52 protein-coding genes and 1 pseudogene (2 of these 53 cut by a window edge) are annotated in these 57,671 nt (G+C 69.2%); 15 read left to right on the top strand and 38 right to left on the bottom strand.

Translation table 11 applies throughout. The features are described 5' to 3' along the window. From BM199_RS17230 to BM199_RS17200, 7 genes are all read right to left on the bottom strand, one after another. Positions 1–567 carry the 5' portion of a YggS family pyridoxal phosphate-dependent enzyme gene (locus tag BM199_RS17230; protein ID WP_091674232.1) on the bottom strand. 168 nt of this gene lie to the left of the window's left edge, so only the first 567 of its 735 coding nucleotides appear in the window; it begins with the start codon at positions 565–567; the stop codon falls past the left edge of the window. A gap of 9 nt (positions 568–576) precedes the next feature. Further along, positions 577–1,287, bottom strand: a complete 711-nt coding sequence (gene pgeF / locus BM199_RS17225; RefSeq protein ID WP_091674231.1) for a peptidoglycan editing factor PgeF — start codon at positions 1,285–1,287, stop codon at positions 577–579. 174 nt (positions 1,288–1,461) lie between these two features. Continuing rightward, a complete protein-coding gene (gene ftsZ / locus BM199_RS17220) occupies positions 1,462–2,814 on the bottom strand; it encodes a cell division protein FtsZ (RefSeq protein ID WP_091674230.1) in 1,353 nt (450 codons plus the stop codon). Between the two features lie 259 nt (positions 2,815–3,073). Continuing rightward, positions 3,074–3,844: an anti-sigma factor gene (locus BM199_RS17215; RefSeq protein ID WP_091674229.1), complete on the bottom strand. Its 771-nt coding sequence runs from the start codon at positions 3,842–3,844 to the stop codon at positions 3,074–3,076. Then, complete coding sequence (gene sigK / locus BM199_RS17210) at positions 3,841–4,464, bottom strand: ECF RNA polymerase sigma factor SigK (protein WP_091674228.1); 624 nt, start codon at positions 4,462–4,464, stop codon at positions 3,841–3,843. The genes BM199_RS17215 and sigK overlap by 4 nt, the downstream gene beginning before the upstream one ends. Then, positions 4,457–5,197 (bottom strand): DUF1365 domain-containing protein, encoded by a 741-nt coding sequence (locus tag BM199_RS17205; RefSeq protein WP_091674227.1) that lies wholly within the window; start codon positions 5,195–5,197, stop codon positions 4,457–4,459. Before BM199_RS17205 ends, sigK begins: the two co-directional genes overlap by 8 nt. Next, positions 5,194–6,471: an NAD(P)/FAD-dependent oxidoreductase gene (locus BM199_RS17200; RefSeq protein ID WP_091674226.1), complete on the bottom strand. Its 1,278-nt coding sequence runs from the start codon at positions 6,469–6,471 to the stop codon at positions 5,194–5,196. Before BM199_RS17200 ends, BM199_RS17205 begins: the two co-directional genes overlap by 4 nt. An 83-nt stretch (positions 6,472–6,554) precedes the next feature. Between BM199_RS17200 and BM199_RS17195 the strand changes: the two are divergent. Both BM199_RS17195 and BM199_RS17190 read left to right on the top strand, forming a co-directional pair. Next, positions 6,555–7,719 (top strand): annotated as a pseudogene (locus BM199_RS17195) (class I SAM-dependent methyltransferase). Continuing rightward, positions 7,719–8,537 (top strand): DUF1295 domain-containing protein, encoded by an 819-nt coding sequence (locus tag BM199_RS17190; RefSeq protein ID WP_091674225.1) that lies wholly within the window; start codon positions 7,719–7,721, stop codon positions 8,535–8,537. Before BM199_RS17195 ends, BM199_RS17190 begins: the two are co-directional and overlap by 1 nt. On the opposite strand, the gene BM199_RS17185 is transcribed toward BM199_RS17190, so the two are convergent. Both BM199_RS17185 and BM199_RS17180 read right to left on the bottom strand, forming a co-directional pair. After that, on the bottom strand, positions 8,512–9,021 hold the full coding sequence (locus tag BM199_RS17185) for a DinB family protein (RefSeq protein ID WP_091674224.1): 510 nt from the start codon (positions 9,019–9,021) through the stop codon (positions 8,512–8,514). The two genes, BM199_RS17190 and BM199_RS17185, sit on opposite strands and share 26 nt — an antisense overlap. Before the next feature lie 43 nt (positions 9,022–9,064). Then, positions 9,065–10,069, bottom strand: a complete 1,005-nt coding sequence (locus BM199_RS17180) for a chitinase (protein ID WP_425425543.1) — start codon at positions 10,067–10,069, stop codon at positions 9,065–9,067. Positions 10,070–10,456: 387 nt separating this feature from the next. On the opposite strand from BM199_RS17180, the gene BM199_RS17175 reads away from it, so the two are divergent. The 3 genes from BM199_RS17175 to BM199_RS17165 all read left to right on the top strand — a co-directional run bounded on the left by BM199_RS17175 (position 10,457) and on the right by BM199_RS17165 (position 12,583). Next, the gene (locus BM199_RS17175; RefSeq protein WP_245788410.1) at positions 10,457–11,134 is read left to right on the top strand and encodes a dioxygenase family protein; all 678 of its coding nucleotides are present in this window, start codon (positions 10,457–10,459) and stop codon (positions 11,132–11,134) included. Positions 11,135–11,191: 57 nt separating this feature from the next. Then, complete coding sequence (locus BM199_RS17170) at positions 11,192–11,827, top strand: DUF4360 domain-containing protein (protein ID WP_091674223.1); 636 nt, start codon at positions 11,192–11,194, stop codon at positions 11,825–11,827. Between the two features lie 102 nt (positions 11,828–11,929). Further along, positions 11,930–12,583 (top strand): DUF4360 domain-containing protein, encoded by a 654-nt coding sequence (locus BM199_RS17165; protein ID WP_091674222.1) that lies wholly within the window; start codon positions 11,930–11,932, stop codon positions 12,581–12,583. A 230-nt stretch (positions 12,584–12,813) separates the two neighbouring features. Here BM199_RS17165 and BM199_RS17160 read toward each other — a convergent pair whose 3' ends face one another. From BM199_RS17160 to BM199_RS17050, 23 genes are all read right to left on the bottom strand, one after another. Further along, positions 12,814–13,698 carry a cell division protein FtsQ/DivIB gene (locus BM199_RS17160; protein ID WP_091674221.1) on the bottom strand — a complete coding sequence of 295 codons (885 nt, stop codon included), beginning with the start codon at positions 13,696–13,698 and terminating at the stop codon, positions 12,814–12,816. 4 nt (positions 13,699–13,702) lie between these two features. Continuing rightward, positions 13,703–15,148 (bottom strand): UDP-N-acetylmuramate--L-alanine ligase, encoded by a 1,446-nt coding sequence (murC, locus tag BM199_RS17155; RefSeq protein WP_091674220.1) that lies wholly within the window; start codon positions 15,146–15,148, stop codon positions 13,703–13,705. Further along, a complete protein-coding gene (murG, locus tag BM199_RS17150; RefSeq protein WP_091674288.1) occupies positions 15,141–16,274 on the bottom strand; it encodes an undecaprenyldiphospho-muramoylpentapeptide beta-N-acetylglucosaminyltransferase in 1,134 nt (377 codons plus the stop codon). Before murG ends, murC begins: the two co-directional genes overlap by 8 nt. Positions 16,275–16,300: 26 nt before the next feature. Next, positions 16,301–17,821, bottom strand: coding sequence for a putative lipid II flippase FtsW (gene ftsW, locus BM199_RS17145; RefSeq protein ID WP_091674287.1), 1,521 nt, complete (start codon positions 17,819–17,821; stop codon positions 16,301–16,303). Continuing rightward, complete coding sequence (murD, locus tag BM199_RS17140; RefSeq protein WP_091674219.1) at positions 17,808–19,226, bottom strand: UDP-N-acetylmuramoyl-L-alanine--D-glutamate ligase; 1,419 nt, start codon at positions 19,224–19,226, stop codon at positions 17,808–17,810. The genes ftsW and murD overlap by 14 nt, the downstream gene beginning before the upstream one ends. 4 nt (positions 19,227–19,230) lie before the next feature. Next, a complete protein-coding gene (gene mraY / locus BM199_RS17135) occupies positions 19,231–20,316 on the bottom strand; it encodes a phospho-N-acetylmuramoyl-pentapeptide-transferase (protein WP_091674218.1) in 1,086 nt (361 codons plus the stop codon). Then, a complete protein-coding gene (locus BM199_RS17130) occupies positions 20,313–21,839 on the bottom strand; it encodes a UDP-N-acetylmuramoyl-tripeptide--D-alanyl-D-alanine ligase (protein ID WP_091674217.1) in 1,527 nt (508 codons plus the stop codon). The genes mraY and BM199_RS17130 overlap by 4 nt, the downstream gene beginning before the upstream one ends. Positions 21,840–21,993: 154 nt before the next feature. Next, positions 21,994–23,484 (bottom strand): UDP-N-acetylmuramoyl-L-alanyl-D-glutamate--2,6-diaminopimelate ligase, encoded by a 1,491-nt coding sequence (locus BM199_RS17125; RefSeq protein ID WP_245788420.1) that lies wholly within the window; start codon positions 23,482–23,484, stop codon positions 21,994–21,996. 283 nt (positions 23,485–23,767) lie between these two features. Next, positions 23,768–24,349, bottom strand: coding sequence for a hypothetical protein (locus BM199_RS17120; protein WP_425425541.1), 582 nt, complete (start codon positions 24,347–24,349; stop codon positions 23,768–23,770). Next, positions 24,349–24,855 carry a hypothetical protein gene (locus BM199_RS17115; RefSeq protein ID WP_091674215.1) on the bottom strand — a complete coding sequence of 169 codons (507 nt, stop codon included), beginning with the start codon at positions 24,853–24,855 and terminating at the stop codon, positions 24,349–24,351. The genes BM199_RS17120 and BM199_RS17115 overlap by 1 nt, the downstream gene beginning before the upstream one ends. After that, a complete protein-coding gene (locus tag BM199_RS17110; protein WP_091674214.1) occupies positions 24,852–26,099 on the bottom strand; it encodes an MCE family protein in 1,248 nt (415 codons plus the stop codon). Before BM199_RS17110 ends, BM199_RS17115 begins: the two co-directional genes overlap by 4 nt. Next, positions 26,099–27,322 (bottom strand): MCE family protein, encoded by a 1,224-nt coding sequence (locus tag BM199_RS17105; protein WP_091674213.1) that lies wholly within the window; start codon positions 27,320–27,322, stop codon positions 26,099–26,101. Before BM199_RS17105 ends, BM199_RS17110 begins: the two co-directional genes overlap by 1 nt. Continuing rightward, complete coding sequence (locus tag BM199_RS17100; RefSeq protein ID WP_091674285.1) at positions 27,319–28,521, bottom strand: MCE family protein; 1,203 nt, start codon at positions 28,519–28,521, stop codon at positions 27,319–27,321. Before BM199_RS17100 ends, BM199_RS17105 begins: the two co-directional genes overlap by 4 nt. Positions 28,522–28,531: 10 nt before the next feature. After that, positions 28,532–29,572 carry an MCE family protein gene (locus BM199_RS17095; RefSeq protein WP_091674212.1) on the bottom strand — a complete coding sequence of 347 codons (1,041 nt, stop codon included), beginning with the start codon at positions 29,570–29,572 and terminating at the stop codon, positions 28,532–28,534. After that, positions 29,569–30,603, bottom strand: coding sequence for an MCE family protein (locus tag BM199_RS17090; RefSeq protein ID WP_091674211.1), 1,035 nt, complete (start codon positions 30,601–30,603; stop codon positions 29,569–29,571). The genes BM199_RS17095 and BM199_RS17090 overlap by 4 nt, the downstream gene beginning before the upstream one ends. Then, positions 30,600–31,976, bottom strand: a complete 1,377-nt coding sequence (locus BM199_RS17085; RefSeq protein WP_091674284.1) for an MCE family protein — start codon at positions 31,974–31,976, stop codon at positions 30,600–30,602. Before BM199_RS17085 ends, BM199_RS17090 begins: the two co-directional genes overlap by 4 nt. Positions 31,977–32,178: 202 nt before the next feature. After that, positions 32,179–33,036 carry an MlaE family ABC transporter permease gene (locus tag BM199_RS17080; protein WP_091674210.1) on the bottom strand — a complete coding sequence of 286 codons (858 nt, stop codon included), beginning with the start codon at positions 33,034–33,036 and terminating at the stop codon, positions 32,179–32,181. A 72-nt stretch (positions 33,037–33,108) separates the two neighbouring features. Beyond that, on the bottom strand, positions 33,109–33,903 hold the full coding sequence (locus tag BM199_RS17075; RefSeq protein WP_091674209.1) for an MlaE family ABC transporter permease: 795 nt from the start codon (positions 33,901–33,903) through the stop codon (positions 33,109–33,111). A 201-nt stretch (positions 33,904–34,104) separates the two neighbouring features. Continuing rightward, the gene (locus tag BM199_RS17070; RefSeq protein ID WP_091674208.1) at positions 34,105–34,866 is read right to left on the bottom strand and encodes a glucose 1-dehydrogenase; all 762 of its coding nucleotides are present in this window, start codon (positions 34,864–34,866) and stop codon (positions 34,105–34,107) included. A 230-nt stretch (positions 34,867–35,096) separates the two neighbouring features. Next, positions 35,097–36,608: an aldehyde dehydrogenase family protein gene (locus BM199_RS17065; RefSeq protein WP_091674207.1), complete on the bottom strand. Its 1,512-nt coding sequence runs from the start codon at positions 36,606–36,608 to the stop codon at positions 35,097–35,099. 16 nt (positions 36,609–36,624) lie between these two features. After that, the gene (locus BM199_RS17060) at positions 36,625–37,527 is read right to left on the bottom strand and encodes a 3-oxoacyl-ACP reductase (RefSeq protein WP_091674206.1); all 903 of its coding nucleotides are present in this window, start codon (positions 37,525–37,527) and stop codon (positions 36,625–36,627) included. After that, a complete protein-coding gene (locus BM199_RS17055; RefSeq protein WP_091674205.1) occupies positions 37,524–38,609 on the bottom strand; it encodes a Zn-dependent alcohol dehydrogenase in 1,086 nt (361 codons plus the stop codon). Before BM199_RS17055 ends, BM199_RS17060 begins: the two co-directional genes overlap by 4 nt. Positions 38,610–38,712: 103 nt before the next feature. Next, entirely contained in the window at positions 38,713–38,904 is a 192-nt protein-coding gene (locus BM199_RS17050) for a ferredoxin (RefSeq protein ID WP_091674204.1), read from the bottom strand. A 100-nt stretch (positions 38,905–39,004) separates the two neighbouring features. Between BM199_RS17050 and BM199_RS17045 the strand changes: the two genes are divergently transcribed. From BM199_RS17045 to BM199_RS17030, 4 genes are all read left to right on the top strand, one after another. After that, positions 39,005–40,186: an acyl-CoA dehydrogenase family protein gene (locus tag BM199_RS17045; protein WP_091674203.1), complete on the top strand. Its 1,182-nt coding sequence runs from the start codon at positions 39,005–39,007 to the stop codon at positions 40,184–40,186. 177 nt (positions 40,187–40,363) lie between these two features. Continuing rightward, positions 40,364–41,461, top strand: a complete 1,098-nt coding sequence (locus BM199_RS17040; RefSeq protein ID WP_091674202.1) for an acyl-CoA dehydrogenase family protein — start codon at positions 40,364–40,366, stop codon at positions 41,459–41,461. Further along, positions 41,458–43,104 (top strand): long-chain-fatty-acid--CoA ligase, encoded by a 1,647-nt coding sequence (locus tag BM199_RS17035; RefSeq protein ID WP_091674201.1) that lies wholly within the window; start codon positions 41,458–41,460, stop codon positions 43,102–43,104. The genes BM199_RS17040 and BM199_RS17035 overlap by 4 nt, the downstream gene beginning before the upstream one ends. 9 nt (positions 43,105–43,113) lie before the next feature. Beyond that, the gene (locus BM199_RS17030; protein WP_425425539.1) at positions 43,114–44,295 is read left to right on the top strand and encodes an LVIVD repeat-containing protein; all 1,182 of its coding nucleotides are present in this window, start codon (positions 43,114–43,116) and stop codon (positions 44,293–44,295) included. A gap of 85 nt (positions 44,296–44,380) precedes the next feature. On the opposite strand, the gene BM199_RS17025 is transcribed toward BM199_RS17030, so the two are convergent. The 3 genes from BM199_RS17025 to BM199_RS17015 are packed head-to-tail and all read right to left on the bottom strand — an operon-like array spanning position 44,381 to position 49,140. Next, positions 44,381–47,125 carry a bifunctional acetate--CoA ligase family protein/GNAT family N-acetyltransferase gene (locus BM199_RS17025; protein WP_091674200.1) on the bottom strand — a complete coding sequence of 915 codons (2,745 nt, stop codon included), beginning with the start codon at positions 47,123–47,125 and terminating at the stop codon, positions 44,381–44,383. After that, a complete protein-coding gene (locus tag BM199_RS17020) occupies positions 47,094–48,275 on the bottom strand; it encodes an acetoin utilization protein AcuC (protein ID WP_091674199.1) in 1,182 nt (393 codons plus the stop codon). The genes BM199_RS17025 and BM199_RS17020 overlap by 32 nt, the downstream gene beginning before the upstream one ends. A gap of 16 nt (positions 48,276–48,291) precedes the next feature. Then, positions 48,292–49,140 carry a sulfurtransferase gene (locus BM199_RS17015; RefSeq protein ID WP_091674198.1) on the bottom strand — a complete coding sequence of 283 codons (849 nt, stop codon included), beginning with the start codon at positions 49,138–49,140 and terminating at the stop codon, positions 48,292–48,294. Between the two features lie 106 nt (positions 49,141–49,246). Between BM199_RS17015 and BM199_RS17010 the strand changes: the two genes are divergently transcribed. From BM199_RS17010 to galE, 3 genes are all read left to right on the top strand, one after another. Next, positions 49,247–49,972: an iron-dependent transcriptional repressor DtxR gene (locus tag BM199_RS17010; RefSeq protein ID WP_091674197.1), complete on the top strand. Its 726-nt coding sequence runs from the start codon at positions 49,247–49,249 to the stop codon at positions 49,970–49,972. Positions 49,973–49,989: 17 nt separating this feature from the next. Further along, a complete protein-coding gene (gene galK / locus BM199_RS17005; protein ID WP_245788409.1) occupies positions 49,990–51,189 on the top strand; it encodes a galactokinase in 1,200 nt (399 codons plus the stop codon). A 260-nt stretch (positions 51,190–51,449) separates the two neighbouring features. After that, positions 51,450–52,442, top strand: coding sequence for a UDP-glucose 4-epimerase GalE (galE, locus tag BM199_RS17000; RefSeq protein WP_091674195.1), 993 nt, complete (start codon positions 51,450–51,452; stop codon positions 52,440–52,442). On the opposite strand, the gene BM199_RS16995 is transcribed toward galE, so the two are convergent. Next, positions 52,420–53,493: a DUF4192 domain-containing protein gene (locus BM199_RS16995; protein ID WP_091674282.1), complete on the bottom strand. Its 1,074-nt coding sequence runs from the start codon at positions 53,491–53,493 to the stop codon at positions 52,420–52,422. The two genes, galE and BM199_RS16995, sit on opposite strands and share 23 nt — an antisense overlap. A gap of 162 nt (positions 53,494–53,655) precedes the next feature. Beyond that, positions 53,656–54,507, bottom strand: a complete 852-nt coding sequence (locus BM199_RS16990) for a M23 family metallopeptidase (protein ID WP_091674194.1) — start codon at positions 54,505–54,507, stop codon at positions 53,656–53,658. 172 nt (positions 54,508–54,679) lie between these two features. Between BM199_RS16990 and BM199_RS16985 the strand changes: the two genes are divergently transcribed. The 3 genes from BM199_RS16985 (at position 54,680) to BM199_RS16975 (ending at position 56,994) form a co-directional block, all read left to right on the top strand. After that, a complete protein-coding gene (locus BM199_RS16985; protein ID WP_091674193.1) occupies positions 54,680–55,285 on the top strand; it encodes a TetR/AcrR family transcriptional regulator in 606 nt (201 codons plus the stop codon). Next, a complete protein-coding gene (locus BM199_RS16980) occupies positions 55,282–55,971 on the top strand; it encodes a mycothiol-dependent nitroreductase Rv2466c family protein (protein ID WP_091674192.1) in 690 nt (229 codons plus the stop codon). Before BM199_RS16985 ends, BM199_RS16980 begins: the two co-directional genes overlap by 4 nt. Positions 55,972–56,163: 192 nt before the next feature. Next, positions 56,164–56,994, top strand: coding sequence for a maleylpyruvate isomerase family mycothiol-dependent enzyme (locus tag BM199_RS16975; protein ID WP_091674191.1), 831 nt, complete (start codon positions 56,164–56,166; stop codon positions 56,992–56,994). A 101-nt stretch (positions 56,995–57,095) separates the two neighbouring features. On the opposite strand, the gene BM199_RS16970 is transcribed toward BM199_RS16975, so the two are convergent. Next, positions 57,096–57,671 carry the end of a Xaa-Pro dipeptidyl-peptidase gene (locus BM199_RS16970; protein ID WP_091674190.1) on the bottom strand. 1,248 nt of this gene lie beyond the right edge of the window, so only the last 576 of its 1,824 coding nucleotides appear in the window; the start codon falls outside the window, past its right edge; the stop codon is at positions 57,096–57,098.

Here is a 57,671-nt window from a genome sequence, read left to right as displayed (position 1 = left end):
TGCCGATCTGGGGTCGACGCCGAGCGGCGCGACGGCCATCAGGCCACGAAGCCGTAGATCACCCGTCCGGGCGACACCCTCGGCGAGCTCGTCGAGCTCCTCGATCGGGCAGCCGCCGCGCGCCGGATCCTCGTCCAGGCTCACCTGCAGCAGCACGTCCAGCGGTTGCTGCCGCTCGCCCGCATCCCTGGCGTTTCCCGCGGCCCTGCCGAGTGCCTCCGCGAGGCGGAGCGAGTCGACCGACTGGACCTCGGCCGCCCAGCGCGCCACCGAGCGGGCCTTGTTGCGCTGCAGCCTGCCCACCATGTGCCAACGGATGCCGGCGGCCGGCCGGAGATCCGCCACCTCGCGCACCTTTCCCGCGGCCTCCTGGTCGCGGTTCTCCGCGAGTTCGGTCACGCCGAGGTCGGTGAGCAGGGCTGCGTCGGCGGCGGGAAAGGTCTTGGTGACGGCGAGCAGGCGTACCTCGCCGGGTGCCCGGCCAGCTGCCACGCAGGCACGGCCGACGCGGTCCCGGACTTCGGCGAGCGACTCCGCGAGCTCGGTTCTGCGTTCTGCGAGGTCCATACCCAACGCCTACTCGATCCAGGTGACGGCGGCGATCCGGCCGGTCCGGTTCTGCCTGCGGTAGCTGAACAGCGTCTGGTCCTCGGCAGTGCAGCGCGGGTCGAGCCCGATCTTGCCGACACCGGCGTCCGCGAGTTGCCGCCACAGCCCGGCGCGCAGGTCGACACCGGCGGAACCGGACCGGCTGCGGCAGGCACTCCCCGGCAGATATGCCTCCACGTCGTCGGCCATCGACTTCGGCACCTCGTAGCACTCGCCGCAGATCGCCGGTCCCAGCAGGGCTTCCATGCGGTGCGGTTCAGCGCCCGCCGTCCGCATCGCCTCGAGCGTGGCCGGAACGACGCCGATTCGCGCACCGACCCGTCCGGCGTGTACCGCCGCGACGACTCCGGCTTCGGGGTCGCTGAGCAGGAGCGGCACGCAGTCGGCGACAAGTACGGCTACCGCGAGGCCAGGGGTGGCGGTGACCAGCGCATCGGTGGCCTCCGCCACAGCGCCTGGCGTCCAGTCCTCGCCGCCGACGAACGTGACCGTGCGGCCGTGCACCTGCTCCATCCAGGCCACCCGGTCCTCCGCGAGCCCGAGTTCCGCGGCGAGCCTGCGGCGGTTCGCGGCGACGGCAGCCGGGTCGTCGCCGACGTGGTCACCGAGGTTGAAGCTGTCGAAGGGCGGGCGCGACACGCCCCCATCCCTGGTCGTGACCACCCGACGAATCCGCAACGCTCGCCTCCCAGCGGGGTAACTACGTCTGCAAGTACCACCGAGCTTGATCAACTCGACGCACAACTACTGCCAAGCACCTGCACCGTACCGAGAAGACCACTACCAGCCGACACCAGCTTGGTAGCGGTTAGCGACGGTGTTGATCTTGCTTGGGGGTACTTGCAGACGCTCCTAGCGGCGCATGAAGGGCGGGACGTCGACGTCGTCGTCGGAGGGGTCGTCGGTGACGGGCACCGCACGGCCGGGCAGGCTGCCCTGACCACCGACCGGACCACCGGACCGGGGGGCGGGGTAGCCCCTGCTCCCCGTGCCGGGTTGCGGCAGCGAGCCGGAGTGCGAGCCGCTGCCCGACTGGCCGACCGGCGGCTGGGGACGCTGCGTCCCCGCCGACGGATAACCGTTGCCGCCGGAGACCGGCTGCTGGCTTCCGGCGCCGTGCGACTGCTGCCCGCCCGCGCCCATCGAGCCGGACGACCCGGAGGAACCGTTGGACCCGCCCGGCTGGCCCGAATCGGCCGAGGCCGTGGAACCGTTGCGGGACCCGAACGCCGCCGGATCGAGTTTCTTGTGCGTCGGCGCGCCGGCGTCGAAGCCCGCGGCGATGACCGTCACGCGCACCTCGTCACCGAGGGAGTCGTCGATGATCGTGCCGAAGATGATGTTGGCCTCGGGGTGCGCGGACTCCTGCACCAGCGACGCGGCCTCGTTGATCTCGAACAGGCCGAGGTCGGAACCGCCCGCGATGGACAGCAGCGCGCCGTGCGCCCCGTCCATGGAGGCCTCGAGCAGCGGTGAGTTGATCGCCTTCTCGGCCGCCTGCACGGCTCGCCCCTCGCCCCGGGCCGAGCCGATACCCATGAGCGCACTGCCCGCGCCGGACATCACGCTCTTCACGTCGGCGAAGTCCAGGTTGATCAGACCCGGGGTCGTGATCAGGTCGGTGATGCCCTGCACACCGGAGAGCAGCACCTCGTCGGCCGAGCGGAAGGCGTCCATCAGGCTCACGCCGATGTCGCCGAGCTGCAGCAGCCGGTCGTTCGGGATCACGATCAGCGTGTCGCACTCGTTGCGCAGCTGCTGGATTCCGTCCTCGGCCTGCTTGCCACGGCGCTTGCCCTCGAAGGAGAACGGCCTGGTGACGACGCCTATGGTGAGCGCGCCCAGCTTGCGCGCGATCTGCGCGACGACCGGGGCGCCACCGGTACCGGTGCCACCACCCTCGCCAGCGGTCACGAACACCATGTCGGCGCCCTTGATGACCTCTTCGATCTCCTCGCGGTGGTCCTCCGCGGCACGCTGCCCCACCTCCGGGGCCGCGCCTGCGCCGAGGCCGCGGGTCAACTCCCGGCCGATATCCAGCTTCACGTCGGCATCGGACATCAGCAGCGCCTGCGCGTCCGTGTTCACCGCGATGAACTCGACGCCTTTCAGGCCGACCTCGATCATCCGGTTCACGGCGTTCACGCCGCCGCCGCCGATACCGACGACCTTGATCACCGCGAGATAGTTGTGCGGGGGCGTCATCGGGTTCGCCTTCCTGATCGTGGTTGTTCGTACTGCCCGTTGGACCGTGACCCGACCAGCGATCTGTGCCCTCGGCAACTGTGCCCTCGGCCAAAACCCTTAACCTCAACTCAAGGCTTAGAGTTATGTCAACTACCAACGTTGATGCAGGACGGTAGGCATCCGCAACGCCCGAATCCAGCAGCCACGCCGCGTGTCACTGAACATGTTTTGCCACAAGGTGTTTCCGGTCCGTCCTCAGCGGACCCGTGAGACGGCCTCAGGCGGACAGCGGGAGCACCAGGATCGGCGAGGTCGTCGGCGCTCCGGTGGGAGATCCACCGTCCGGTTCCACGGTCACCGCCATCAGCGCGGTGGAACCGACGCCGTCGGACACGATGGGCGGCGTCGACCCCTGACCGAAGACCGCCGCCGAACGCGGGGTCTCCGAACCGTCGATCCGCCACAGTTCGTAGTCGTGGCCCTCGGGAGGTTCCGGCAGGTCGGAGGCCATGAACATCATCCGGTCCAACGACTTCGACGCCAGCACGATGCCCGCGCCGCCGATGGACGACGAGTTGTGCACCGTGCGCAGATCCGGCGCGGTCAGCAGGTCGGCGACGGGCTCGTACCGCTCCCTGGCCTGTTCCAGCTGCTGCTGCGCGGCCGTGAGTTCGTTCTGGGTGCTCAGGGTCATCCCGGCGAACACCCCGGCCAGTGCGAGCCCGACCACCGCGGCGGCCGCCGCGACCCCCATCATCCAGCGCGGCACTCCCGCGCTCCGGCGCGACCGTTCCCCCGGGTCCTGTCCGGACCCTGGCGGCTGCTGGCGGGTGCCGCGGACCTCGGCGAGGACGCGTTGTTTGAGCTCCGGTGGCGGGTCCTCCGCCACCGCGAGACCCAGCTTGGCCGCGGTGGCCCGCAGCTCCCGAACCTCCTGCCTGCAGGAATCGCACTCGTTCAGATGCCGCTGGAACCGGGCGCGCTCGTGCTCGTCGAGCGCGTCCACGGCGAAAGCACCCGCAAGCGTGTGCATCTCGGGCGAGGTCATGCGGCCACCCCCAAACAGTCTCGGAGCCGGATCAGGCCGTCCCGCAGCCGGGTCTTGATCGTTCCCTGTGGGGCCGACAGCACCTCGGCGACCTCGCGGTAGGTATATCCCTGGTAGTAGGCCAGCAGCACGGACTCGCGCTGCAGTTCCGTCAGGGTCGACAGACATCTGCGCACCTGCTGGCGCTCCAGCCGCCCGCTCACCGCCTCGGCCACCTCGTCGAACGGCCTGCCCCGACCCGCCTCGAAGGTGGCCTTCTGCTCGCGATCGGTGCTCGCCCTGGCCGAGCGCACCCGGTCCACGGCCCTTCGGTGCGCCAGGGTCATCGCCCAGTTCATCGCGCTCCCCCGGTCCGGGGAGTACCGGGTCGCGGTCCGCCAGAGTTCGACGAGCACCTCCTGGGTGACCTCCTCGGACTGCGCCACATCGCGCACCACCCTGCGCACGAGACCCATGATCGGCCCGGCCAACAGGTCGTAGAGCTGTTCGAAGGCACGCTCGTCCCCGCGCCCCACCGCGACAAGCAGGTCCTCGGCACTCGGCGCGGACGGCGGACCGTCCGGAACCGCCGAGATCGGTGACCGCTCCGACCGCGCGGCCCGCTTCGCGGAGTCATCCATGAAGTTCTCCCGCCCTCGAGATGCTCTGTGGCCTCGGGGCCCCTCGGGCCCAAAGGCCGATCGCGTGCCAGCGGATCAGCGCGGCAACGCGATGCGGGACGAACGGCCTGGCCAGGAGCATACGGACCAACCATCGAATAGTGGCGGGACGACGGACTCCGCGCACGATGGCCGCCAGCGCGGTGTCTCCCGCCCCCGTTCGCAGCACCACCGTGGCGATGAGCCGCGAGTCCGGTTCGGGCAGGTGCATCCGGTAGTGCCCGTCGATGCTCTGGAACGGCGAGACGTAGAACTCCTTGTCCGCGCTCGCCCTGTCTTCCGCGTCCGGACGGAGCAGATAGGCGTGCCTGCCGCGATAGGTGTTGTGCACCTCGGCGACGACGCACTCCAGCGCACCGTCCGGGCGGTGGCACCAGAAGACGGTGATCGGGTTGAACACATGGCCGAGCACCCGCGCGCTGGCCAGCATGAGCACCCGGCCACCCTGGAGGTCCACGCCCCGGGTGGCGAGCCAGGCGTCCAGTTTGGCGCGGATGCCACCCGGCTGCTCCGGGTCGAAGTGGTCCCTGCCGTCGAAGCGGGCGAACGGGCGTAGCCAGCCGGGCAGCGCCTGCGGTACGTCCAGATCCACCAGCCACAGGTACATCCGGTGCGCGAAGGACGCAGGCGGGTCGATGCGCCGCACGTGCGCGACCGTGGAGTCGTACAGGTAGGCCCCCGCGCTGCCGCTCACCAACGCACCCCCAGCGATCGGGCGGCACGGACACCGGCCGCGCAGCCGTCTTCGTGGAAGCCCCAGCCGTGGTAGGCGCCCGCGTAGGCGAGCACGCCGTCATTGAGTCCGGGCAGACCGCGCTGCGCGGCGACCGACTCCGGTGTGTACACGGGGTGCTCGTAGACGGCGTGGGCCAGTACCGCGTCGGCAGGAGGGGGAACCGGTGGGTTCAGGGTGACCACGTGGTCGCGTGTCTCGTCGAGACACATCAACCGGTTCATGTCGTAGCTGACCTGCGCCGCGCCGTTGTCACCGCCACAACTGGAGGCGGTGTAGTTCCACGCGGCCCTGGCGCCGGGCGCGGTGGGCAGTGCGCTGGAATCGGTGTGCAGGTACGCCTCGTTCCGGGAGTAACGGAAGGCGCCGAGCAGGTTGGCCTCGGCACGGGTGGGCGCCTCGAGCAGGCGCAGCGCCTGGTCGGGATGGGTGGCGATCACGGCGTGCGCGACCTGGTGCACCGAGTCGGCGTCGTCGCGAATCTCCACGCCGCGCGCCCGCCTGCGCACGGAACGCACCGGCGTCGACAGGTGCACGGCGGTGACCTGCTTGGCGGCCCGCTCGACATACTGCCGTGACCCGCCGACGACCGTCCGCCACTGAGGTGAGCCGGAGACCGACAACATGCCGTGGTTCTTCAGGAACTCGAACAGGTAGCGGGCCGGGTAGCGCCCGGTGTCGGCCCGGCCTGCGGACCAGACGGTGGCGACCACCGGCAGCATGAAGTGGTCGGTGAAGTACCGCGAGTACCGGCCGGCTGACAGGAACTCCGCGATGGTGAGTTCGCCACCGGCACCGCTGTCACTGCCTTCGAGGACCCTGCGGGCATGCGTGTGGAACCCTCTGACCTCGGCGAGCATCCGCAGGTAGCGGGGGTTGTGCAGGTTGCGGCGCTGAGCGAACAGGCCGCCGAACCCCTTCGCTCCGGCGAACTCGAGTCCGCACGCCGCGCACCCGATACTCATGGACGTCTCGACGTCCTGTGTGCGCACCCCCAACTCGCCGAACAGCCGCAGCAGGTTCGGGTAGGTCCGCTCGTTGTGCACGATGAAGCCGGAGTCCACCCCGATGGTCCCGCCGGTGGAACTGGGCACGTCGTGGGTGTGCGCGTGCCCGCCGAGGCGGTCGTCGGCCTCGAACAGGACGACGTCGTACTCCCGCTGCAGCAGGTAGGCCGCGGTCAGCCCGGCGACGCCGCTTCCGACGACGCCGACACGATCTCTGGTGGTCCGCACGATGGTGATTCGGCGCCGGTACCGAGGTGGATTGGCGGGAGCCGCCGACCAATCCGGCCGTCACCGCGCGCCGAACAACCGGTATGCGGACGACTCACGCCCACAGGATCGCCGGCTTCGCCGAGGAGTTGCTGGGCACCGGCCTCCCGGTCGGGCTACGGACATGGGACGGCGTCAGAGTCGGCCCTGAGGACGCACCGACGGTGGTCCTGCGCTCGCGGCGCGCGCCGCGATGGCTGCTCTACTCCCCTGGCGAACTGGGGCTGGCGAGGGCCTATGTGTCCGGCGATCTGGACGTGGAGGGCGACCTCACCGAGGGCTTCCGGCGGATGTGGGCACTCGCACGGTCGCGGGGCGGCGGTGTCCGGATCGGGGCCGGTGGCTGGGGCAGGGCCGCGGCACTGGCCGTCCGGCTCGGGCGGTCGGCCCGCCACCCCGCCCGCCGGTGGAGGAAGCGCGCCTGCGGGGCAGGCTGCACAGCCTGCGCAGGGACTCCTCCGCCATCGCGCTCCACTACGATCTCGGCAACGCGTTCTACTGATCTGCCGCAAGCTGGACCTGCGGCCTGGTATGCGCCTGCTCGACGTCGGCTGCGGCTGGGGCGCACTGCTGGTGCACGCGGCCAAACATCACGGGGTACACGCGGTCGGCGTCACCCTCTCGGCCGAGCAGGCCCAGCACGTGCGGGCGCGGGTCGCGACACTCGACCTGGACGACCGGGTGGAGGTGCGCAGGCAGGACTACCGGGACCTGCGCGACCAGCCCTTCGACGCGGTCGCCTCGGTGGAGATGGGCGAGCACGTCGGGGAGGAGAACTACCCGGACTACGCGGCCACTCTGCTGCGCATGCTCCGGCCCGGAGGGCGGGCGCTGCTGCAACAGATGTCCCGCGGCACCGTGGCGCCGGGAGGGGGCGCGTTCATCGAGCGCTACATCGCGCCGGACATGACGATGCGCCCGCTCTCGCGGACGGCACAGCACCTGGAAGGGGCAGGTTTCGAGCTCCGTGACGTGCACGCCCTGCGGGAGCACTACGTGCGCACGGTGCGAGCCTGGGCGGACACGCTGGAGCGGCGCTGGGACGACGCCGTGGCGTTGATCGGTGAGCGGGGCGCGCGGGTCTGGCGGCTCTACCTTGTCGGCGGTGCGCTCGCGTTCGAGGAGAACCGGATGGGCGTCGACCAGTTCCTCGCGGTGCGCCCGCACCCGGACGGCAGCAGCGGTTTCGCGTCGACAAGGGAGTGGTGATGAACTGGTCCGGCTTCGCCGCGCTGGCCGCCGTGACTGCGGCGGTCGTCCTCGGCGCGGTGGTACTCACCTTCGTCATCGCCCGGCTACGGCCCCGCTACGACACGATCGACACGCTGTGGGGCCTGGGCTTCGCCGTGGTCGCCGCGGTGGGATTCGCGCTCACCTCGGGCAGCGGAGCCACCCGCTACCTGGCAACGGCACTGACGATCATCTGGGGCATCCGTCTCGCTGTCCACCTGCACCTGCGCAACCGCGACAGGCCGGAGGACCCGCGCTATGCCGCGATGGTGGAGCGCGGTGGCGCCCATCCCGCGTTACGGATCTTCCTGCGGGTCTACCTCGTGCAGGCCGCGGTGCTCTGGTTCGTGTCCCTGCCGGTGCTCGCCGCGCAGGCCGGCGGCGCGGAGACCGGATTCGCTCCCCTGCTGTGGCTGGGAGCCACGGTGTGGGCCGCGGGCTTCGCGTTCGAGGTGATCGGCGACGAACAACTGCGGCGATTCAGGGCGGCTCCGGAGAACGCGGGAAAGGTCCTCGACACCGGTCTCTGGCGGTACTCACGGCATCCCAACTACTTCGGCGACGCCTGCGTGTGGTGGGGGTTGTACCTGCTGGCCTGCACCAGTTGGGTCGGTGTGGCGACCGTGCTCTCGCCCGTGGTGATGACGCTCCTGCTCGCGCGCGGGACCGGGAAGCCGTTGCTGGAGAAGGGCCTGCGGCAGTCCCGGCCCGGGTACTCCTACTACGTGGAACGCACCAGCGGGTTCTTCCCGCTACCGCCGCGAAGGCGCACTACTGGCCGGTCAGCCCGTCGGTGAGTTCGCGCAGCAGATCCAGGTGCCCCGCGTGTCGGGCGGTCTCCTCGATCATGTGCATCAGCACCCAGCGTGGCGTGATCGGGTGCCCGCGCGGCGTGGCCATCTCCTGGTCGAGATCGAGCTTCGCCGCGACCTCCCTGCTCCGCTCGCACTCCGCCTCGTAGCCGGCGATCAACTGGGAGACCGGGGTTCGGTCCGCGACGCGGAACTCCGCGTCCTGATCGGCCTCGAACGCCTCCCGCCAGGTGTCGGGCAGCGAATCCAGCACCACCCCGAACCAGTACTGCTCCACCCACGTGAGATGTGCCAGCAGACCGGCGATCGTGGTGAGTTCGCTGGGCACCAGCTTCTGACGCGCCTGCTCGTCGGTGAGGCCGCTGGCCTTCCAGACCACAGTGGCCCGCTGGTGATCGAGGAAACCGGTCAGCTGCTCACGTTCGGTCCCGACCTTGGACGGCTCCGGCCGCTCTGGCGCATCAGTCACCCCGCGAGCCTGCCAGGTGCACCGTCGTCCGTTCCACTGCATTTCACCGCCGCTGCAGTGCCCTGACGTTGTCGCCGAAGGTCCAGTTCCTCGACCCGTCCCAGTTGATGGACCAGGTCATCAGGCCCTTCAGCGCGCTGCCGTAGTTGTTCCACGCCTGCGCGACCAGACTTGTCGACATGTAGCCACCACCAGCGCCCGGCTGAGCGGGCAAACCGGGAACCTGCTTGTCGTAGGGGACACGAATGGTGGTGCCCTGAATGACGAGTCCCTGGTTCAGGCAGTCGGTCTGGGCGATGAATCCGCGGACCGTACCCGCTTGGTAGGAGTCGCCGGAGCAGCCGTACATGCTGCCGTTGTAGTACTGCATGTTGAGCCACCACAGTCGCCCGTTGTCGGCGTACTTCTTGATGATCGGCAGGTACGCACCCCAGATCGAACCGTAGGTCACGCTGCCGCCGGTGACATAGGCCGTTTCCGGCGCCATGGTGAGGCCGAAGTTCGCCGGCATCCTGGCGAGCACGCCGTCGATGATGTGCATCAGGTTGGCCTGCGAGGTCGACAACTGATTGATGTTTCCACTGCCGACGAGACCGGTTTCGATATCGATGTCGATTCCGTCGAAGTTGTATTTCTGCAGAATCGGTACCACTGTCTCGATGAATCTATCGGCCACAGCTCGCGAACCGAGATCGATACCGGCCGTCGCGCCACCGATCGACAGCAGAATCGTGAGACCGGCGGCCTTCGCAGCACACATCTCGGCGGGCGTGGCGACCTTGACGGTCCGGTCCATCCCGTCTTCCCACAGCACGGTGCCATCCGAACGAATGACCGGGAACGCCGCGTTGACCACGTTGTAGCCGTGCTCGCGAATACGTGGGTCGGTGATCGGAGTCCAACCCAGCGGCGGGTGCACACCGTTAGCCGCGCCGTCCCAGTTCTCCCAGTACCCGTGCAGCACTTTCCCCGTGGGCTTCGGTTTCCCGGGGCAGACTTCCCCCTGGGCCCCCGCCGGTGCAGCGTGGATGTCGCTGCCTGCAGCGATCTGACCGGTTAAAAGCGTCACAGAGAGCGCAACCGTGAGGCCGGCAGCGAGCAGCAGCCTCTTCCTGGTAGCCACGTCGGCCTCCTTCGTCCGGGATCCGTCCACAGCTTTATGGCAAAGTTCCCTATTTAAAGCAAGGCGTGGACGCGGAGTAAGTACTTAAGTATTGATCCGCAGTCCCCGCGCAGCCACCGCGGATTCCCGGAAGAATACGGGTTACACCACGGGGGCCGTACCACTGACGAAATAAGTGGTTACGGCAGTTGGACCACTACCTGCGACGGTTGTGATCTTTATCGCATTCTGCTTTCCTATTCTCCACCCTCCCTCTCCGCACGGCCGGCCGGTTTGTGCCCAACCTTTATTGGCCGGAGAAAGGAGCATTCCGTGACTGACGAGAAGGCAACTCCACAGGAGGAGGTTCAGAACGGCCCGAAATCGATTGACCGTAAGCACTTCCTCCACCTGGCGGCGGCTGCCGCCACTCTGCCCGCGATCGCCCTGACAACGGCCGCCACGGCGGGCGCAACCGGCGCCACGACCGAACACACAAAACCGTCCTCGCTGGAGCCGACACCCGAGTGCGACGACGGCGACGACCCCACACCGCCACAAACGGAAGGCCCGTACTTCAAACCGAACTCGCCCGCGCGAAGGTCGCTGCTCGAGCCGGGCATCCACGGCACGGTGCTCACGGTGACCGGCCGGATCTTCGCCGCACGGACCTGCCTGCCGCTGGAGCGGGTGCTGCTGGACTTCTGGCAGTGCGACGCGAGCGGCGTCTACGACAACCGCGGTTACCGTCTGCGCGGCCACCAGTACACCAACCCGAATGGCGACTTCTCCCTCACCACGATCTGGCCCGGCCTCTATCCCGGCCGGACTCGGCACATCCACGTCAAAGTGCAGGCGCCGTACCAGCGGATCCTCACCACGCAGCTCTACTTTCCCGGCGAGCCGCGCAATCCGCGCGACCCGATCTTCGACTCGCGCCTGCTGATGGAGATCAGCAACAACCCCGACGGCACCCGTAACGGTGCCTTCGATTTCGTTCTCAACGTCTGACGTTCCTGCGCATTCCGGCCATTTATCGAATCGACTGTCTACTTTGGAAGGTTAGTCATGCTGCCCGTAATCGCTGCTGCCGCCATGGCCGTCTCCACTGCATTTTCACCAGCGTCCGCTTCTGCCCTCGATCCACCCCCTGATGACAAAATCACCGTCGACGTACAAACCGTGAACGGTTCCGGCTGCCCCCGCGGTTCGGCGGCCGTCGCCGTCGCACCTGACAACACCGCCTTCACCGTGACCTACAGCGAGTATCTCGCCCAGGTGGGACCAGGGGCCGATCCAACCGAGTTTCGCAAGAACTGCCAGCTCAATCTGCTGGTCCACGTGCCACATGGCTTCACCTACGCCATCGCCCAGGCCGACTACCGCGGCTTCGCGCACCTGGCGCGCGGCGCGAACGGTCTACAGCAGGCCAGCTACTACATCCAGGGAACCTCTCCGACGAGCCGGATCAGCCACTCGTTCGCGGGGCCGTACAGCAACAACTGGCAGACCACCGACAAGAAGAACGTCACGGAACTGGTTTTCGCACCGTGCGGCGAGAACCGCGGCCTCAACGTGAACACCGAACTGCGCGTCGGCGCAGGCTCCTCGGATTCGCGCTCGACCAGCTTCATGGCCATGGACTCGACGGACGGGGGCGTGAACACGAAGTACCACTTCGCCTGGAAGCGATGCACGTCCTGAGTTCACCGAGGCTTGCGCGAATGAGCGCAGCACCGTCCCACGGCCGCTTCCCGTGCGGAAAGGCCGACCGTCCGTGAACGAACTTCGAGTCAGGAGATAACGATGCTTGCCATGTTAGCGGCTGCCGCCTTGGCCCTGTCGTCAGCTACATCACCTGTAGCCGGCACTACGCAAGGAACGCACTTCGACAATCCCCCGCTCGACGAGATCGTCATCGACGTCGTCACGGTCAACGGCTCCGGCTGTCCGATCGGCACCGCGGCCACCGCGGTCTCACCGGACAACAAGGCATTCACCGTGACCTACAGCAACTACCTCGCCCAGGTCGGCCCAGATGCGAAACCGACTGACTTCCGGAAGAACTGCCAACTGGCCCTGATCGTGCACGTGCCACAGGGCTTCACCTACGCAATCGCGCAGGCCGACTACCGGGGCTTCGCGCATCTGGAACGGGGCGCCACCGGTATGGAGAAGGCCAGCTACTACTTCCAGGGTATGTCGCAGACAACGCCGATCTCCCACACCTACCGTGGCCCGGTCAGTGACAACTGGCAGGCCACGGACACGGTCGACGTTGCCCAGCTGGTTTACAAACCCTGCGGGGAGGAGCGCAATTTCAACATCAACACCGAACTCCGGGTCAGCGCGGGTTCGTCGGATCCGACGAAGACGACGAGTTTCATGACGATGGACTCGACCGACGGCAGCATCAACACGACCTACCACTTCGCCTGGAAGCGGTGTCCTCGGACCTGAACCGCTGTCCCGCGGCGCCCGGGCGATGATCAGTCGTCCGGGCGCCACGCCACGCCCCGACCAACCCCCCACCTCCATCGCACTTTCCCGGGAAAGTGCGCGGCTGGAAACGCGCCGTCGCTGGTCCCAGGACTGGCTTCTCGCACTCTTATGGGAAAGTGCGATGGGCGACGGGGGGCGCTGTGGGCGATCGGGAGTGGCCGCTTGTCGGGCGTCTGCGGCGAGGCCGCTCAGGACACCGTCGGCAGTTCGGGGCTGGAGACGTCGTAGTTGGTCCCCTCCCTGGTCAGCAGCACCGCGAGCACCTTCGCCTTGCGGCCCGCCTGGTCGGCGTCGCCCCAGCGGACGGTCTTTCCGTCGTTCAGGGTCAGCACGACGCTGCCTGCCGTCTTCGCGCTCGCCGAGACCACCCGGTCCCGCAGATCCTTGGGGATCGCGACCAGTACACCGGTGACCGCCCTCGTCACCGGGTCCTCGGGAGCCACCCGCGGAAGCTTGAGTTCCGGAAGGCCCGACGGCTTCTCCGGGATCTCCTTGTACACCACGCCGGTGCCATCGACGAGGTGCAGCTTCTCGCCGGTGTTGTAGAACCCGATCGGAGTGCGTTCGCTGACCTCGATCGTCACCGTGCTCGGCCACGACCGGGACACGTCCACCGTCGCGACCCCCGGCAGGGCCCCGACCCGCTCCTGGATGTGGTCGGTGTCCAGCACGAACATCGACTCGCGGTCCGGCACGCCGGCCGCGGTGAGCACCTTCTCGGTGGACACCGCGGCATTGCCGAGCACCTCGACGGAGCGCACACCCAGCATCGACGTGAAGAACAGGAGATACACCAACGCGGCGACCGTGAGCACGCTGAGCAGCGCGACCCAGCGCCTGCGCAATGCCTTGCGCCGACTCGGACGGGTGCCGGTCCGGGCCCGCGCACTCTGCGGCCTCCGGCCTCTCGCCGTGCGAGCCGCCTGCCCCGAAGAAGTACGACGCGGCCGTTCGGCGGAGCCTCGCCCTCGCGCCGGTCGCCTGGTTCCCGCCTCACTCGCCGTGGCGGACGCAGAGCGCTCGGAGCCGTGCCCCGGTGACCGGCGGCGCCGGTCGCGCTCGCCCCTACTCACGCCGTCAGTCTCCCTCACCCCGCCGGTCCAGCTCGGTGATGATCTCCGGGCCGAGCTGGGTCACGTCGCCCGCGCCCATCGTCACCAGCAGGTCCCCCGGCCGCACCAACTCCGCCGCCAGTTGCACCGCGCGGTCGAAGGCGGGCTCGTAGTGCACACCCGCGCCGGAAATACGGTCGGCGATGAGCGCACCGGAAACACCGGGCTCCGGCTCCTCGCGCGCACCGTAGACATCGAGCACGATCACCTCGTCGGCCAACCCGAGCGCGTCGGCGAATTCTCGGGAGAACGTCTTGGTCCGCGAGTAGAGATGCGGCTGGAACACCACCACGACCCGGCCCTTGCCTGCCGAGTGCCGTACCGCCCGTAACTGGGCCGCGACCTCGGTCGGGTGGTGCGCGTAGTCGTCGTAGACCCGCACGTCCCTGGCGCGCCCCTTGAACTCGAAGCGCCGCCGCACCCCGCCGAACGCCGCAAGCCCCTCGGCGAGGCACTCCGCGGGGGCACCAAGTTCCAGGCCTGCCACCAGTGCGCCGACAGCGTTGAGCGCCATGTGCTCGCCGGGAACCGCGACACCAACATCGAGCTTCTCGCCCCGCAGCAGAACCTGCACGGTCCCACCCTCCTCGGTCGGCGAGTACCCCAGCACGCGGGCGTCGCCCTCCCCCGAAACGAAGCGACCGTAGCGGAGCACCCGCACCCCTTCGGCCTCCGCTCGCGCGGCCAACTCCTCGGCAGGCGCGTCGTCGGCACACACGATCAGGACCCCCCCGGGGGCGATCCGCCGGGCGAACTCGGTGAAGACCGCGACGTAGGCCTCGGCGGTGCCATGGTGGTCCAGATGGTCGGGCTCGACGTTGGTCACCACAGCGACGGACGGGGAGTAGGCCAGAAATGATCCGTCGCTCTCGTCGGCCTCCGCCACGAAAAGCCCGCCCTCGCCGTGGTGGGCGTTGGCACCGGACTCGTTCAGGTCCCCGCCGATCGCGAACGACGGGTCGAGCCTGCAATGCTGCAACGCCACCGTGAGCATCGAGGTCGTGGAGGTCTTGCCGTGGGTACCCGCGATGCACGCGACCCGGTGGCCCTCCATGAGTCCGGCGAGCGCCTCGGCCCGGTGCAGCACCGGGATCCCGCGCTGGCGGGCGGCGGCCAGCTCCGGGTTGGTCTCCTTGATCGCGGTGGAGACCACGACCGCGGAAGGGGCCTCGCCGAACAGGTCGAGGTTGTCCGCGCGCTGACCGATGGCGATCTCCGCACCCTGCGCCCGCAGAGTGAGAAAGGCCCGGGTGTCCTTCGCGTCCGAGCCGGACACCTGCCCACCCCTGGCCAGCAGGATGCGCGCGATCCCGCTCATCCCGGCCCCGCCGATCCCGATCAGGTGCGCGCGCCGCAGCACCTCGGGAAGTTCGGCGGCAACCGCCGTCGCGGCGCCGTCTTCGTCACGCACCAGCTGCCTCCAGCACCATCCTGGCCAAGACCTCGTCGGCCTCACGATGTCCCATTCCCACGGCCGCCGCACTCATTTTCCGCAATCTGTCGGAATCGGCGACCAACGGGACCACCTGCTCGACCACGGTAGTGGTCGTCAGGGACGCGTCGTCGATCAACAGCGCCGCCCCCGCGTCCACCGCAGGCTGGGCGTTGAGCGCCTGTTCGCCGTTGCCGTGCGGCAACGGGACGAAGACCGCGGGCAGTCCCACCGCGGAGACCTCCGCGGCCGTCATCGCCCCCGACCGGCACAGCACCGCGTCCGCGGCTGCGTACGCCAGGTCCATCCGGTCCAGATACGGAACCGGCAGGTAGGCGGGCTTTCCCGGGAAGTCCTGCACGACGAGCGTGTTCTTCGGTCCGTGCGCGTGCAGGACACCGATTCCCGCTTCCGCCAGCTCCCGCGCAGCGCCGGACACCGCCGTGTTGATCGAACGCGCACCCTGCGACCCGCCGAACACCAGCAGGGTCGGCGCGTTCGGGTCGAGCCCGAAGTACGCCCGCGCCTCCGCGCGCAACCCCGGCCGGTCGAGGGTGGTGATGGAACGGCGCAGTGGAATCCCGACGACCTGTGCGCCAGGCAGCGGCGTTCCCGGTACGGCGGTGGCGACGGTGTGCGCGAAGCGTGCGCCCACCTTGTTCGCCAGTCCCGGATGCTTGTTCGCCTCGTGCACCACGATGGGGACCCTGCCGCGAGCGGCGAGGTAGGCGGGCAGCGCGACGTAGCCGCCGAACCCGACCACCACGTCGGCGCGCACCCGGTCCAGCACCTCCCGGGTGCGCCTGACCGAATCGCGCACCTTCAACGGCAGCCGGAGCAGCTCCGCCGACGGTTTGCGCGGCATCGGGACGGGCGGGACCAGTTCGAGCGGGTAACCACGCTCGGGTACCAGGGTGTTCTCCAGCCCGCGTGCGGTGCCGAGCGCGACGACCTTCGCGTCGGGGCGCAGGCGCAGGACCGCATCGGCCAGTGCCATCGCGGGTTCGATGTGCCCGGCCGTTCCACCACCGGCCACCACCACCGTGGGTGCCCTTCCTGCCGGGGACGCGCCCTCCGCAGTTTCCTTCGCCGGACGGCTCTCCACGCCGTCACCGCCCGTTGCCGGCTCTGTCACCGATGTCCTCTCCGAGTCGAACCACCACGTGTCGCGCTCCCGCGTGCCGTACCGCCCCGGCCCGAGCCACCGCGTGTCGCGGACCGCCGACCGTACTCGGGTGCGGCCCTTCGGCGTTCGGCGGTCACACTCGACCGCGCACCCCGCGCCGCCGGCCTTCCGGTGCGGCCGGAGCCGCCCCGGCTGCTGGTCCTGCGCTTTGCGGGCGGCCGATAGGGATCCGGTGCGGGCAGTCGCATGAGCGTGCCGAACTTACCCGGTCCCTGTGTGCGCAGTGCGGCCACCGCCTCCGGCTCGTGGCGAGCGCAGTTGGCGAGAATCCCGAACAGCAACATGGTGACGACGAGCGAGGTGCCGCCGTAGGAGATCAGCGGCAGCGTCACGCCGGTGACCGGCAGCAGACTGACCACATAGCCGATGTTGATCGCCGCCTGCGCGACCAGCCAGGCGGTCAGCGTGCCCGCGACGATCCGGATCCACGGATCGAGGTTGCGCACCGCGATCCGCAACCCGACGCTGGCCAGCAGGCCGAAGAGGCCGATCACGGCGAGACAGCCGACGAAGCCGAGTTCCTCCCCGATCAGCGCGAAGATGAAGTCGTGCTCGACGTTGGGCAGGTACCGCCACTTCGACTGGCCCTGTCCGAGTCCCTTGCCGAACAGTCCGCCGTCGGCGAGCGCGTAGAGCGCCTGGGTGGCCTGCAGCCCCTTGCCCTGCGGATCGCTGCCCGGATTGAGGAAGGTCATCACCCGGTCGAGCCGGTACTGGGAGACCAGCGCCAGCAGCACCGCCCCCGCCAGCGCACCGGACAGGATCACCGCGAAGAGCCGTTTGGGGGCGCCCGCGAACCACAGCAGGGAGATCAGCACGACCCCGAGGGTGATCGTCCCACCCAGATCGGGCTGGGCCATCACCAGCGCGAACATCAGCAGCGCCGCGGGCACGACCGGCACCAGGAGGTGCCGCCACTGGTGCAGCACGTTGTACTTGGTCACCAGGATGTGCGCGCCCCACAGCGCGAGCGCGACCTTCGCGACCTCGACCGGCTGCAGCGAGAGCGGGCCGACCTGGAACCAGCCCTGGGAGCCGTTGACGGTGGTGCCGAGCGGGGTGAGGACGAGCGCGAGCAGCCCCAGACCCATCACCATGCCGGTGGAGGCGAGCGCGCGAATGCGCTTCAGCGGTATGCGCAGCCCGATCCAGAACACGACGGCACCGAGCACCACGAACAGCATGTGCTTCTGGAACTGGGCGTACACGGAACTGCCGTCACCGGGAGCGTAGGAGGCGACCGAGGACGCCGAGAGCACCATGACGATACCGATGGTGGTGAGCAGGCCGCACACGGCGAGGATCAGGTGGAAGTCGGCGAGTGGCCGGGACAGCCACGCGGTGAGCGCCGTGCGCAGCGCGGCCACACCGCGCTCGGGACGGTCCCGCTGACGGCGGCGGCTGCTCCGCGGCGACTTCCGCCTGCCGGCCCGCCCGGTCTCGGGGTCGCCCTCAACCACCGTCATGGTGCTGTTCCCGCGCGCCGTCCACCCCATCCGCTTCCGTCAGCGCCCGCACCGCGGCGGTGAAGGCGTCACCCCGCTGGGCGTAGTCACGGAACATGTCCAGGGAGGCAGCGGCGGGCGCGAGCAGCACCACATCTCCGGGTCGCGCCATCGCGCTGGCCGCACTCACCGCCGCAGTCATGGGCTCATCGTCACCCGGAAGTAGTCGCCGGACGGGTACATCCGGGGCGTGTCGCGCAACAGCGGCGGCGATCACGTCGGAATCGACCCCGAGCAGGACGACGCCGCGAAGGCGATTCGCGGCCCCGGCCACGAGTTCGTCGACCGAGGCGCCCTTGAGCTGGCCACCGGCGATCCACACCACGTTCGGGTGGGCATGCAATGATCCGGCGGCGGCGTGCGGATTGGTGGCCTTCGAGTCGTTGACGTAGCGGACTCCGCCTGCCTCGCCCACCTCGACGGCCCGGTGCGCCGCGGGCGTGTAGGCGCGCAGCCCATCCGCGACGGCGTGGGCGGGCACCCCGTTGGCCCTGGCCAGTGCCGCCGCGGCGAGCGCGTTGGCGACGTTGTGCGGGCCGGCGGGCCGAACGTCGGCTAGCGTGGCGAGTTCCTCGGCCGCGTGCACCGGGTCGGCAACGAAGGCGCGGTCCACCAGCAGGTCCTCGACCACCCCGAGCTCTCCGGAGCGCGGGGTCGCCAGCGTGAAGGCCGTCCGCGCCGCGCCTTCGGGCGCGTGCTCGTCGGCCAGCCGGGTGGACCACTCGTCGGCGAGGTTGTGCACGACCGTGCCCGAGCGGTCGTGGATCGTGCCCTTCGCCGCCGCGTACCCGGCCATCGAACCGTGCCAGTCGAGGTGGTCCTCGGCGACGTTCAGCACGACCGAGGCGAGCGGCGCGAGGGTGTTCGACCAGTGCAGCTGGTAGCTCGACAACTCGACGGCGAGCACCTGGTGCCCGGCCAGCACGGCGTCGAGCACGGCGAAACCCACGTTTCCGCAGGCCACCGCGTCCTGCCCGGCCGCGCGCAGAATCGACTCCAGCATGCCGACCGTGGTGGTCTTGCCGTTTGTGCCGGTGACCGCGAGCCACACGGGCGGACGGGGCAGTTCCCGGCCGATGCGCCACGCGAGCTCGACGTCGCCGATGACCTCGACGCCCTCAGCCGCCGCCGTCGTGAGCAACGGGGACGACGGCCGCCACCCGGGGCTGGTCACCACCAGCGACGTGCCTTCGGGCGGCACGTCGAGCCCCGGCACCAGCCGGGCTCCCGGCACGGACAGCTCCGCGAGGCGCTCGGGGTCGCCGTCGGTGACGGTCACCTCCGCGCCCATGTCCACCAGCGCGGCCGCCACCGATCTCCCGGTCACGCCCGCACCGGCCACGAGGACACGGTCCCCTCGGAACACGGGCCTAGCCTCCCGCCGCGCCGAGCTGCTCGCTGTAGAACAGGCCGAGGCCGAACATGCAGCAGATCGCCGCGAGCAGCCAGAACCGGATGATGACCGTCGTCTCCGCCCAGCCCGCGAGTTCGAAGTGGTGATGGAACGGCGCCATCCGGAACAGTCGACGCCGGGTGGTGCGGAAGACCGCGATCTGTGCGACCACCGACAGCATCTCGACCATGAACAGCCCGCCGATCACGATGGCCAGCAGCTCGGTGTGGGTGGTGATGGACAGGCCTGCCACGAGCCCGCCGAGGGCCAGCGAACCGGTGTCCCCCATGAAGATCTTCGCCGGTGCCGCGTTCCACCAGAGGAATCCGACGCACGCACCCGCCGCCGCCGCGGCGACCACGGCCAGGTCGAGCGGGTCGCGCACGGCATAGCAGGCGGCCTGCGGGGTCTCCGCGCAGCTGAGCCGCGCCTGCCAGAAGGAGATGACCACGTAGGTCGCAAGCACCATCGCCGAAGCTCCGCCGGCGAGCCCGTCAAGGCCGTCGGTGAAGTTGACCGCGTTGGACCAGCCGGAGATCACGACGTAGCAGAAGATTACGAAGATCACCACGGGAAAGGTGATCAGCGCCAGGTCACGAACGTAGGACAGGTTGCGCGTGGCGGGCGTGAGGCCGGACTCGTCGGCGAACTGCAGGACCAGGATCGCGAAGGTCACCGCGACGACGAGCTGCCCGACGAGCTTGGCCGTCTTGTTCAGCCCAAGGTTGCGCTGCTTGCGGATCTTGATGAAGTCGTCGAGGAAACCGACGATGCCCAGCGCGACGGCCAGGAACAGCACGATCAGGCCGGAGGCCGACGGCCCGTCGCTGGTGGAACCGCGCATCCAGTCCAGGAAGTGGGCCACGAAGTAGCCCACGACCATCGCGACGATGATCGCGACACCGCCCATGGTGGGCGTGCCGCGCTTGGACCTGTGGCCCTGCGGGCCCTCCTCGCGGATCTCCTGCCCGAACCCCTGCCGGGAGAACACCCGGATCAGGTACGGGGTCAGAAGGATGGAGACCAGCAGGCCGACCGAGGCCGCGATCAGGATGCTGATCACCGCGCACCGTCCCGTCTCGTCGCGTCTTCGATCGGCTCAGCCTTGCTGGACTCGGTCTCGGCCAGCACCGCGTCGGCCACGCGCCACAACTGCGCGACCTTGGAGGCCTTGACCAGCATCACGTCATCCGGCCGCAACTCCGCGCGCAGCAGCGCGATCGCGGCGTCGGTGTCGGGTACCAGGACCGACTCCTCTCCCCAAGATCCCTCGTGGCTCGCGCCGAGATGCATCGGTACGGCGGCGGAGTCCTCCCCGCCGACGACCACGAGCCTGTTGATGTTGAGCCGGACGGCGAGGCGGCCGATCTCATCGTGCGCCGTCACGCTATCGGCCCCGAGTTCGCCCATCACACCGAGTACCGCCCACGAACGGCGGCCCCGGCTCATCGAGGCCAGCGTCTTCAGCGCGGCCCGCACCGACTCCGGGTTGGCGTTGTAGGAGTCGTTCAGCACCGTCAGACCGTCGGCGCGGGTGCTGACCTCCATCCGCCTGTCGGAGCGGCGCTGCACGGCTCCCAGCCGCCTCGCGACGTCCGCAACGGGGCACCCGAGTTCCAGCGCCACCGCGGCCGCGGCGAGGGCGTTGGCGACATGGTGCTCGCCGTACAGCGGCAGGGTCACATCCCCCTCCCCCACCGGGGTGACGAGACGGAACGACGCCCTGGCCTGGTCGTCGAGGGTGACGTTCTCGGCCCGCACCGTCGCGGTCGCGTTCTCACCGAAGCCGACGACCCGTGCGTTCGTGCGCCGGGCCATGGCCGCGACCAGCGGGTCGTCCATGTTCAGCACGGCGACGCCGCCGTTGTCGGCGGAGGGCAGCGCCTCGGCGAGCTCGCCCTTGGTCTTCGCGATCCCCTCCCGGGAGCCGAACTCGCCGACATGCGCGCTGCCGACGTTGAGCACGACGCCGATCCTCGGTGGCGCCACCGAGGCGAGCTCGGCGATATGGCCGGGTCCACGGGCGGAGAGTTCGAGCACCAGGTGCCGGGTGCCGGAGTCGGCGCGCAACGCGGTCCACGGGTGGCCGAGCTCGTTGTTGAACGAACCCGGGGGCGCGACGGTCGGACCCAGCGGTTCGAGCAGCTGCGCGATCAGGTCCTTCGTCGAGGTCTTGCCGGAGGAGCCGGTGACACCGACGACCGTCAGTTCCTTGCCGGACAGCTCGGTGACGACGTGCCGGGCGAGCTTGGCCAGCGCGGCGAGCACCGCGGCACCCGCTCCGTCGGTGTCGCCCGCGAGCGCCACCGACCGCTCGTGCGCCTCACCTTCGGCGAGCGGCGGCACGATGACCGCGGGCGCGTCCACCGCGCGCGCGGCGAGCACGGCGACGGCACCGGCCTCGATCGCCCGCGCGGCGAACGTGTGCCCGTCGACGCGCTCGCCGGGCAGGGCGACGAACAGCCCGCCTGGCTCCAGTGCGCGCGAGTCGAACTCGACCCCGGCGGTGACCTGCTCGGCCCCCTCGGCACGGTGCAGGCTGCCGCCGACGATCCTGGCGATCTCGGCGAGCGTCAGTGCGATCACGCGTTCACCTCGAGCTGGTGAGAGTTATGCACAACTCGGTTGACGGGAAGGGCCCCCGTTGAGGCATGCTTTTCTGCCGCGGTAGGGGCTGCTCGCGGCGGCCGGGTGCTGGTGACCTGCGCGCGGTAGCCGCACCTGCGTACGTGCATAACACTCATTTGTATAAGCCTCGGTCCCTGATGGCTGCCTCCAGTTCGTCTCGGTCGGAGAAGGGATGCACGACACCGCCCACATCCTGGCCGGTCTCGTGTCCCTTGCCCGCGACGAGGACCACGTCACCGGGTCCCGCCCTGCGGACGGCCTCCACGATCGCCGCCCTGCGGTCGCCGATCTCGACGATCTCGCCGCCGACCGCGGGGCCCACACCACGGGCTCCCGCGAGCATCGCGGCGCGGATCGCCTCGGGGTCCTCGCTGCGGGGGTTGTCATCGGTCACGATCAACACGTCGCTGCCCCTGGCAGCGGCCTCGCCCATCAGCGGACGCTTCGCGGTGTCCCGGTCGCCCCCGCAACCGAGGACCGTGATGATCTTGCCCTCAGTGCGGGCTCGCAGCGCCTGCAGTGCCTGTCCGACGGCGGCGGGCTTGTGCGCGTAGTCGACGACCGCGGTGAACTGCTGGCCGAGGTACACCCGTTCCATCCGGCCGGGCACCTCGACGGTGGCGAGCCCGTCGACGATGTCGTCGATCGGCACCCCGGCGGCGTCCAGGACAGCGGCCGCGAGCACGGCGTTGGCCACGTTGAAGGTGCCGGGCAACGGCAGTGTCGCCCGCGCGGTGAGACCGCCGGGGCCGTGCAGCCGGAAGGACTGCTCCCCCGTGGGGGTGATCGCCATGTCCGACGCCCGCCACGACGCGGGGCTGTCCGCCTCGATCGAGGCCGTGACGGTGTGCGGGCGGATCAACGCGTGTCCCCATGCGGAGTCCAACATGACGACCTCGGCGGTGGAGCGGCCGTCGAACAACATCGCCTTCGCGGCGAAGTAGTCCTCCATGTCCCGGTGAAAGTCCAGGTGGTCCTGCGAGAGGTTGGTGAAGGCACCCACAGTGAACCGGGTGCCGTTTACGCGCCCCAGTGAGAGCGCGTGACTGGACACCTCCATGGGCACGTGTGTCACGCCCTGCTCGACCATCACCGCGAACAGCGCCTGCAGGTCGGGCGCCTCGGGGGTGGTGAAGGCGCTGGAAAGGCGCTGCCCGGCGATCCTCGTCTCCACGGTGCCGATGAGTCCCGTGGTCCGGCCCGCCGCGCGCAGCCCGGACTCGACGAGGTAGGCGGTGGTGGTCTTGCCCGAGGTCCCGGTGACCCCGAGCACGGACAGCCGCAGGGACGGTTCGCCGTAGATCCAGGCCGCGATCGGACCGAGGATGTCCCTCGGGTCCGGGTGCACGAGAACGGGGACCGGTGAGTCACGCAGCGCGGGACGGTCCGCGCCTGCCTGGTCGGTGAGCACAGCGGCCGCGCCGGCGGCGATGGCCTGGTCCGCGAAGTCCGCGCCGTGCGCCCTGGCGCCGGGCAGCGCCGCGAAGAGATCACCGGGAAGTACCTGCTGGGCACGCAAGGTCGCGCCGGTCAGGACCGTATCGGTCTCCGGGCCGTCATCGATTCCGGGGAACAGCCTGGCGTCGGCGCGCGCAGCGAGCATCGTGAGCGGCACCGGCTCGATTCGGGCAGGCCGGGGTGGCACGGCTACGACCTTCACCGGGCTGTCCGGGACCTGCCCCCTGGACGTGGCAGATCCGTCGTTGTTGACAGACACGCGCGGAAGGTTACCGGCGACCCCCCAACCGCCCAGCAGGGGCCGCGCAGCCGCGTGTTGGCGTTCTGTGTACTTGTGTTTGCGTTCCATGCGCGGGTGTGTGCGAACTCGCGTGCATGGAACGCAGACACGTGTACACAGAACGCGTTCGAGTGTGCGTGGAACGCGCTCAGAGGGCGGAGAGGCTGGCGATCCGCCAGTCGCCGCCGGAGCGGGTGGCGACGACGTCGAGCACGGCGGCCGACGAAGTCTGCTCGTTTTTTTCCGTCCGCAGCGTCTGCTGGTCGAGGAACACCAGCAACCGGGCGCTGTCGCCGCGCAGTTCGCGGACGCCCGCCGAGCGGATCGTGGTCGTCCGCACCAGCTTCTGCTCCGTCGCCTGCTCGCGCGCCGCGGCGAAACTCGCCTCGTACTGCACGACAGCGTCACCGACCAGCAGTGACTCGGCGGCCCGCTCGGTGCGGGCGAGGTTGCTGTAGTCGTAGGAGAAGAGTGCCTTCACCGCGGTCCCGACCTGTTCCCGTACCTCGGCCGTCGCCGCGTCGTCGACGAATGCCGCGTTCCCCGCCGGATCGCCCGAGGTGAGTTCGGCCGCGCGTAAGCCGGACCACACGGCGGTCACGGTGGCGAGCACCACGACGACCGCCAGCACCGCGAGCACCGTCGCGCGCCTGCCCCGCTCGGCGGCATCGCGCCGCGTCTCGCGCTCCGCGGCCTGGCCGCCCGCGCCGGCCTCCGTGTCGGTATCCATCAGCTCGCCGCCTGTACGGCGCTCACCTTCCATCCGCCGTCCGTCCGCTGCGCCTCGACGGTGAGCCTGCTCCGCCGTGAGTCCGCGGGCTCGTCCTCGGTCGCGACCTGGACGTCGAGCACCGCGACGAGCCGCGCGGTACCGGCCACCTCGTCCAGTTCGGTCACGGCCGCCTTCGACAGGGTCGCCTCGGCAACCGTCCGGGTGCCCTCCGCCCGATCGAGCTGGAGTTGCCGTTCCCCGCTCAGGTCCTTGTGCAGCTGCCCCGCGGTCACCGCGATCCACCTGTCCACGTCCTGGTCCGCACTGCGATGGTCGATGGTGTTCAGCACGACCAGCGCGGTGGATATCTCCGACAGCACCCGGTCCCGCTCCCGCGCGAGCGACAGTTCGTCGTCCTGTGCGGCGCTCCACCAGGCCCAGCCGAACCAGGCCGCCGCGAGCAGTGCCACAGCGGCGAGTGCGACCAGCGCATCCCGCGCGGGGTCCTTGCGGCCCGTCTTCATGACCCGCCGAGCCCGAGCAGGCCGCCGAGGTCGGTGGGACCACCACCGGTGAGCAGGCCGAGCAGGCCGGGGAGCCCGTCCGACCTCGGCTGTCCACCGTGCGGCGAGGGTCGCGGCTGGGCCGGTACCTCGACCGGTGTGCCCGCGAAGGGCGCGTTCTGCGCACCCCGGACGCCGGTCGGACTGCCCGGCGGCTCGGCGCAGTAGGCCTCGGTGTTCGGCGGGACGTCCGAGGTGTCGCTGGCCGGGCGCTGCTTCGTCGACTCGTACCCCTTGGTGCAGGAGAACGGATCGAACAGGTTGAACACGAAGCCCAGATGCCCCTCCCCGTTGGAGGTGATCGAGGGGCCGATGGCCGCGGCGACGGGATACGCGACCAGCAGCTGCTCGATCGCGTCGGTGCGCGAGTTGGTGATCTTCGCCGTGGTGAGCAGGTTGGCGAGCACGATGCCGAGATCGGCCCCCGAGGTGGCCAGCACCTCGCTGACCTGTCTGCTCAGCTTCGGGGCCTCGCCGATCACCGCCCGCAGGTCGGGATCGGCGGCCTTGAGCTCGGCGGTGATCGTGCGCAGCCCCTTCGACAGCTCGGTGATGTTGCCCGACTGCCTGCGCTGGGTCTCCAGCACGACCCGGCCGTCGGACAGCAGCGCGCGGGTCTGGGGCAGGTGCTCGGCTGCCGTCGTGGTGAACGACTCCGCGGTATCCAGCAGCTGCGCCAGGTCGGGCCCCGCGCCGGAGAAGGCTTCGTGCGTCTCGTCCACGACGGTGCGCAGCGACCGGGGATCCACGCTCCGGACCAGGCCGTCCAGTCCATTGAGGACGGTGTCGGGGGACAGCGGGATCGAGGTTCGGCCGGGGCCGATCGTCGAGCCGTCCTCGAGGAACGGCCCGTCCTGATGCTGTGGGAGCAGGTCGACGTACTGCTCGCCGACCGCCGAGCGGTTGGCCACGGCCGCCTCGGTGTCGGCGGGTATCGGCGGGGCGTCGGAGTCGATGTCGAGGGACACCTCGACACCGTGCTCGGTCAGGTCCATGGCGGCGACCCGGCCGACGGCGACACCCCGGTACGTGACCTCCGCGTTGACGAAGATGCCGCCGGAGTCGGCGAGTTGCGCCGTGACGACGTAGCCGCGGGCGCCGAAGAGGCGGTCCAGCCCCGCGTAGGTGCCGCCTACGTAGACAACCGAAACGACGGCGATCACCGCGAAGACGAGCAACTGCGTCCGGTGCTTCCTGGTGAGCATCAGCCACCTCCCAGCAGCGTGCCCAGAAGTCCGCCGAGCACCCCGGAGCCGTTCTGCGCGCCGGTGGGAGCGGAGAGCGGAAGCGGCAGTGCGGGCTCTGGCGACTCCGCGGGAGCGGATGTGCCGTTCTGATCCTGCTGGTCTTGGGCGTCGGTCCCACTGTCACCCGCCGCGCCGAGGCCCGGAATCGGGAGCGCGGGCTGCGAGGAGTCGGTGAGGTTGCGGAAGATCGAGTCCAGGTTCAGGTCGAGGCGGGCCCGGACGTTGGCGTAGTCGCCCTTGAACACCGCGCCCGCCACGTGTGGCAGCGGATAGGTCGGCAGGATCTTCAGCGCCGTCGGCAGGTTTTGCCCGGCTTCCGCGAGTTTGCGCAGGGTGGGTTCGAGCGCCTTGAGGTTGGCGACGAGCTGCTCCCGGCTCTGGTTCACCGTGTCCACCGCGACCCCGGACAGCCGATCCAGGGCCTGCAGCATCCCGACGAGCTGATCCCGCTGCTCGGTGACCACCTGGAGCCCCGGCGCGAGGTCGTCGAGCGCGACGGTGAGGTTGCCCGTTTGCTCGACGAGCGTGCTGGAAAGACGGTTCAAGCCGTCGATTGCCCGGATTATCTCCCCCTTCTGCCCGTCCAGCTCGGTAGCGATTTCGTCCACATGCGACAGTAGAGCCCTGATCTCCGCCTCGTTGCCGGACAACGCGGCGTTCAACTCGTGCACGATCGTCCGCAACTGCTCGACACCGCCGCCGTTCAGCAGCAGCGAGAGCGCGCCGAGCACCTCCTCGACCTCCGCGTTGCGGCTGGTCCTCGCCAACGGGATCACGGCACCCTCGTCAAGTCTCCCCTGCGCCTGATCGCCGGAAGCGGACCGGAGTTCGACGAACTTCTCGCCCAGCAGGCTCGACTGCCGCAGCTCCGCGTCGGCGTTGGCAGGCAACGGAACATCTCCGTTGAGTGTCATGGTGACGATCGCGTACTTGGTGTCGGGCGCGAGTTCCACGCGGTCCACCCTGCCGATCGGCACGTCGTTGACCTTGACGTGGGACTGGGGCACGAGGTCGAGCACATCGGTGAACTGCGCCGTGATGCGGTAGGGGTGCGCACCGAGATCGGCGCCCCCCGGCAGTGGCGTGTTGTACAGCCCGGAGAACCCGCCCTCACCGCAGCCTGCCGTCGCGAGCAGCAGTACGGAGACCGTTGCTGTGGCCGTCCACCTGATCCTGTTCATCGATCACCACCACCCTGCAGGTCCTCGATGAGGACGTCGGCCAGTGGCAGTGGCAGCGGTGGGAGCTCACCGCGCTGGATCGAGGCCAGCATCTGCGACAGCGACGGCACCTTGAGCACCCCGGACTCGATCTTCGAGATCGTCTCGCAGAGCGGACCGAGTGCGTCCGGAAGCTGCTCGGGCGTTCCCGCACTGAGCAGGCGGCACACGGTGGTCAGCAGCGGATGCGTGAGTTCGTTCGCGTTGTAGCGGATCTGGACGCTGCCCGATGCGGCGTCGTACGCGTTGATGAAGTTCGTCAGTCCGGTCGGGCCGACATCGAGCACCTCGGCCAGCGCGGCCCGCTGGTTCACCAGTACCCCGCTGATGCCGGTGAGTTTCTCCACATTGGACGACAGCAGATCCCGGTTCTCCTCGACGAACGTGCGGACGTCGGTGAGTGAGCCGGCCAGCGCCGACAGTGCGGCGCCGACGTCATCGGCGTCCTCGGCCAGAAATCCGGCCACGTCGGCGACCCGGTCGTAGAACTCGTTGAGCTGGCGGTCGCTGTCGGCGAGAGCCGTGGTGAAGGACTGCAGGTTGCGCACGGTCGCGAACAGGTCGCCCTTCGAGTCGGCGAGTGTCCTGGACAGCTCGGCGAGTTCGGCGACCGTGCTGTTCAGGTTCTTCCCGTTGCCGTCCAGATTCGCGGCCGCGGTGTCCAGCGCGTCCGACAGCGCGCCGCCGGAGTTCGCCCCCTCGGGGCCGAGGCTGGTGGACAGCTCGTTCAGACTCTCGTAGAGATCGTCCAGTTCGGCGGGAGTCGCGGTGCGCTCGAGCGGGATGATCGTGCCGCTGCGCATCTGCTCGCCGCTGTCATAGGCAGGGGTCAGCTGCACGTACCGGTCGCTGACGAGGCTCGGTGCGACGACAACGGCACCGGCTTCCGGCGGGATCGGCACCCCGGGGTCCACCCGCATGTCCACCCGGACCGAATCGCCCTGCGGGGTCACCGCCGTGATCTCCCCGACGTCGATACCCAGCACCCGCACCGAGGAACCCTCGTACAGCCCCACGGTTTTCTCGAAGTGGGCCGAGAGCCGGGTTCCGCTCGCATCCCGCAGTACGAACCAGAGTCCCGCGGAGAGCAGCAGCACCGCCGCGCAGCCCAGCGCGAACCAGGAGTACACGCTGCGCTGTGCCCTGGTCTCGATACGCATGGCCGGCATCTCAGTTCCCCCCTTGCTGCGTCACGCCCTGATCCGGCGCGGAAATCGGCGGCGTGCAGCCTTCGGGGTTGATCCGCGCAGCGCCCGCGTTGATCACCGGCGGGAACAACCCGCAGATGTATCCCTCGAACCAGCGGCCGTTACTGGTCGCGTTGGCGCCGACCCTGCTGAACGGGGCCAGCAGTTCGAGGCTGCGGTTCAGGTTGTCCTGGTTGCGCTGCAACACATCGGTGACGACGCCCAGCTTCTCCAGCGCGGGCCGCAACTGCGCGCTGTTGTCGGCGACGAGACCGGACAGTTCGGCGGCGAGTTCCTGCGCCCCGGTCAGCAACGCGTCGATCGCCTCCTCCCGGTTCTGCAACTCGGTCAGCAGCAGGTTGCCGTCCTCGACGATCTTCGTCAGCTCCGCGTTCCGGTCGGCAAGGATCTTGCTGACCTGCCCGGTGTTGGCCAGCAGCTCACCGAGTTCGTCGTCCCTTGAGGACACCGTCCTGGACAGCGCAGACAACCCGTCCAGAGCGTCCCGGACGTGCTCGGGGGTGTCGCGCAGGCTGTCGGACAGCACGGTGAAGCTCTGCGCGAGTTGTTCGGTGTCGATCTCCTCGACGGTGTCGGAGAGCTGGTCGAAGGCGTCCTGCAGTTGGAACGGGGTACGGGTCCGCTCCAGCGGGATCGTCTCGTTGGGGTCCTGCGGGCCGGCGCCGGCGGGCTGGATCGCCAGGAACTTCTCGCCCAGCAGGGTCTTGATCTCGATCGAGGCCGTGGAATCCGCGCCGACCCGGGCGCCCTCCACGTTGAAGGTGACCCGTACCTTCTTGCCGTCCAGGACCACGTCCTCGACCTCGCCGACCCGTACCCCGGCGACCTGCACCTCGTTGTCCGCCGCGAGCCCCGCGGACTCGGCGAACTCCGCGGAGTAGGTGATGCCGTTGTCGACGAAGGGCAACGAGTCGGCGGAGTACACCACCATCATCGTCAGCGCGAGCACGACGAGGGTCACCGCGCCGACGGCGGCCTGGTTTCGCTGACGCAACGGTGTCATGAGGTCTGGCACCTCTCCGGTTGCTGGGTGGCGGGCAGCGGCAGGAACGGTACTTCGATGTTCAGCGAGGAAATACCGATCGTGCCGCTGAGTCCACAAAGGAAGTAGTTGTACCAGCTGCCGTAGCTCAGGGTTCTGGTGAACTTCTCCAGGTTGCCCGGCATCACCGTGAGCAGTTCGTCGAGCAGCTCCTCTGAGTCGGCGAGATTGCCCGAGAGTTCACCCAGTGCCTTGATGTCCTCGCGCAGGTGCGGCCGCGCTTCGGACAGCAGGCCGGAGGTCGCCTCGGTGAGCCCGCCCAGCGCGGTGACCGCCTCGCCGATCGGCTTGCGCTGTTCGGCGAGTCCGGTGACCAGCTGCTGCGTCTGGTCGATGAGACCGGACAGTTCGGGGCCGCGCCCGTTCACCGTCGCGAGTACCTCGTTCAGGTTGCCGATCACCTCGCCGATCACCTCGTCCTTGTCGGCGATGGTGGAGGTGAGTGAGGCGGTGTGGGCGAGCAGGCTGCGGATCGTCCCACCCTCGCCCTGGAAGACCTGAATGATCTCGTAGGACAACTGGTTCACCTCCCCGGGATCGAGCGCCTGGAAGAGCGGTTTGAACCCGTTGAACAGCACGGTGAGGTTCAGTGCGGGCTGGGTCCGCTCCACCGGGATCATGTCGCCCTCCCGCAGCCTGCCGCCACCGTCCACATCGGTGTTGAGTGCGAGGTAGCGCTGGCCCACGAGGTTGCGGTACTTCACCGTCGCCGTCACCAGCGCGGGCAGCGTGTGCGCCGACTCCACTTCGAAGCGGACCTCGGCGAGATCGTCCTCGGCGACGGCGATGGCGCCGACCTGCCCGACCTTGACCCCGGCGATCCGGACGTCGTCGCCCTCGTGCAGTCCCGAGGCGTCGGTGAACCGGGCGGTGTAACCCGAGGCCGCACCGAAGTTGGTGTTGGCGATGGTCGCTCCCAGCACGGCGGTCAGCATCACCGTGACGACGGCGAAGATCAGAATCTTGACCAGCGACGGGACGAAACTCCTCATTCGACGGTCACCTCAGCTCCGCGGTAGAGCGGTCCGAGCAGCAGGGTCGACCAACCCGGCACCTCGTCCGGCGAGACACCCGTCTGGCCTGCCCGCAGTGCGGCGATCAGCCTGCGTTCCTCTGGGGAGTTCGCCAGTGAGGGCACGCCCGCACCGGCCGACCCCCCGCCGGCCGCTGGCAGGTTCTCGAATCCGGTGTCGAGCCCGCCGACAGGGCCGGGCAGGGTCCCGTCGGGCGACTTGGGCGGCGGCGGATGGCTCGACCCGTCCTTGATCGGGCCGCCTGGGGGATACTGCGGCCAGCGGCCCGGTGCGGGCACCTGCGGATAGCACCGGGGACCGCGCTTGTCGTCATAACGCGGCTCGTCGACGCCAGGGAGATACTTGCCCCTGCTCGCCGTGAACCGGATGTTCACATGGTTCATCTCGTCCGTGCCCGCCCCGAAGGCGGCCTCCGCCGCGGGAATCGAGTCCGCGAGCTGCTTGAGCAGGCACGGGTACTCCGGCGCGTACTTCGCCAGCACGTCGAGGGTCGGCTGAGCCGTCGCGGTGAGGTCGATCAGGTTGTCCTTGTTGACTTCGAGGAAGTTCGTCAGGTCCGTCGAGGCCGTGCTGACCGAGGCGAACAGGCTGGCGAGCTGCGCACGCTGCTCCACCAGGGTTTTCGTGGTGGTCGTGAGATCGGCGAGGGCGGCGAGGAAGTCCGGCGCGGCGCGGTCGTAGGTGTCGGCGACGTCGGCCACCGCGCTGATGTCCGCGCTGAGGTCGGGCAGCGACGGGGTGAGTTCGCCGAGATATCCGGAGAGCTGGGTCAGGGTGGTACCCAGTTGCTCGCCCCTGCCCTCCAGTGCGGTCGACACCGCGCCGAGGGTGCTGGACAACTTTTGCGGCTGCACCGACCGCAACAGCGGAAGGACGTTGCCGAGTACCTCCTCCAGTTCGATCGCCGTGCTGCTGCGGTCCTGCCCGATCACGTCACCGTCGGCGATGCGCCTGCCCGAGGCGTCCTCCGGGAGTTGGAGGGCGACGTAGCGTTCGCCGAACAGGGTCTTGGGCAGCAGCCTCGCCGAGACGTCGGCCGGGATCACGTCGGTCTTCTCCGGCTGGATCGCGAGTTGCAGCACCGCGTGCTCGCCCGTGGTCTCGATACCGCGCACCTCCCCGACGAGCATGCCCCGCACCTTCACGTCCGCACCCGCGCGCATCTGGTTCCCGACGTGGTCGGTCTCGAGCTGGACGCCGACGTACTCGGTGAAGGCCTTGTTGTAGATCGCGACGGTCGTGGTGAAGAACAACGCGACCACGACCAGAAAGGCCAGGCCGAGTACCTGGTGCCGCAGGCGTTGCAGCAGGGTGCGCCGTGCCGGTGTCATGTCCATGGCCATCCCACCTCCCCCGCGTCGTATTCAATGGTCGGGCTATTCAGTTCCGTAACATGCGTCGCCGATGCCGCGAGCTGCACCGACCTCCCGCCCGTCGCCCAGCCACCACCCCTGGAGGAGGCGCTGACGCGCCGCTCTGTCAACGGGCCTAACGGCCCGCGGTCGCTGAGTCGGTTCTGCATATCCCTCCCCGTCATCCCGAGATCCGCACGGTGGTGCTGGAGCCCCAGATCGCCAGGCTCAGGAAGAAGTCGAGCACGGCGATCAGCACGATCGCGGTGCGCACGGCCCTGCCGACGGCGATCCCCACTCCGGCCGGGCCGCCGCGCGCGGTGTAGCCGTAGTAACAGTGCGACAGGATCACCAGCACGCTGAAGATGATCACTTTGCCGAAGGACCACAGCACGTCCTCAGCGGGCAGGAAAAGATTGAAGTAGTGGTCATAGGTGCCCGCCGACTGCCCGTAGAACCAGATGGTGATCTGCCGGGATGCGAGGTACGACGACAGCAGGCCGACAGCGTAGAGCGGAATCACCGCGGTGACACCGGCGAGCACCCTCGTCGTGACCAGGTAGGGCATGCTCGGCACTCCCATGACCTCGAGCGCGTCAATCTCCTCGGAGATCCGCATGGCCCCGAGCTGGGCGGTGAAACCGCAGCCGACCGTCGCCGAGAGCGCCAGTCCCGCCGACAGCGGTGCGACCTCACGGGTGTTGAAGTAGGCGGAGATGAAGCCGGTCAGCGCCGCCGTCCCGAGTTGGTTCAGCGCCGAGTACCCCTGCAGGCCCACGATCAGCCCGGTGAACAGCGTCATGCCGATCATCACGCCAAGCGTCCCGCCGATCACCGCCAGCGCGCCGGTCCCGAACGACACCTCGGTGAGCAACCGCAGGTATTCCCTGCCGTAGCGGCGAAGGGTGCGCGGGGTCCAGGCCAGCGCGCGGATGTAGAACGACAGCTGCGCGCCGAACCCCTCGAGGCCCGCACCGGGCCGCGCGATGATCTCCAGTGCCCGGTCGGACACCCGCTGCTCGCCGACAGGAGTGCTCATGACACAGCGCCTCTCGCTGGTCGTCTGTCACTGTGGTCGGCCGGGCAGCCGCGCCTTGCGGAAACGTTCATGTCACAGCGCCTTCGGCGGGATGATCTGGAGGTAAATCGCGGTCAGCACGACGTTGATCAGGAACAGCAGCAGGAAGGTGATGACCACGGCCTGGTTCACCGCGTCGCCGACGCCCTTCGGGCCGCCGGACGGGTTCAGGCCACGGAACGCGGCCACCACGCCCGCGACGAATCCGTACAGCAGCGCCTTGATCTCGCTGACCCACAGGTCCGGCAGTTGGGCCAGCGCGTTGAAGCTGGCCAGGTATGCGCCGGGAGTGCCGCCCTGCATCACGACGTTGAAGAAGTAGCCGCCCAGCACACCGACGACACTCACCAATCCGTTGAGCAGCACCGAAACCACCATCGCGGCCAGCACCCTCGGCACGATCAGGCGCTGGATGGGGTTGACTCCCAGCACCTCCATCGCGTCGATCTCCTCGCGGATCTTGCGGGCACCGATGTCCGCGCAGACCGCGCTGCCCCCGGCTCCGGCGACCAGCAGTGCGGTGATCAGCGGACTCGCCTGCTGCACGATCGCGAGAGCGCTCGCTGCGCCGGTGAACGACTGGGCACCGATCTGCTGGGTCAGCGAGCCGAGCTGCAGGGCGATAACCGCGCCGAAGGGAATCGCGACCAGCGCCGTCGGCAGAATGGTCACACTGGCGAAGAACCAGCACTGCTGGATCCATTCGCGGAACTGGAAGGGTCTGCGCGGGATCGCGCGCAGTACTTCCCAGGACAGGGTCGAGAGCCGACCCACCTGGATCAGCGCACCGGCGCCGGGAAAGGTGATGCTCGTGGTACCGCTGCCCATCACTCCTCCGCCACCGGTTCTGACTCTGGCTCAGTGCCTGTCTGCAAACTCGGGTTCGCGATCGAGTCGCCAGGGCTCCGATTCCCAGGGACAGTCCAGTTCTGCTGCGTGACGCCCTGTCGCCTCGATAGCGGGACTACGTCGGCCGAGTTCCACGAATCACCATGATCTCGCAATCCGCAGTTCACAGCCGCCGCCCTCTCAGATCTTCAACGCGTGCGTAGCCGTCGCTCCCCCGTCCGCGACGAATTCGGAGCCGGTGCAGTAGGAGCTGTCGTCGCTGGCCAGGAACAATGCCAGACCGGCGATCTCCTCCGGCTGCCCGACCCGGCCGAGTGCGACCTTGCGGCCGACACGGGACAGGTCCACCTCGTGTCCGCCCGCCGCGTCCTGCACCATCTTGGTGTCGATCATCCCCGGATGCAGGGAGTTGACCCTGATGCCGCGATCGCCGAGTTCGAGTGCGGCGACCTTCGTCATGCCACGGATCGCGAACTTGCTCGCCGTGTAGGCGACGAGGAACGGCATTCCGGCCAGCCCCTCCACAGAGGACACGTTGACGATCGAGCCGCCGCCCGCGGCGGACATAGGCTCAACGACCGAACGCATGCCGAGAAACGCCCCGATCTGGTTGACCCTGATGACGCGCTCGTAGTCGGCGAGCTTGGTCTCGCCCAGTTGCGAGAAGTGCAGTATGCCCGCGTTGTTGACCAGCACGTCCACGGTGCCGAACTCGTCGAGCACCCGCTCGATGGCGACCGCCCAGTCGTCCTCGGCCCCGACGTCGAGATGCTGGTAGACGGCCGCGTCGCCCAGATCGTCCGCGAGTCGCTTACCCGCCTCGTCGGCGACGTCGGCGATCAGCACACGTGCCCCCTCGGCAACGAAACGGCGAACGGTCGCGGCACCCTGCCCCCGCGCCGCGCCCGTCACCAGGGCGACCTTGCCCTCGAGCCTGCCCATACCTGTCCTTCCGGGAAGTCGCTACCGCACCGCCTGGTCTGGCTCCTACTGGCTTTTCCCGCCGCCTACATCATCTCGTCCGTCAACGGCAGTGTTCTTTCAAGCACGCGATCGACGAACGCGTCGCCAGGCCTAGGCCCACGTTCGCACCAGGACTTCGCACTCCGGCGGCCTACCGCCGCATTCGCGAGCCCTGCGGGCGCACGCGTGCCTGTTCTCATGTCTGGCTCCTACATCATCTCGTCCGTCAACGGCATCATTACCGTCTTCAGTTCGGTGTAGGCCTCGAAGGCGGACTGGCCGCCCTCCCTGCCGAGACCGGACTGTTTGAACCCGCCGAAGGGCAGGTGCGGCTCGATCTGGAACCCGTTGATACCGATCGTGCCCACCCTGAGGCGACGCGACACGCGGAAAGCGCGTTGCACATCCGAGGTAAACAGCCCGGCACCAAGGCCGTACTCGGTGTCGTTGGCCAGCCGGATGGCCTCGTCCTCGTCACTGAAGGGGACGACGGCAAGCACCGGACCGAAGATCTCCTCCTGCGCGATGGTCGAGGAGTTCTCCACGTCGGCGAAGATCGTGGGGCCGACGAAGTTGCCCGAGGCGAGCTCGCCGCCGAGCCGCTCCCCGCCGGTGACCAGCCGGGCTCCCTCGGCCTTACCGCGCTCGATATAGCCGAGAACACGTTCCAGTTGCCGCTCGTTGATCAGGGGACTGGAGATCACGCCGGGGTCGAACGGGTCGCCATAGGTGACACCTGCCGCCATTCCCTGCGCCGCGGCGAGGAACTCGTCGTAGACATCGCGGTGCACGAGGGCCCTGGTGTTGGCCACACACGCCTGCCCGGACAGTCCCATCGTCACGGCGCCGACCACGGTGGCTGCGGCGAGGCCGATGTTGGGCGCGTCGGCGAAGACGAGCGCGGGGCTCTTGCCGCCGAGTTCCAGCGACACCCGCTTGAGTGTTCCGGCCGACGCCTCGACGATCCGCTTGCCGATCGCCCTGCTGCCGGTGAAACTCACCTTGTCGACATCCGGGTGCGTGATCAGCGCCTCGCCCACGGGGTCGCCGGGCCCGGTGACGACGTTGAGCGTCCCCTCCGGCAGGCCCGCCTCGATCAGCAGCTCCACCATGCGCAGCACCGAGAACGTGGCGTACTCGGAGGGCTTCAGCACGATGGTGCAGCCCGCGGCCAGCGCCGGGGCCACCTTCTGCGCGAACAGCAGGAACGGCGCGTTCCACGGCAGAATCGCGGCCACGACCCCGATCGGTTCGCGGAAGCTCATGGCGAGGTGGTCCCCGCCCTGATATGGCGGCAGTGTCTGCCCACCGACCTTGTCCACCCAGCCCGCATGGTGGTCGAAGACGTCGGCGGCGGCTCCGACCGAGGTCGCGTAGATGCTGCCGAAGGACACCGGCACGGAGTTGTCCAGCGCCTGCAACCCACGCAGTTCGTCGGCGTGCTCACGCAGCAGGTTCGCGTACCGGTGCAGTACCGAAATCCGGACTCCCGCTCGGGAGTTGGACCACTTGCCCGACTCGAAAGCGCGGCGAGCCGCGGCGACCGCGGAGTCCACATCGGCCACTCCGGCCACCGCGAAGTCCCCGACGGCCTCGCCGGTGGCCGGATGCTGGTGCGTCCAGGTCGCTCCGTCCTTCGCGGGCCCCCACTGGCCGTCGATATACAGCTGGCCGGTCTTCAGGCCGAGCGACTCGCGGTGCGGCTGCACGGTAAGCGTCATGAGCTGGCTCCTCGGATCAGCGGAGGTTCAGGATTTCTGGTGCGGAGAACATCTGACTCGGTTCCTGGTCGGCGAAGTAGCCGCCGATCCGCTCGGCGAGTTCGGCTGCCGTCCACATCGGTCCTTCGGTGTCGAATCGCTCTCGTACGGCGGGTGGGTTCAGCAGTGCGACCATGCCCCCGTGCACGACGAAGACCTGGCCGGTGATCCGCTCGGCGGCCGGTGACGCCAGGAACGCGACGAAGGGCGCCACGTGGTCGGGCGAGAGTGGATCGACCTCTCCCTCGGGACCACGGGGACCGAAGGTCTGTTCGGTCATCGCCGTACGCGCCCGTGGGCAGATGGCGTTCGCCCGTACGCCGTATCGCCCGCAGGAACGGGCGGTGGCGACCGTGAGGGCCGCGATTCCCGCCTTGGCCGCCGCATAGTTCGGCTGTCCCTCCGAACCGACGAGGAACGCCTCGGACGCGGTGTTCACCACCCGGGCGAACACCGGACCGCCTTCTGTTTTGGACTGTTGTCGCCAGTAGGCCGTCGCGTTGCGGGACAACAGGAAGTGCGCCCTCATGTGGACCCGAACGACCGTGTCCCAGTCCTCGTCGGTCATGTTGAACAACATCCGGTCCCGGACGACGCCCGCGTTGTTCACCAGCACGTGCAGACCGCCGAAGTGCTCGGCGGCTGCGCGGACGAGTGCCTCCGCGCAGCCGGAGTCGGACACGTCGCCCGCGACCGGCAGAGCCTTGCCGCCCAACGCCTCGATCTCCTCCGCGACGGTCGTCGCGCTGTCACCGAGGTCGTTGACGACCACCGAAGCTCCCGCCCCGGCCAGCGCCAGCGCCTCGGCCCTGCCGAGGCCGGCACCGGCGCCGGTGACGATGGCGACCCTGCCGTCGAGCCCGGTGTTCCCCGCGCTCACGCGATCGTCACCACCTGGCGGATGACGTCGGTGCTGCCCGTACGCAACAACGCGAGCCCGTCGTTGATGTCGCCGAACTCCAGTTTGCGGGAGATCATGCCGTCGAGATCAAGCAACCCGGCACGCCAGAAGGCCAGCATTCGCGCGGTGTCCCGGTGCACGTGCGAGGAACCGTAGAACGAACCGAGGATCTTCTTGTCGTGCAGAAACAGCTCCTGCGCGCTGAACTCGACCATGGCATCGCCCTTGCCCGCGCCGACAATCACGACCGAACCACCTCGTCGCGCGTTGTCCCACGCGGACCGGATCGTGGCGGGGATACCGACCACGTCGAAGGCATAGTCGAACCCCTCCGTCGCCACGGTCTGCTTGAGTTCCTCGAGGCCTTCAGGGGTGGTGGCGTGTGTCGCCCCGAACCGCTTCGCGATGTCGTGCTTGCCCACCACGGGATCCACGGCGACGATCGTGGTCGCGCCGGCCAGCCGTGCGCCCTGGATCACCGAGATCCCGACTCCGCCGCAGCCGATGATCACGACCGTCGATCCCGGAGTGACGCGAGCGGTGTTGAGTACGGCCCCGACACCGGTCAGCACGCCGCACGCGATCAGGGCCGCCGTTTCGAAGGGCACCTCGGGGTCCACCTTGATGGCGCCCGCCGCGGGAACCACCACCTCCTCGGCGAAGGTTCCCAGTCCCGCGTAGCCGAACAGCGGTGTGTCGCCGATCCGGAAGCGGGGCGAGGTGAACGCGGCGATCGCGTGCACCGCGCACAGGTTGGGCTCACCGCGCAGACAACTCGGACAGGCGCCGCAGGGCGGGACGAAGGACACTGTCACGTGGTCACCGGGCGCGAGATGTTCGACCGCGGACCCGACCTGGAGGATCTCGCCCGCCCCCTCGTGTCCTACGACGCCCGGCGCGAGCGCGGGGAGGGTGCCGTCCATGGCCGAGAGGTCGCTGTGGCAGACGCCCGAAGCTCGCACCCTGATCCGCACCTCGTGCGGCCCCGGGTCGACCGTCGTGACGTCGTCCCGCATCTCGAGCCTGTCGTCGCCGATCGCGTTCAGCACCGCCGCTCTCACCGCACTGCCTCCCTCGGGGGGTCCCGCGAACCGCCGTTGGTTCGCGTCTCACGGCACAGACTAGAATCTGTTCTCGTAATCGGCAAGGGCCAAATTCGACAGGCTATTCCCGCATGAGCAGGGCATTCTTCGGACAAGATGCCACAGCTTGAGAAACACGTTCTACTTCACTCTCCGGCGGCGTCGGGTCGATGATGCGCAGCTCGTCGTCGTCATCGATCTCGAACACCGCCGGCGCGACCGCGACGCACACCTCGTTCGCCTCGCACAGTGTGCGGTCGACGCTCACCTCCATGACTTCCTCCCGTCCGGTTCTAGGGGTAGAACTAGAACTTGTTCTACACTAGCCCTCCAGCGGCGACCAATACCAGGACAACGCACGAAGCGAGGTTCGGATGCGGATCAGCTACGCACCGGAGCAACAGCGGCTCCGGGACGAGCTACGGGAGTACTTCGCGACACTGATGACTCCCGAACGCAGGGAGGCACTGCGCGGCGACGGCGGCGAGTACGGCGACGGAACGGCATACAAGGAGATCGTGCGCACCCTCGGGCGCGACGGCTGGCTGGCCATCGGCTGGCCGAAGGCCTACGGCGGGCAGGAACGGCCCATGCTCGACCAGCTGATCTTCACCGACGAGGCCGCGGTGGCCGGGGTGCCCGTGCCCTTCCTGACGATCAACACCATCGGTCCGACGATCATGCGGTTCGGCACCGATGAGCAGAAGGAGTTCTACCTCCCGCGGATAGCGGCTGGCGAGCTGCACTTCGCGATCGGTTACTCCGAACCCGAGGCCGGAACCGACCTCGCCTCGCTGCGCACTCGCGCGGTGCGCGACGGGGACACCTACGTGGTGAACGGCCAGAAGATGTGGACGAGCCTGATCGAGTACGCCGACTACATCTGGCTGGCCGCGCGCACCGATCCGGACGCCCGCAAGCACAAGGGGTTGAGCATCCTGATCGTGCCGACCACGGCCGAGGGCTTCTCCTGGACGAAGGTGCACACCGTCGCGGGTCCAGGAACCAGCGCGACCTACTACTCGGACGTCCGGGTGCCCGTGTCGGCCAGGATCGCCGAGGAGAACGCCGGGTGGCCCCTGATCACCAACCAGCTCAACCACGAGCGGGTCGCGCTCACCTCGGCCGCCCCGGTCCGGTCGGCGCTGCGCGAGGTGACCGAATGGGCCGCGGCCACCACCGCACCCTGGGGTGGGCGGGTCATCGACGCCGAGTGGGTACAGGTGCACCTCGCCCGCGTGCACGCACAGGCCGAGTACCTCAAGCTGCGCAACTGGAAGATCGCGTGGGCCGCGGGTGAGAACGAACTGGGACCCGCCGAGGCTTCGGCGACCAAGGTCTTCGGCACCGAGTTCGCGATCGAGGCCTATCGCCTGCTGATGGAGGTCCTCGGTGCGGGCGCCGTCGTCCGGGAGGGCTCGCCGGGAGCGCTGCTGCGCGGACGGATCGAACGCATGCACCGGTCCTCGCTGATCCTGACCTTCGGTGGCGGCACCAACGAGGTGCAGCGCGACATCATCGCCGCGGCGGCGCTCGGGCTGCCGGTAACCCGCTGAAGGAGGAGGGGTGTTCACAAGTCGGTAGACGGCGCCGCCCGAAGCGGGCCTGCGGCAAGGCTTTTCGTGCCGCAGCAAGGGCGGCCGTGGCTGCCGACCGCAGCTGAGGGCCGTACTCGGCCGCATGCGGGCGGTGAACAGCCCGACCTTTGAGTAAGACACGAAGATGGGACTGACATGGACTTCGCATTCACCGAGGCCCAACGCGACCTCGCAGGGCTGACCCGGAAGATCGCCAGCGCGGTCCCCGTGGGACAGCAAAAGGACCGGCACGGCAGCGGCGGCTTTGACCAGACACTGTGGACGGACCTGGCCAGGGCGGGAATTCTGGACGCCGCATTGCCCGCCGCGGTGGGCGGCGGCGGTTTCGGCCTGCTGGAACAGTGCTCGGTCCTGGTCGAACTCGGCCGCGCCGTCGCGCCGGTACCGTTCGCGCAGACGGTGACGGCTGCCGCCGCCGCACTCGCGGAATTCGGCACGAGCGAGCAGTGGGAGAGCTGGCTCGTGCCGGTGACTCGGGGTGAGCGGACACTCGCCGTCGCACTGCCCGACACGGGTGTTCCGCCTGGCTTCGAGACCCGGCGCACCGCAGGGGGTCTGCTGCTCTCCGGAGCGCACACGGCCGTCGCGTTCGCGGCCTTCGCCGACGGGATCCTCATTCCCGCCCGCACCGAAGACGGCGATGCCGTGTTCCTGGTGGAACGGGAACGTGCGGGCGTTTCGGTGCGGGCACAACAGGTGGTCGACCGCGCCGATGCCGCACTGGTCGAACTCACCGACGTGGCCGTCGGCGAGGCGGACCGGCTCGGCACTGGCATGGACGTGGCCGAGTGGCTGCGCCTGCACGCCACGGTGGGCCTGGTGGCCCAGCAACTGGGAGTACTGGAGCGAGCGCTGGAGCTCACCGCGGAGTACGCCCGCGAACGCAAGCAGTTCGACCAGGTGATCGGCGCGTTCCAGGCCGTCAGGCAGCGTCTTGCCGACGCCTACACCGACGTCGAGGCAGTCCGGCTGACCCTGTGGCAGGCCGCCTGGTGCCTGACCCAGGGCAGCGGTGGCGCCGAGGAGGTCGCCACCGCGAAGTTCTGGGCCGCCGAGGCGGGGCACCGAGTCGCGCACACGGCGGTGCACATCCACGGCGGAGTCGGGATCGACATCGACCATCCGCTGCACCGGTACTTCGCCGCCGCGAAGCGGGGAGAGTTCGCGCTCGGCGGCGCCACGGCGCAACTGCGGTCCCTGGGCGCTCTGCTGGCCGCAGCGGCGACGACATGAGCGGACGGGCCCCCGAAGCCCCCACCGTCACCGAACTGCTGCTCGCACGGTGCGAGGACGATCATCCTGGGCTGCGCTTCGAAGACCGGACCTGGTCGTGGGCACAGCAGGTCCGGGCCTGCGCCGAGTACGGCGCGACGCTGCTGGACTCGCTCGGGGACACGCGTCCCCCGCACGTCGGCGTGCTGGCGGACAACCTGCCCGAGTTCTCCTTTCTGCTCGGCGGCGCGGCGCTTTCCGGGGTGGTGCTGGCCGGGCTGAACACGAATCGGCGGGGGGAGGCCCTGGCCAGGGACGTCCGGCTCGCCGACTGCGCGCTCGTGCTCACCGAACGGAAGTACGCGGGTCTGCTCACCGGTCTCGACCTTGGCGGAGCCCGGGTGCTGGACCTCGACGGCCCGGAGTGGCTCGGCGCGGTGGCCACGCAGCGTGGCGCGCCACTGCGCCCCGTCGCCGCGAACGCGGACGACCTGCTGATGCTGATCTACACCTCCGGTACGAGCGGGGATCCGAAAGCGGTCCGATGCACGCACGGCAAGATAGCGTTCCCCGGTCGCATGCTGGCCGAACGGTTCGCATTGTCCACTGAGGACACCGTGTATGTATCGATGCCGATGTTCCATTCCAACGCGGTGATGGCGGGCTGGTCGGTAGGGGTGGCCGCGGGGGCGACCATCGCACTGCGGCGGAAGTTCTCCGCCTCCGGCTTCCTCGAGGACGTACGTGCCTTCGGCGCGACCTACGCCAACTACGTCGGCACGCCACTCTCCTACGTGCTCGCCACACCGAGACGACCTGACGACGCCGACAACCCCTTGCGGGTGGCCTACGGCAACGAGGGCAGCGAACGCGATCTCGCCGACTTCGGCAGCCGGTTCGGCTGCCGGGTCGTCGATGCCTTCGGCTCGACCGAGGGCGGTGTGGGGTTCGCCAGAACGCCGGACACCCCGGCCGGTTCGCTCGGCCGGCCCGCCGAGGGAGTGCTGGTGCTGCATCCGGACACCGGAAACGTCTGCCCGCCCGCGGAGTTCGACCCCGAAGGGAGGTTGCTCAACGCCGGAGAAGCGGTGGGTGAACTGGTCAACACGACGGGCGCAGGCTGGTTCGCCGGGTACTACGGCGATCCGGAGGCCGACGCTCAGCGGCTACGGGACGGCCGTTACTTCACCGGGGACCTCGCATACACCGACAGCGCGGGGTTCTGCTACTTCGCGGGCAGGCGAGGCGACTGGATGCGAGTCGCGGGAGAGAACCTCGGCACCGCACCGGTCGAGCGAATCCTGCGCAGGCATCCCCGAGTGCTCGAAGCCGCCGTGTACGGCGTACCCGACCCCGACGGAGTCGGCGACGCCGTGATGGCGGCGCTCGTGCTCGACCGGGAACGGCCGCCTGGCCCGCGCGAACTCGGTGAGTTCCTGGCCGCGCAGCCGGATCTCGGGCCGAAGCAATGGCCGAGATTTCTGCGAATCGTCAACGAACTGCCGCGGACATCTACCTATAAAACCGTCAAACAAAAGCTGAAGTCGGAGCACACGAACTGCTCCGACCCGGTATGGGTGCGCGACAAGCGGGAATTTTCCTACCAACAGCTCACCGGACGCGAATCCGGTCCCCTATCGTATGCGGCACGCGAATCCCGTTGATCCGAGGAGATGCCCGTGCCCCGTCGCCGGTTCCGCCTTCTGCTCCTGGCACCGCTTGTCGCCGCCGGCCTCACGGTGGCTCCGGTCCAGGCCGCACACGCCGATCCCGCGGTCATGGCCGCAGCCGACTTCCGGCTCAAGGAGGGCGCGTACAGCTCGGTGATCGGCAAGCTCGCCGCGATCCTGCCGTCGGTGTCGGTACCGGCCGTGCTGGACAGCGCCAACCGCAGCGCGGTCACCGGAAGCGGCTGCCGTCCCTCGGCGACCAACCAGGTGGCCTCGTTCTGCTGGAACTCCGGTGACAACAACACCCCTGACTGGTACCCGCAGGGCATCAGCACCACCGCGGACGCATACGGCAGCGGCACCTACGAGGGCCGCACCGCGATCTTCTCCGCCTGGTACTACAAGGGTTCCGGAGCGAACAAGGGCGTGCGGGTCTCCTTTGTCGACTACGGCAACCCGTCCGCGCCGAAGTACCGGCACGTGCTGCTCGTCGAGCCGTACACCAACTCGTCGGGCAGGCCCGACTTCCGCTCGGTCAACGTGCACGCGGGCGGCATCTTCACCTACGGCCACCTGCTGTACGTCGCCGACACCTGGAACGGATTCCGCACGTTCGACCTGCGTCACCTCTGGAAAGTCTCGACCGGGGACAAAACCAGGATCGGCCGCCAGAGCGACGGCAAGTACCACGCGCACAACTACGCCTATGTCCTGCCCCAGGCACAGAAGTTCACCTCCTCCACCACCAACGGAGTCACTCGGCTGCGCTACTCGGCCGCCGCTCTCGACAGGACCAGCACGCCGGACAGCGTCGTGGTGCCGGAGTACAACGCCGCGGGCACCGGCACCAGGCTCGTCCGGTTTCCCATCGACCACACCGATCGCAAGTTCAAGGAGTCCTCGGACGGCTACACCCACGCGACCCAGCTGGTGTCCGCCGGGATCAAGAGCATGCAGGGTGCTACCGCGATCAACGGGAAGTTCTTCGTCTCGGCCAGCGCCGGGTCGAGCAGCCGCGGCTCGCTCTACACCGTGACCGGCAGCGGATCCGCCACCCGGCACTCCGGCGCACTTCCCGTGGGGCCGGAGGACCTCTCCTACCGTGGCCCGGCGAACCAGCTATGGAGTCAGACCGAGTACCCCGGTTCCAGGGCGGTCTTCGCCGTCAATCCCAACCAGTTCTGACCCCCGCACTTTCCCGGGAAAGTGCGATGCTTGCACGTGCACGTATGACACTTTCCCGGGAAAGTGCCACCAATTGTCATACCGGTCAGTTCGGCGCCGAATCGTCGGTGGGGCTGGTGATGGGCCGCAGGCGGCGCGGGCCCGTGTCCGGGCGGGACGGGGGCGGGCCGAGCACGATGCGGGCGTTGGCGACCACCGCCCCATTGGGCGAGGCCAGCACCGGGTCCAGCGCGAGCGAGCGCACCTCCGGGTTGTCCTCGGCGAGCGCGGCGATCCGCAGCACCAGGTCCTCCAGCGCGGCGAGGTCGGCGGGCTCGTCCCCGCGGTACCCGGTGAGCAGCGGCGCCGTCCTCGGTTCCCGCACCAGGGTCGCGGCGTCCACGTCGGTGACCGGGATCGCCCGGTACGCCCTGTCCCCCAGCAGGGTGCTGACGACGCCCGACAGCCCGAAGGAGACCAGCGTGCCGAACGAGGGGTCGTCCTGCAGGCCGATGACACAGGACAGCCCCTTCTGTGCCATCCGCTGCACGTACATGTGCTCGGAGCCGGAGACCTCGCGGATGTCGCGATAGCTCGCCCGCACGGACTCCTCGGACATCAGGTCGAGGCGCACGCCGAGCAGGTCCGGCCGCCCGCGCAGCCGCTCGTCCACGGCCTTGACCGCCACCGGGTAGCCGAGCTCGGCAGCGGCGGCCACGGCCTCGTCCGCGGAGGACACGTTCCGGAAGGGCACCGCCTCGATGCCGTAGCAGCCGAGCAGCCGCAGTGCGTCGTCGTCGGTGAGCGGCAGGGACGCGTCGGACTCCCGCCCGGTCAGCAGTTCCCGGACCACGGCCTGCGCCCGCTGCGGGTGCAGGTCGCCGGGCCGCACGAGATTGCCCTGGGGGCGCTCCCGCCACGCCGCGTACCGCACGCTCCTGGCCAGCGCGTTCACCGCCCGCTCCGGCGAAGGATAGGACGGGATGGAACCGCGGACGGGTGCTCCGTCCTCTCCGGTCACCGCGAGTTCCGCGGGCACACCCTCGGCGGCGAGGAACGTGGAGACGATGGGCTTCTCCCGCTGCCTGCCGGTCTCCACGACCGCCTCGCGCAGTGCTCTGGCATAGCTGGTGCCGGGAATCGCCAGTGGCGGGACGAACACGACCACGAGCGCGTCGACGTCCGGGGAGGTCAACGCCTCCCCCACCGCGGCGGCGAACTCCTCAGGACCGGCCTGCGGACCCACGTCCACCGGGTCGATCCCGAGCTGGAGGCCCTGCGCCCGAGCCGTGTCCGCGGCCAGCAGGCCGATCGCGCTGGAATTGCCGACGATCCCGACCCTGGCTCCCGAGGGCAGCGGCTGGTGGGCGAACACGAGCGCGGTGTCGAAGAGCTGGGCCAGCGAATCGACCCGCACGACACCGGCCTGCTCGAACAGCGCCTGCACACTCGACTCGTCCACCTCGGCCGAGGTGGCCGCCAACTGCGGGCGGACCGCGTGGCGCCCGGACTTGACGGCGACGATGGGCTTGGTGCGGGCAAGCCTGCGCGCGAGGCGGGCGAACTTGCGCGGGTTGCCGAAGGACTCCAGATACAGCAGCACCAGGTCGGTGTTCGGGTCGCTCTCCCAGTACTGCAGCAGGTCGTTGCCGGACACGTCGGCGCGGTTACCGGCGGAGACGAAGGTCGAGAGACCGAGACCGCGCGCCTCCGCGTCGGCGAGAATGGCGATACCCAGCGCGCCGGACTGGCAGAAGAAGCCGGTTCTGCCCCTGCCGGGCAGCCGCGGGGCCAGTGTCGCGTTCAGCCGGACGCCGCTGTCGGTGTTCAGCACCCCGAGGGCGTTGGGGCCGACAACCCGCATTCCGTGCGCCCGCGCCTCACCGACCAGCCGCAGCTCGGCGTGCAGCCCGTGCGGGCCCGCCTCGCCGAACCCGCCGGAAACGATGAGCAGAGTCTTGACACCCTTCTCCAGCGCCCCGTCGAGCACGGACTCGACCGACTCGGCCGGAACGGCGACCACCGCGAGGTCTACCGGATCCGGAATGTCCACAACCGAGGGATACGCGCGGACACCGCGAACGGAGCGGTGCTCCGGGTTCACTGGGTACACGGTGCCCGCGAAGTCGGCGGACAACAGGTTGGTCAGTGCGACGTAGCCGATCTTGGTCGGATCCGTCGAAGCACCGATGACGGCCACGGACGTCGGGTGCAGCAGGTTGTGCACACTGCGTGCCTCGGCGGCCTGCTCCCGCCCGCGGGCGACCGCGAGCGATTCCTCGGTGGGGTCGATGTCGAACTCCAGATGCAGCACCCCCTCCTCGAACGCCCTGCTGACCTGATATCCCGCGTCCCGGAAGACCCGCACCATCTGGGCGTTCTCCGCGAGCACCTCGGCGACGAAACGGCGCAGCCCCCGTTCGGAAGCGGCTGCCGCGAGGTGTTCCAGCAGGATCGAGCCGAGACCCCTGCCCTGGTGGGCGTCGTCGACCAGGAACGCGACCTCGGCCGAGTCGCCGCCCTCGAGCCGTTCGTATCTGCCGACCGCCACGATGTCGTCGCCGAGCATCGCGGCGAACGCCACCCGGTCGTGATGGTCCACAATGGAGAACCGGTCCAGGTCGCGCTTCGGAATGCGGGGGTAGGCGCCGAAGTAGCGCAGGTACCTGGTGCGCTCGGACAACCGGCCGTGCAGGGCGACCAGCTTGTCCGCGTCGTCGGGAACGATCGGACGCAGGTGGACGGTCCCGCCGTCGGACAGCAGGACGTCGGCCTCCCACCGCCGTGGATAGTCGAACGGGTCGTGCTCGCCGGTCACGTCAGTCCCTCGGATCGTCGGGGTCCAGGCCATGCAGGGGGAAGATCGCCCTCCGGGTGTCCCTGATCGCGACATCGACCGGGTCGTCCACGCCGTCCACGTCATCGCCCCAGTGCCGGAAGCCGGTGTCGGCGCCGTCGGTCATGGCGGCGGGCAGGCGCGCGCTCGGCGCCGCGCTGCGAATCGCGTCCACCCACCCCGGCGGGAGCGGCGTCTCCGGTGGGACGTCGCGGTTCAGCACTGTCGCGATGAGATGCGTCCAGGACCGGGGCACCACGCGGATGAGCTGGTACCCGCCACCGCCCACGGCGAGCCAGCGTCCATCCGCGTAGGTGTCGGCGAGCTCGCGCATCGTCCGGTAGATGGCGCGATGGCCGTCCACGGAGAGCGAGAGGTCGGCCAACGGGTCCTCCTCGTGGGAGTCGACGCCGCACTGGGTTACGAGGATCTGCGGCTGGAACTCCGCCAGCAGCGAGGGCACGACGGCATGGAACGCACGCAACCAGGCCGGGTCCCGCGTGTTCGGTGGAAGCGGGATGTTCACCGAACTGCCCTCGGCGCCGCCCGCGCCGACCTCGCCGGAGTAGCCGGTGCCCGGCCACAGCGTGAGCGGATGCTGGTGCAGCGAGACGGTGAGCACTCTGGGGTCGTCGTAGAAGGCGGACTGCACACCGTCACCGTGATGCACATCGGTGTCCAGATACGCCACCCGGTCGAACCCGTTGTCCAGCAACCAGGAGATCGCTACGGCGCAGTCGTTGTAGACACAAAACCCGGCCGCGTGGTCGCTCATGGCGTGATGCAGCCCGCCCGCGATGTTGACCGCCCTGCGTGCCTCGCCCTCGGCGATGGTGCGAGCCGCGAGCAATGTGGACCCGACGACGAGCGCGGAGGACTCGTGCATCTTCTCGAATACCGGGTTGTCCTCGGTCCCGAGTCCGTGCGCGAGCTCGGCGCCGGTCATCGGCGCGCGTTTCACCGCCTCGAGGTACTCGGTCGTGTGGATCCGGTACAGCTCCTCGCCGCTTGCCGGTTCCGGCACCAGCAACGGCACGTCGCGCAGTACGCCGAGTTCGGTGGCCAGCCGGATGGTGAGTTCCAGCCGGACGGGATTGAACGGATGCTCTCCGCCGAGGTCGTATCCCAGCAGGGCGGCGTCCCATACGACGGCGGAGGCAGACATGACCAGAGCCTAGTGCTCAGCCGGGCAGCTCGCCCGTGGCCACGGGCCGTGCCGGATCGGCCGCCCAGTGCGACCAGGAGCCCGCGTAGAGCGCGGCAGGCTCCTGCCTGCCGGCGACCTCCAGTGCCAGCACCACGGAGCAGGCCGTCACTCCGGAGCCGCAGTACGCGCCGACGGCCGTGTCACCGGTGACGCCGATCCTGGAGTAGTGCGCGGCAAGCTCGGCAGGGGTGCGCCAGCGGCCGTCCTCGCCCGTGTTCTCGGCGAACGGGGCGTTGCGGGCGCCGGGGACATGGCCCGCACGGGGATCGATCGGTTCGGTCTCGCCCCGGTAGCGCTCGGGCGCCCTGGCGTCGAGCAGCACACCGTCGCGGGCGAGGCCGGCCGCCTCCTCGGCGTCGAGCACCGGCATCGAACCGGGCTCGACCTCGATGTCGCCGGGTTCCGGGTCGGGTGTGGCCGCGCTGAGTGGCCTGCCCTCCTCGGCCCATGCCGCGAACCCGCCGTCGAGCACGGCCACCTCACGATGCCCTGCCCAGCGAAGCAGCCACCACGCCCTGGCCGCGATCGAACCGTCGCCGTCGTCGTACACCACGACCGGGTGACCGGCGCGGACTCCCGCAACGCGCAGCTCTGCCTGCAGGTCGCCCGGCGAAGGCAGCGGGTGCCGCCCACCCGTACCGGGCGGCGCCGCCAGTGCGGTGTCCAGGTCCAGGTAGACGGCGCCGGGGAGGTGTCCCGAGCGATAGGAGTCCCTTCCGGGCGGGCCCGCCAGCCGCCAGCGCACGTCAAGCAGGACAGGGCGCTGGGGCGGGGCTCCTTCGAGTCGACCGGCTAGGTCTATCGTGGTCATCAGCGAACGCATTCGATCATCCTCCACACCGGACCGGCTTCTGTCTGGCCGGGCCCTGCTCGCCGAGCGGGCAGCTGTTACCCCATCGCCTACGGGAGAGTCGGTATCAGCGACTACCATGGGGAACGCGGACGAAGGGGACAGCGTGAACGATCTCATCGACACCACCGAGATGTACCTGCGGACCATCTTCGAGCTCGAAGAAGAAGGTGTCGTACCACTGCGCGCTCGCATTGCCGAGCGCCTTCAGCAGAGCGGCCCCACGGTGAGCCAGACGGTCGCCAGGATGGAACGCGACGGGCTGGTGGTCGTCGCCGACGACCGCCACCTGCAGCTCACCGACCACGGCAGGGAACTGGCGATCGCGGTGATGCGCAAGCACCGTTTGGCCGAGCGTCTGCTGGTCGACGTCATCGGGCTCGAGTGGGAGCACGTGCACCTCGAAGCCTGCCGCTGGGAACACGTGATGAGCGAGGCCGTGGAGCGCAAGCTGGTCAAGCTGCTCGACCACCCCACGACCTCGCCCTACGGCAACCCCATTCCCGGACTGGACAAGCTGGGTGAGGGTGGCGAGCCCGCCCCGCCTGCCGAGTCCGACCTGGTTCGGCTGGACGAGTTCGCCCGTGCGGGCGGCGGCGACGTGGAGATCCGGCGGATCGCCGAACACGTGCAGCTCGACGAGTCGCTGATGACCGAGCTGAAGTCGGTCGGCGTCATCCCCGGGCACATGGTCCGGGTGGGCAAGACCAACGGCGGCGGTTCCACCATCGAGGTCACCGGCGACAACACGACCATGCAGGTGGCCAGCTCGGTGCTGCACGCCGTGCTCGCCCAGGCACGGTGAGCCGGAGCCGTAGCCACGTGGTGACCCACAGCGCGACGAGCAGCTCTGCCACGGCCGCATCCGCTTTCACCGCTCTGCACGACCGGACCCCCCAGGGCGTCTGGTCCGCACCGGGCAGGGTGAACCTGATCGGCGAGCACACCGACTACAACGACGGTTTCGTCCTGCCGTTCGCACTGCCCCACCGGCTGGCCGCCGCGGGTTCCGGACGGGACGACGGCCTGCTGACCGTGGCATCGGTCGGCTCGGACGGAAGACTGCGGCACGCCGAGCCAATGCGGATCGGCGAACTCGCCCCCGGCGCCGACGCCGCCGAACTCGGGTGGGCCGCCTACCCGGCGGGCGTGGCCTGGGTGCTGCGCGAACAGGGCTTCGACCGCGGGGCCGACCTGGTACTCGCGGGTGACGTGCCGACCGGGGCGGGCCTTTCGTCCTCGGCCGCGCTGGAGTGCGCCGTGGCGCTGGCGCTGCTCGGCCTCGCCGGGCGGGACGAGCCGGACGAGGCCGCCAGGGTCGAAGTCGCCCGGTGGGCCCAGCGCGCGGAGAACGAGTTCGTCGGCGTACCGACGGGCGTACTCGACCAGACGGCGTCAATGTGCTGTGTGGACGGACATGCGCTGTTCCTCGACGTGCGGTCCGGGCAGGCGGAGCAGGTGCCGTTCGACGCGGCCGCCGCGGGACTGCGGATCCTGGTTATCGACACCCGCGTGAAACACGCGCACAGCGAATCCGGCTACGGCGACCGCAGGCAGGGCACCGAGCGGGCCGCGGATCTGCTCGGAATCAAGGCGCTGCGCGACATCGCGGCCGACGAACTGGACACCAGCCTCGCGGCACTGCCCGAGGAACTCCGGCCACTGGTCCGGCACGTGGTCACCGAGAACGAGCGGGTCCTGCACGCGGTGAACCTGCTGCGTGAAGGCCGGCTGGCCGACCTGGGTCCGCTGCTGGACGCCTCCCACGAGAGCCTGCGGATTGATTACCGTGTCTCGGCCACCGAACTGGACCTCGCCGTGGAGACCGCCCGCTCGGCTGGTGCACTCGGCGCCAGGATGACCGGTGGCGGGTTCGGCGGCTCCGCGATCGCCCTGGTCCGGGCCGAGCACCAGGACTCGGTCGAAGCCGCGGTGACGGCCGCGTTCGACCGGGAGGGCCTGCGGCTGCCGCGGATGTTCGTCGGCGTCCCTTCTCCCGGCGCGGGAACGGATGCCGCTTAAAGGCTCGACTTTGCAGTTCTGGAGCCCGAGTTGGCAGTTCCGGGGCTCGACTTGGTAGCTCCGGCCGGTCAGCGGTTCCGCCGCCCGCCGGAAAGTGCCAACGCCGGCCCCGGTAGTGCAACATCGGCCCGCACCCCGGCCGAACGGGTGCTGGTGCGACAGTAGACACTGAGTGCGGTGACTGTGTCCGGGAACACAGCGATGGCCAGCTCCCAGACCCGCCGCCGCACTGTTCACGCGCGAGAAAGGCCCATCGAGAGATGTCAACGGTTACCGAAAAGCCGAGCAAGGCCCTGAAGCTGGTCGTCACGGGCGGCGCCGGTTACGTCGGCAGCGTGTGCACGGCCCGTCTGGTGGAGGCAGGCCACGAGGTCGTCGTTGTGGACGACCTCTCGACCGGACACGCGGACGCCGTCCACCCCGCTGCCAGGTTCGTCGAGGGCGACGCCGCCGAGACCGCGGAGACACTCCTCGCGGAGGGCTTCGACGGAGTGCTGCACTTCGCCGCGAAGTCCCTCGTCGGCGAGTCGATGCAGGATCCCGGGAAATACTGGCGCGGCAACGTGCTCACCTCTTTGCGGCTACTCGACGCCATGCGTGCCCACGGCACCCCCCGCCTTGTCTTCTCCTCGACCGCCGCGACTTACGGCGAGCCGGAGCAGTCCCCGATCCCGGAGACGGCGCCTACCCTGCCGACCAACACCTACGGCGCGACCAAACTGGCCATCGACCACGCGATCACCACCTACGCGCGAGCCCACGGACTGGCCGCCGTGAGTCTGCGCTACTTCAATGTCGCGGGGGCCTATGGCGGCTTCGGCGAGCGCCACGCCACCGAAACGCACCTGATCCCGATCGTCCTTCAGGTGGCGACCGGTGACCGCGACCAGGTCCAGATCTACGGCGAGGACTACCCGACCGACGACGGCACCGCGGTACGCGACTACATCCACGTCGCGGATCTTGCCGACGCCCACCTGCTGGCCCTCGAACACGCCACCGCGGGCGAGCACCAGATCTACAACCTCGGCAACGGCACCGGCTTCTCGGTGCGCCAGGTCATCGAGGCCTGCCGCGGCGTCACCGGCCACCCGATCCCAGCCGCGGTCGCACCGCGGCGTGCCGGGGACCCCGCCGTGCTGGTCGCGGCCAGCGACCGGGCGCGGGAGGATCTGGGCTGGAAGCCGGAACGCGCGGATCTCGCGGGCATCGTGTCCGACGCGTGGGCGTTCACCCAGACCCGCCGGGGGTAGTTCCGGTGAGCCAGTCCGGTGGGCCGCCTGTCGGTACCAACCGGGTCAGCCGATCCGGCGGCACACCGAGCCGGATCGACTCGGCGAGCATTGCCGCGAGGACGTGGGCGGGGTAGGCGTCGAGGGCGTTGTCCAGTGCCATCCCGGCGAAGGCTCCCTCGCCCCTGAGGTAGGCCGAGAAACCGAGCAGGCACGCGGCCTCGGCACGTTCGGGCGCGGGAATCCCGCGTACCAGTTCGAGCCAGAGCCGTTCGGCGTCGTGCGCTCGCCGCTCCCCCGCCGGAAGGGCGAGACCGAGGCAGTCGTCCCGGATACGCCGGTCGGACAACGCCCACGCCAGTCGTACTGCCTGTTCGTCGGTCAGCCGCAGCTTTCCTGTTCGAGACTGCGCGAGTGCAGCGACGACCTCTCGCCGGTCCCGCTCGAGAACTCGGCCGCTGTCTTCGGTAACGAGTGAGTCGCTCCACTCGTCCAGCAGTTCGCCGCGGCGGGTGAGGGTGGCGGCGTCGACCGGGTCCAGCAGACGGCCCATCTCGGCCCTGCTGCCGAAGGTGACTTGACCGGTGCTGGCCATGACCGTCGCCGCGACCGTCGTGGCCGGGTCGGGCAGGCGCCCCGTGCACGTCGGGTCCTGGTAGCAGCGGTACCGGGCGCCCGCGCGGATCTCGGGGACCCAGAGCGCGTGTTTGGTCGGGATTCCCGCGTTCGCCAGCACCTCGGACACGGCCTTGACCAGACCACTGTGGATCGGCTTGCCACCAGCCTGCGCCTGCGCTTTTCGTTGTGCGCAGACCACGAGTTGCGTGACACCCAGCGCCTGGTCGGCCAGTAGTGGAGCGACCAGCGACCGGGCCAACTGCTTGCGGTACCGCGGTGGCGGCAGGTCACCGCGGAGCACCACACCGATACGGGAACCGGTGGGCGGGCGGTGAGCGATCACGACGAGCGAATCTGTCGGCCGGAAGCCGAGCAGGCACGGAGTCGCGGCGATCAACTGGGCCGGATCGCGCAGGCTGACCGTGGACTGGCCGGCTGGGGTGGAGGTCGTCATGACTCCACCTTCGAACGCGAACAGCGACGGCGGTAGCACCCGGTGGACATCTGTGGACAACCACGTCCGAGAAGAACAAACAGGACCGGTCCCTGCCGGCGGGTGCGCCGTCCCTGTCCGAGGAGCAGGGCGACGCGGGCCGCGAGCAGGGGTCCCGCTACTTCAGTCGCAGTGTTCGAACGGGCTGGTGTAGTTGTCGGAGCCCACCGAACCACCCCACTTGACGCAGGTGGAACCGGCCGACCTGATCACCGGGCCGGCGTAGTAGGAGTAGTTGCCGGAGTCCGTGGCACGGGTTCCACCCTGCACCTCGAGGAAGGCGGATACCGGCGAAGCCTTGCCGAGCGAGGTGCTCTTCATCGTCACCACGCAGTTGCTGGTGTTGGACGACTTGTAGAGCAGGTAGACCGTCCCCGCTCCGCTGAGCCCCGCGGAGTCGATCACCGAGTAGCCCGAACCACAGGCGGCCTCGGGAGAGTAGGGGTTGCCGCCACAGTTGTTCTTGCTGGTGAAGTTCGTGTGGCCGTAGTACGGAACCGCGACACCGTTGAGCTTCGCCTTGACCACCGAGCCGTTGTACCGCTGTTCGTAGTGCAGGTGGGGTCCGGTGACCCCGCCGGTCGAGCCCGCGGTGCCGATCTTGGTGCCGAGCCGGACGTTCTGGCCGACCGACACGGTCTGGGTGGACAGATGCGCGTACCGCGTTCGCCAGCCACTGCCATGGTCGATCTCGATCCACCGGCCGTAGCTGGTGCTGCCCGTGTTACCCACGCGGGTGATCGTGCCGGCGGAGGAGGCGAGTACCGGCATCCCGGTGATTCCGCTCTTCTGGAAGTCGACCGAGTTCGCCGGGCTGTGCCCGCTGAAGGTCGCGGCCGTGACGGTCACGCCGCAGGTGAACGGGACCTGGAAGTTGGGCGCCGCCGACGCGGGCACCTGGCCGGCCGCCACGACTCCCAGCGCACCGAGCACCACGGCCGCTGCTCCGGCCGCCAGTCTTCGCAGCCTCAACATCACTACCTCCACCAGCAGGGAGTGACCATCCGAACACACGATTCAGGTGAGGTGGAAGACTGGCGAGCTTATCGAACAGTTAACATTTCACCATCTTTTGATAATCAATGCCATCTACCAACATTCCCATACTTGTTGACCGGCTAGTCAACTATCCCTAGGGTTCCCAGTCATGGGTCGAACGTCGGACGCACGCGAGCGCATCGTCCGCACCGCCGCCCGGTTGTTCCTGACGCGCAGCTACACCTCCGTGGGGGTCGGCGAGATCTGCGCGGAGGCTGACGTCCGGAAGGGCAGCTTCTACCACTACTTCGCCACCAAGGCCGACGTCGCGATCGCCGTGATCGACCTGCACGCAGCCGGGCTCGAACTGCGCCTGCGGGAGGCCGACGCGGCCGATCCGGCGCAGGCACTACGCGGCGTCGCACTCGCGGTCGGCCGGATCCAGGTGGGTTTCGAGGAGCGTTTCGGCCAGGTGGTCGGCTGCCCGTTCGGCAATCTGGCGGCCGAACTGTCCACCGCCGACACCGTGGTCCGGGAGCACCTGGCCGCCGTCTTCGCGAACTGGCGGGAGCGGATCGCGGCGGTGTGCCGGCGCGCCTCGGCACAGGGCCTGCTGCGGCAGGGAACGGACCCGGACCGGCTCGCCGCCGCCGTGCTCGCGCACGCGCAGGGCCTGATCCTGCTGGCCAAGGTCGACGCCGCACCCGCGGTGGACATCGCCGAGGGCATCGACGACCTGATCGCCGCCCACCTCGCGGAGGGAGTGACCGCATGACCGGACCGGCCGAACTGGACTTCCACTTCGACCCGATGTGCCCGTTCGCCTACCAGACGTCGGTCTGGATTCGCGAGGTACGCGCACAGACCGGTCTCACCGTCAACTGGCGCTTCTTCAGTCTCGAGGAGATCAACCGGGCGGAGGGCAAGAAGCACCCGTGGCAGCGCGCCTGGTCCTACGGCTGGTCCCTGATGCGGATCGGTGCGCTGTTGCGGCGGCGCGACATGGCGCTGCTGGACGCCTGGTACGAGACGACGGGACGGGCACTGCACGTCGAGGGACGCAAGCCGCACGATCCGGAGGTCGCCAGGGAGCTGCTGACCGGCATCGGCGCCGACCCGGAGGTGCTGGACGAGGCGATCGCCGACCCGAGGACCCACGACGAGGTCAGGGCCGACCACGAGCGGGTGACCGGCGCGGGCGGGTTCGGAGTGCCCACACTGTTCTTCCCTGACGGCCAGTCCCTCTTCGGACCGGTGCTGATCGATCCTCCCGAGGGCACGGCAGCCCTGCGGTTGTGGGACCTGGTCACCGGGATGCTCGAGTTTCCCCGGCTCTACGAACTCCAGCGCCCCAAGAGCGAGCAGGACCAGGCCGCGATCGCCGACGCGCTGCGGCCGTACCTGAGCGGACGGGACTGGGTGAGCATCAACCGTGGCCAGGTCATTCCCATCGGTGAATAGAGAACTGACAGGACAGCTGAGAACTGTGGTTTGCGCGGTCGGGTGATTTGTGGAACTCGGCCGACGAAGTCCCGCTGTCGCGGCGGCAGGGCGTCAACCGGCGAAGCCGGACAGTCGCTGGGAGCCAGAGCCCTGGCGACGCGATAGCGGACCCGAGTTCTCAGAAGAGCTGAGACATGAAGGAGACCGTCGATGACGACCAAGATTCCGAGTATCGCCAAGCAACCGCTGGTGGACGCCCTCGACCAGCAGTGGCTCAGCCTCGCCGAACTGATGGCGGGCCTGCCGGAGGACGCCTGGAACACCCCGACCACACTGCCCGGCTGGACAGTGCACGACGTGTTCGCCCATATCGTCGGGACCGAGTCGTCCCTGCTCGGTGAGCAGCCGGTCGAGTCGGCGAGCGACTTCTCCGCACTCGCGCACGTGCACAACCCCATCGCGGTTTTCAACGAACAATGGGTGGACATGCTGCGAGGGCACTCGCCGGAGCAGCTGCTGGCCCGGTTCAACGAGGTCACAGGGCGCAGGCGCAAGGCGATAGCCGCGATGTCGCAGGCGGACTTCGACGCCCCCAGCTGGACACCGCTCGGCCAGGGCACCTACGCCCGGTTCATGCAGATCCGGGTGTTCGACTGCTGGATGCACGAGCAGGACATCCGGGACGCCGTCGGCAGGCCGGGGCACGACGACGGTCCCCGCGCCGAACTGGTCATCGACGAGATCCAGCGAGGTCTCGGGTACATCGTCGGCAAGCTGGGCCGTGCCCCGCAGGGCAGCTCGGTCACCTTCTCCCTGACCGGGCCGGTCCGGCGGGCGATGCATGTACGGGTGGACGACCGCGCGAAGGTCGTGGACAGTCTCGCCGAGCCCGCCACCACGACGATCACGCTCCCGTCCACCCTGTTCGCCCAGCTCGCGGGCGGCCGGACCCGCGCGGACGACAATCGCGCGGAGATCGGCATCTCCGGCGACACCGGACTCGGCGAGCAGATCGTGCGCAACCTCGCCTACACGATCTGACCCCGCCGGGCAGCGCACTTTCCCGCGAAAGTGCGCTGCCCTGAAGCTCCCGTCCCAGGTCACGCTCGTGCGCTTCGGCACTTTCCCGGGAAAGTGCGCTCCTAGAACGCCGCGCGCAACGCCTTCTTCCCGCCGACCACCGGCAGGGTCACCGAGGTGTGGGTCAGGTCGAGGGCCAGTCCCGCACCCGGCGCGGGCCGCAGGGTGAAGTCGTGGTCGCTGGAGACCAGGACGAACTCGAGCTTGTGCCCCGCGGCGAGCACGTAGTCCTTCGGCTGCAGATCGAACGAGATCCGGTAGGTCTTGCCGGGTTTGATCGGCCGTGTCCTGGCCGGATCGGTGCGGTTCTGCGGGTCGGTCCAGCCCCGTGTGATCACCGTCGACGTGCCGTCAGGAGCGCGGTCCACCAGCACCCCGGTGATGTTCGCCGCGGGCCGGTCGAACGCGATCCCCAGCGTCAGACCAGGGGTCCCGCTGAGCCGGACCGGCCGCTTGGCCGCCTTCGTGGAGTAGCTCAGCCGGTTGGCCGACCGGGACTGGTCCACCAACTGCTCGACGGTCTTGCCCGCATCGTCGGTGAACCGCTCGGCATCGGTCCATCCGGGTGCGCGGTGGCGCAGGTCGAGCCCGCCCTTGCCCGCGCCTCCCTGCCGCGGGTACACCTTGGCGTCCGCCGT

The organism is Amycolatopsis marina (genome assembly GCF_900111885.1).
GTDB classification, from domain to species: Bacteria; Actinomycetota; Actinomycetes; order Mycobacteriales; family Pseudonocardiaceae; genus Amycolatopsis; species Amycolatopsis marina.
This window is presented reverse-complemented; position numbering and strand designations above follow the sequence as displayed.

Bases quoted from the DNA above. Each gene is read 5' to 3' on its own strand.
- BM199_RS16985 (WP_091674193.1), top strand. From the start codon at position 54,680: ATGGGTCGAACGTCGGACGCACGCGAGCGCATCGTCCGCACCGCCGCC.
- sigK (WP_091674228.1), bottom strand. From the start codon at position 4,464: ATGGATGACTCCGCGAAGCGGGCCGCGCGGTCGGAGCGGTCACCGATC.
- ftsZ (WP_091674230.1), bottom strand. From the start codon at position 2,814: ATGACGCCCCCGCACAACTATCTCGCGGTGATCAAGGTCGTCGGTATC.
- BM199_RS17030 (WP_425425539.1), top strand. From the start codon at position 43,114: ATGCCCGTGCCCCGTCGCCGGTTCCGCCTTCTGCTCCTGGCACCGCTT.
- BM199_RS17110 (WP_091674214.1), bottom strand. From the start codon at position 26,099: ATGCTCACCAGGAAGCACCGGACGCAGTTGCTCGTCTTCGCGGTGATC.
- BM199_RS17035 (WP_091674201.1), top strand. From the start codon at position 41,458: ATGAGCGGACGGGCCCCCGAAGCCCCCACCGTCACCGAACTGCTGCTC.
- ftsW (WP_091674287.1), bottom strand. From the start codon at position 17,821: ATGACGGTGGTTGAGGGCGACCCCGAGACCGGGCGGGCCGGCAGGCGG.
- BM199_RS17010 (WP_091674197.1), top strand. From the start codon at position 49,247: ATGGGGAACGCGGACGAAGGGGACAGCGTGAACGATCTCATCGACACC.
- BM199_RS17170 (WP_091674223.1), top strand. From the start codon at position 11,192: ATGCTGCCCGTAATCGCTGCTGCCGCCATGGCCGTCTCCACTGCATTT.
- BM199_RS16975 (WP_091674191.1), top strand. From the start codon at position 56,164: ATGACGACCAAGATTCCGAGTATCGCCAAGCAACCGCTGGTGGACGCC.
- BM199_RS17025 (WP_091674200.1), bottom strand. From the start codon at position 47,125: ATGGCCTGGACCCCGACGATCCGAGGGACTGACGTGACCGGCGAGCAC.
- BM199_RS17125 (WP_245788420.1), bottom strand. From the start codon at position 23,484: ATGCTCGCTGCGCGCGCCGACGCCAGGCTGTTCCCCGGAATCGATGAC.
- BM199_RS16990 (WP_091674194.1), bottom strand. From the start codon at position 54,507: ATGTTGAGGCTGCGAAGACTGGCGGCCGGAGCAGCGGCCGTGGTGCTC.
- BM199_RS17215 (WP_091674229.1), bottom strand. From the start codon at position 3,844: ATGACCTCGCCCGAGATGCACACGCTTGCGGGTGCTTTCGCCGTGGAC.
- BM199_RS17090 (WP_091674211.1), bottom strand. From the start codon at position 30,603: ATGAGGAGTTTCGTCCCGTCGCTGGTCAAGATTCTGATCTTCGCCGTC.
- BM199_RS17115 (WP_091674215.1), bottom strand. From the start codon at position 24,855: ATGAAGACGGGCCGCAAGGACCCCGCGCGGGATGCGCTGGTCGCACTC.
- BM199_RS17065 (WP_091674207.1), bottom strand. From the start codon at position 36,608: ATGACGCTTACCGTGCAGCCGCACCGCGAGTCGCTCGGCCTGAAGACC.
- BM199_RS17015 (WP_091674198.1), bottom strand. From the start codon at position 49,140: ATGCGTTCGCTGATGACCACGATAGACCTAGCCGGTCGACTCGAAGGA.
- BM199_RS16995 (WP_091674282.1), bottom strand. From the start codon at position 53,493: ATGACGACCTCCACCCCAGCCGGCCAGTCCACGGTCAGCCTGCGCGAT.
- BM199_RS17080 (WP_091674210.1), bottom strand. From the start codon at position 33,036: ATGAGCACTCCTGTCGGCGAGCAGCGGGTGTCCGACCGGGCACTGGAG.
- BM199_RS17105 (WP_091674213.1), bottom strand. From the start codon at position 27,322: ATGAACAGGATCAGGTGGACGGCCACAGCAACGGTCTCCGTACTGCTG.
- galE (WP_091674195.1), top strand. From the start codon at position 51,450: ATGTCAACGGTTACCGAAAAGCCGAGCAAGGCCCTGAAGCTGGTCGTC.
- BM199_RS17040 (WP_091674202.1), top strand. From the start codon at position 40,364: ATGGACTTCGCATTCACCGAGGCCCAACGCGACCTCGCAGGGCTGACC.
- BM199_RS17095 (WP_091674212.1), bottom strand. From the start codon at position 29,572: ATGACACCGTTGCGTCAGCGAAACCAGGCCGCCGTCGGCGCGGTGACC.
- BM199_RS17075 (WP_091674209.1), bottom strand. From the start codon at position 33,903: ATGGGCAGCGGTACCACGAGCATCACCTTTCCCGGCGCCGGTGCGCTG.
- BM199_RS17050 (WP_091674204.1), bottom strand. From the start codon at position 38,904: ATGGAGGTGAGCGTCGACCGCACACTGTGCGAGGCGAACGAGGTGTGC.
- BM199_RS17100 (WP_091674285.1), bottom strand. From the start codon at position 28,521: ATGCGTATCGAGACCAGGGCACAGCGCAGCGTGTACTCCTGGTTCGCG.
- BM199_RS17120 (WP_425425541.1), bottom strand. From the start codon at position 24,349: ATGGATACCGACACGGAGGCCGGCGCGGGCGGCCAGGCCGCGGAGCGC.
- BM199_RS17020 (WP_091674199.1), bottom strand. From the start codon at position 48,275: ATGTCTGCCTCCGCCGTCGTATGGGACGCCGCCCTGCTGGGATACGAC.
- BM199_RS16980 (WP_091674192.1), top strand. From the start codon at position 55,282: ATGACCGGACCGGCCGAACTGGACTTCCACTTCGACCCGATGTGCCCG.
- BM199_RS17165 (WP_091674222.1), top strand. From the start codon at position 11,930: ATGCTTGCCATGTTAGCGGCTGCCGCCTTGGCCCTGTCGTCAGCTACA.
- BM199_RS17045 (WP_091674203.1), top strand. From the start codon at position 39,005: ATGCGGATCAGCTACGCACCGGAGCAACAGCGGCTCCGGGACGAGCTA.
- BM199_RS17070 (WP_091674208.1), bottom strand. From the start codon at position 34,866: ATGGGCAGGCTCGAGGGCAAGGTCGCCCTGGTGACGGGCGCGGCGCGG.
- BM199_RS17085 (WP_091674284.1), bottom strand. From the start codon at position 31,976: ATGACACCGGCACGGCGCACCCTGCTGCAACGCCTGCGGCACCAGGTA.
- BM199_RS17190 (WP_091674225.1), top strand. From the start codon at position 7,719: ATGAACTGGTCCGGCTTCGCCGCGCTGGCCGCCGTGACTGCGGCGGTC.